This is a genomic window from Pseudomonas sp. HMSC063H08 (assembly GCF_001813645.1).
GTDB lineage: Bacteria > Pseudomonadota > Gammaproteobacteria > Pseudomonadales > Pseudomonadaceae > Pseudomonas > Pseudomonas aeruginosa.
Genome location: NZ_KV813615.1, coordinates 1 through 55,172, shown reverse-complemented (window position 1 = coordinate 55,172; position 55,172 = coordinate 1). Strand labels below are relative to the sequence as shown.

Below are 55,172 nucleotides of genomic sequence, written 5' to 3'. Positions count from 1 at the left end.
AAACCGGATAAAAATTTCACCCTAAAAACCTCCCTGCTCATTGGTACCCTTGCCCATCGGACTAAAAGACAAAAAGCCGAAACTTACCGACGACCAAACAACAACTCGTCCTCTATCTCAGCGCCCCAGCAAAAATCTTCCCCTCAGGAAGCCTTCAAACAGCACTGCTCGAGGAAAAACTAACAAAGAAAATTTATAAATAATGTAAGAACAATCCTTTTTGCTAGAGGAAATAGTTACATAGACATAATTGAGGAGAAGATGGAGAAACGAGCGGAAAACCGCGCTCTCCGATCCGCCTAGAGGAGACCCGTTGCGATGACGCTCCAGTCCCCTTCTCGTCCAGATGAAGCGCTGAAAGGGGCCTCCCCCGGAACGAAGAACGAGGGTTCATGCGCCACGGGAATGAACTCGCGAAGAAAGGTCGCTTGGCGCTGACGCGCTTTGGGCCGAAGATCGGGGCAACCACAACGTGCGCAGCGAGGCCCTCATGTCCGACTCCCTTCCCCAGCGCAACGGCGGGCAAATCCTGGTAGAGGCATTGCAGCGCAATGCCGTCGATACCGTCTACTGCATCCCCGGGGAAAGCTACCTGCCGGTGCTCGACGCGCTGCACGACGCCGACGGCATCCGCACCGTCGTCACCCGCCACGAGGGTGCCGCCTCGAACATGGCCGATGCCTACGGCAAGCTGACCGGCCGACCAGGCATCTGCTTCGTCACCCGCGGCCCCGGTGCCACCCATGCGGCGAATGGCGTGCACACGGCGCAGCAGGACTCGACGCCGATGATCCTGTTCGTCGGCCAGGTGGAAAGCGCCTTCAAGGGCCGCGAGGCGTTCCAGGAAGTCGACTACGTGCAGATGTTCTCGGGCCTGGCCAAGTGGGCCGTGGAAATCGACCGTATCGAACGCATCCCGGAGATCGTCGGCCGCGCCTTCAGCGTCGCCACCTCGGGCCGACCGGGCCCGGTCGTGGTCGCCCTGCCCGAGGAAATCCTCTTCGGTTCCGCGCAGGTCGCCGATGCGCCGGAGCCAAGGGTGCTTCCGGGGCGGCCGGGCGCCACGGCGATGGCGGAACTGCGCGAACTGCTGGCGAACGCCAGGCGCCCCCTGCTGGTACTTGGCGGCAGCGGCTGGGACAGTGCCGCCAGGAAACGGCTAGGCGCCTTCGTCGAGGCCAATGGCCTGCCGGTGGCCACCTCGTTCCGTCGCCAGGACCTGTTCGACAACCGTGACCCGCACTACGCCGGACAACTGGGCTTCGGCGCGGCGCCGGCGCTATTGGAGCGGCTGCGCCAGGCCGACCTGCTGCTGGTGGTCGGGGCGCGCCTGGGCGAAACGCCGAGCGCTGGCTACAGCCTGGTGCGTAGTCCGGCCCCCGCGCAGACGCTGATCCACGTGCATCCGGACAGCGCGGAACTGAACCGCGTCTACCTGGCGCGACTGCCGATCCAGGCCACCCCGTGTGCCTTCGCCGAGGCCCTGGCCGACCTCGCGCCGTTGCCCTCGAGCACTTGGCAGGACTGGCGCGAAGCCGCCCATGCCGATTACCTGGCCTACTCGACCCCGGCCGCGAGCGACCCCGCCATCCAGGGCGTCGACCTGGCGTCCGTGGTCGCGTACCTCAGCGAAAACCTGCCGGACGACGCGGTGATCGCCAACGGTGCCGGTAACTATGCCGTCTGGGTGCATCGCTTCTACCGCTATCGCCAGGCCCGCACGCAGTTGGCGCCGACCAACGGCGCCATGGGCTACGGCCTGCCCGCCGCGATCGCCGCCAGCCTGCGCGATCCGCAGCGCAGCGTGGTGTGCTTCGCCGGCGACGGCTGTTTCATGATGTATCCGCAGGAGCTGGCGACCGCCGCGCAGTTCGGCGCGACGCCGGTGGTGATCGTGGTCAACAACGGCATGCTCGGCACCATCCGCATGCATCAGGAACGCGAATATCCCGGGCGGGTATCCGCCACCCGCCTGGACAACCCCGACTTCGTCGCCCTGGCGCGAGCCTTCGGCGCCCACGCCGAACGAGTGGAATGCAGCGCCGACTTCCCCGCCGCGTTCCGCCGCGCCCGCGAAAGCGGACGCCCGGCGCTGCTGGAGCTGCTGACCGACCCACGCCAGATCACGCCGCAGGCGCGCCTCGCCTGAGGCATCCTCAGCCGGCGCGGAAGGCGATCCAGGCCTGGTAGCCCACGGCCTGGAAATAGCGGCTGGGCAGGACGAAGCCGGTGTCTTCCAGCAGTTCGCCGAGGCGCTGCTCGGACAACGGATCGAAATCCTCGCGCAAGCGTTGCAGCATGCCGTCGCTGTCCTCCGGGGAAAGCCCGGCCAAGCGGCAGGCCTCGGCCTGCACCGGGCGTTCGAAGGCGTCCCGGGCTTCCATCAGGTTGGCCAGCAGCAACGGCGCCGCTGGCGCCAGACGCTCGGCGACCGCCTCGAGGAAGCGCCGCTTGGCCTGGTCGCCGCGCAGGAAATGCAGCACCAGCAGGACCAGCGCCGCATCGCAAGGCGGCGCAGGCGGTAGCCCGGCGACGTCGCCGCAGTGCAGCTCGATCCGCTCCAGCAGGCCGAGCCTGGCGCAGCGCTGGCGGGCCAGGGCGAGCATGTCGGCCGACAGGTCCGCCGCGACGAAACGCCAGCCTGGACGCAACCCGGCCAGCTCCGCCAGTTCGCCGCCGGCGCCGCAGCCGACGCTGAGCAGGCGCGCCCGTTCCGGCAGACGGGCCAGCAACTGCGCGCGACTGAGCAGGTGCAGCAACTCGTAGCCCGGCAACAGGCGGCCGATCCGCGTCTCGTAGCCGTCCGCCTGTTTCCCGACGAAGCGGCCCATCAGTCGAACACCTTGCCCAGGCGCCAATAGCCCATCAGGGTCAGATGACGCTTGTCGATACCGCGCTCCTGCACCAGGTAGCGCCGGATCGCCATCACCGCCGCCGACTCGCCGGCGACCCAGGCGTAGAAACTGCCGCTCTCGGGGCTCGCCAGTTCCCAGAGGATCTCCTCGTCGATATCGATGTCCTCCAGCTCCTGGGCCGCACCACCCGCCACCTCGCGCTCCGGCAGCCGCGCCTGGCGCGCCGCCTCGATCATCCGCTCGCCGTTGCGCGAATGGATGCCGGCCTGGTGGCGCGGCAGCCAGTGCAGGCGCGCACCGGGAATCGCCGGCAGGTCGAGGATATCGGCTTCTCCCGGCACTTCGAGAAAGGCCTCGACCACCGGCGGCTCGGCTTCGCCGGCCAGCTCCTCGAGAATTCCCGCCACCGCGGGCAAGGCGGTTTCGTCGGCGATCAGCAGGATATGGCGGACGCCAGCCGGCGGCTTCCATTCGTAGCCGCCGGGGTCATCGCCGTATTGCCGGTTGGGCGCGGCCAGTTGCAGGCGGTCGCCGATCCGCGCGTGGGTCGCCCAGGCCGAGGCCGGGCCGTTCTCGCCGTGGAGGACGAACTCCACGTCGACCTCCTCCTGCTCGGCGCGCAGCGCACGGATGGTGTAGGTACGCATCGGCGGCCGGCGAGCCGGCTCGACGCTGCGATAGGCCTGGTACCACTCGCTGCCACCGGGCAGGCTGGGCGGCTGGCCGCTGGCATCGGGGAAGAAGATCTTGATCCGCTGGTCGGCGGCCAGGGTCTTCATCTCGGCGACCTCCGGGCCGCCGAAGACGAAGCGGGTCAGCGCCGGGCTGAGTTGCTCGCGGCGCTTGAGTTCGACATTGAACAGACGATAGGCGGGTTGCGACATGACGATGGTCTCCTGGTGACCGGCGCCCAGCGGCGCCGGCGGATGCATGCATCAGGCAACTCTAGCAAACAATGCGAATGATTAGCATTTGCTATTTGTGCAATCGTCGACTGCGTCGAAAGCACGACTGCCGCTCAGGCCTCGCAAGGCTCCAGCAGCTCGCAAGCGCTCTCCCCTACTCGCCTGACCGCCTGCTCGATGGCCGGGGTCGGCAACGCCGCGTAGTTCATCCGCAGGCAGTTCCGGTACTTGCCGGAAGCGGAGAAGATGCAGCCCACCGCGACTTGTACGCCGCGGTTGCGCAAGGCCTTGTCCAGGCGCAGGGTGTCGAACGCCTCGTCCAGTTCGACCCAGAGCAGGAAACCGCCCTGGGGCCGGCTGGCGCGGGTGCCCTCCGGGAAATAGCGCGCCACCCAGTCGATCATCAGATCGCGTCCGCGCTGGTACTGGGCGCGCATGCGCCGCAAGTGCGGCTCGTAGTGGCCGTTGCCGATGAATTCGGCGATCGCCAGTTGCGGTTGCAGGGCGCTGGCGCCGGTACTGATGTACTTCATGTGCAGCACGCGGTCGGCGTAGCGCCCGGGTACCATCCAGCCGATCCGCAGGCCCGGCGCCAGGACCTTGGAGAACGACCCGCAGAGCAGCACCCGGCCATCGTCGTCGTACGACTTGATGGTGCGCGGGCGCGGATAGGTGTAGGCCAGGTCGCCATAGACATCGTCCTCGATGATCGCCACGTCGTAGCGCTGGGCCAGGGCCAGCAGCGCCCGCTTGCGCGACTCGGGCATGATGTAGCCGAGCGGGTTGTTGCAGTTCGGGGTCACCTGGATGGCCTTGATCGGCCACTGTTCCAGCGCCAGTTCGAGGGCTTCCAGGCTGATGCCGTTGACCGGATCGGTGGGGATCTCCAGGGCCTTCATGCCGAGGCCTTTCAGCGATTGCATGGCGCCATGGAAGCTCGGCGACTCCACCGCGACGATATCGCCCGGTTCGCACACCGCGCGGATGCTCACCGACAGGGCCTCGTGGCAGCCGGTGGTGATCACCACGTCGCTGGCGGTGGCCCGACAGCCGGAGTCCACCAACAGGCGGGCGACTTCCTCGCGCAGCAACGGCGAGCCGTGGATCCCGTCGTAGGCCAGCGCACGGGCGTCGGCGTGGCGGTTGAGCCGGGCCAGGCTGCGGGTCAGCGGTTTCAGCGAAGGGCTGGAGATGTCCGGCATGCCGCGGCCGAGCTGGACCACGTCCGGCCGCGGTACCGTGCTGACCAGGGCCAGCACCTGCTCCCATTGCGAGATTTCCACCGGCCGCTGGGCCAGGCGGGCGATCGCCGGCAGCGGCGGCATCTGTCGCGCGACCGGTACGAAATAGCCGGACTTCGGCCGCGGCTCGGCCAGCCCGCGATCTTCCAGCAGCCTGTATGCCTGTTGCACGGTGCTCAGGCTGACGCCGTGCTCGATGCTCATGGCCCGCACCGAGGGCAGCCGGTCGCCCGGACGGTAGAGGCCCTGTTCGATGCGCGAACCGAGGGTCTCGGCGAGTTGCAGATAAAGGGTCATGAGCGGGACTCCAGGGTGAGCGAAAGCGGGACCGGTACAGATGGTGGCGAAATCCACCATTCAGGCCGGGGAGCGCTTGATCTGTATGCAGTCAACCCACCTTTTCTGGACCTGTACGGAACAGCGCGCGATGGCCATTCTATCTCCGTCGTCCAGCCGATCAATATGGAGTACGCAGCATGACGCGACTCAGTGCGAAATCCGAGCGCCGCCAACGCCTCGATGGCCCCTTCCCACTCGCCGCGATGGACACCCTGGCGCAGGCCCTGCGTCGCGGCTATCGCCTGGCCCGGCAACGCCAGTTGACCCGGCGCGCGCTGCTGGACCTGGAAGCGGCGGAACTGAAGGATATCGGCCTGAGCGCCGAGCAGGCCCGCGAGGAAGCCTCGCTGGCGTTCTGGCAGGCGGGAAAATCCGGCGGGAGGAAGGCATGATCCGCTGTCGCAACTGTGGCGAACGCCCAGCCAGCGAAGGGCATATCTGTATGGTCTGCAAGCGCCGATCCGACATCGACCCATACAAGGCGCTGATCGCCATGGCCCTGCTGGTCTACTGCGGCGTCAGCCTGGCGGCCTACCTCAAGCCGCATATGCCGTCACCGCCGCCTACCGCCGGCAGCAGCGTCCAGCCCGCCGAGGAGCTGGCCCAGCGCGCCCGCCAGGCCACCCTGGAACAGCGCGGCATCTGAAGAACGCATGCTCGGGAGGGGAGGCAGTTTGAGCCCCTCCTTCTTTTATATGCATGTGGCCGCCAGCGCGTGGCTCATTGCGCCGGATACTCCAGCGCCGCCGCGATTCGCCGATGCTGCTCGACCACCCACTCCCGCCGTACCGCCCCCCAGTCGCGGATGACATAGCCGCCCTGGTGGTTGCGCGCACCCTCCCGCTGCTCGAACTCGCAGACGATGTCCAGTTCCTCCAGCGCGGCGATGGTGTCCTGTGCGGTACGCCGGGGCATGCCGGTGGCGGCCATGATCTCCGGCACGCTGGCGGTGCCGCTGTCGATCAGGTAGGCGACGTAGAGGCGGCGGTAGAAGCTGGACTTGGTCTTGCTGATGGTCATGGGCAGGCGTTCTCCGGGAAGGCTCAGGGAGCGAGCAGGGGCAAGGTAGTGGTGGATTTGATTTCCGACAAGGCGACGATGGAGTTCACTTCCTGGATGCCCGGCACCGCCGACAGTTTCTCGAAGAAAAAGCGTTCGTAGGATTCGATATCGCGGGTGACGATACGCAGCATGAAGTCCACCGCGCCCATCAGTACGTGGCACTCCAGCACCTCGGGAAACTGGTGCATCGCCTCGGCGAAGTCGGTGAGGTTCTTGCGCCCATGGGCGTTGAGCTTGATCTGGGCGAATACCTGGGTATTCAGGCCGATCTTCTTGCGGTCGAGCAGGGTCACCTGCTTGCGGATCACCCCCTCCTCCTTCAGGCGTTGGATGCGCCGCCAGCAGGGCGATTGGGAAAGTCCGATGCGCTCGGCAATCTCGGCGGTGGAAAGCGAGGATTCCTCCTGCAGCAAAGCGAGAATACGCTGATCGTACATATCCAGTGGAATGGACATAAATATTCCCTACAAAGAAAAACATAGGGATCAAGTATGCACGGATAGCGCAAAATCACGCAAAAACAGGAGAAAAAATCCGGCACGCCTCTGGGAGAATTTCTCTCGTCGAAACACTGCCTGGAGCGTCACATGTCAACCCTCGCCCCCCTTTTCCTGGCCAAACACCCTGACGGCGAAGAACGCCAGGTGATCCGCCCGAACGTCTGGGAAACCTCCTGCGCAGATACCGAGACCCTGTCGATCTTCCATATCGAGGGCATGGCCGACCCGGACCTGCTGTGCCGGGTGCTCAACCTGTTCGCCGTGCAGTCCTTCACCCCGGAGCGGGTTCGTGCCGACCGCGAGGACCACAAGATCCGCCTGCTGCTGACCTTCCCCGGCCTCAGCCAGCACCGCGCCAGCGTGATCGCGGAGAAACTGCGCTCGCTGGTCACCGTGCTCGCCGTCCGCCTGGAGTTCTCTCCCCATGCCGGCAAGGTCCGTCCCAGCGTCAGCGAGCCGCTGCTGGCCAGCGTCGTCTGAGCCCCTCGGGGCGGCGCGGCGGCCGCCCTGTCCACTCAGCGTCATCGGCTGGCCTTCTGGCGTTAGCCGGTCGCCCAGCCCATGGCTACAGTGCAGGTTCGCCAGGCAGCCAGAAGACTGCCGTGTGTTCCCCGATCCTGCAGAGCGTGCCCATGTCCCGACCGCGTTTCCTTCCGGATAACTTCACCCTGGCGCTGATCGCCACCGTCCTTCTCGCCACTTTCCTGCCCTGCAGCGGCCAGACCGCCGTGGTCTTCGAATGGGTGACCAACATCGGCATCGGCCTGCTGTTCTTCCTCCACGGCGCCAAGCTGTCGCGCCAGGCGATCGTCGCCGGCATGACCCACTGGCGCCTGCACCTGCTGGTGTTCGCCTGCACCTTCGTGATGTTCCCGCTGCTCGGCCTGGCGCTGAAACCGGCACTGTCGCCGATGGTCACCCCGGAGCTGTACCTCGGCATCCTGTTCCTCTGCGCCCTGCCGGCCACGGTGCAATCCTCCATCGCCTTCACCTCGCTGGCGCGCGGCAACGTGCCGGCAGCGGTATGCAGCGCTTCCGTGTCGAGCCTGCTCGGCGTATTCCTTACCCCGCTGCTGGTCAAGCTGCTGCTCGGCGCCGAAGGCGAGACCGGCAACGCGCTGGACGCCATCGGCAAGATCACCCTGCAACTGCTGGTACCCTTCATCGCCGGCCAGGTCCTGCGGCGCTGGATCGGCGCCTGGGTGGAGCGCAACAAGCCGGTGCTACGCTATGTCGACCAGGGCTCGATCCTGCTGGTGGTCTACACCGCCTTCAGCGCCGCGGTGATCCAGGGCCTGTGGCACGAAGTACCCTGGCTGGCGCTGCTCGGCCTGACCGTCGCCTGCTGCGTGATCCTCGCCCTGGCCCTGGTGCTGACCACGGTGCTGGCGCGACGCCTGGGCTTCAGCAAGGAAGACGAGATCACCATCGTCTTCTGCGGTTCGAAGAAGAGCCTGGCCACCGGCGTGCCCATGGCCAAGGTGCTGTTCGCCACCAGTGCGGTGGGACCGATGGTGTTGCCGCTGATGCTGTTCCACCAGATCCAGCTGATGGTCTGCGCGGTGCTCGCGCAACGCTACGCCAGGCGCCGCGACGACGCAGCGGCGGCGCTGGCCGAGGCCCCCTCGCGCTGAGCGCGAAAATGAAAGAAGCCGGCCCTGGGGCCGGCTTCTTCGTTCAGACGCGGCTCAGCGCGTCGGCGTGCGCAGGGTGACGAACTCTTCCGCCGCGGTCGGGTGGATGCCGATGGTCTCGTCGAACGCCTGCTTGGTCGCCCCGGCCTTCATCGCCACCGCGATACCCTGGAGGATCTCGCCGGCCTCGGCGCCGACCATGTGGCAGCCCAGCACCCTGTCGTCGTGGGCATCCACGACCAGCTTCATCAGGGTCTTTTCCTGGTCGTCGGTAAGGGTCAGCTTCATCGGCCGGAAGCGGCTCTCGAAGATCTTCACCTTGTGCCCGGCGCTCAGCGCCTCCTCCTCGGTCAGGCCGACGGTGCCGATGTTGGGCAGGCTGAACACCGCGGTGGGAATCAACTTGTAGTCCACCGGACGGTACTCCTCCGGCTTGAACAGCCGCCGCGCCACCGCCATGCCCTCGGCCAGCGCCACGGGGGTCAACTGGACGCGACCGATCACGTCGCCCAGGGCGAGGATCGACGGCTCGCTGGTCTGGTAATGCTCGTCGACCGCGATGAAGCCCTTGTCGGTCAGCTTCACTCCGGTGTTTTCCAGGCCAAGGTCATCCAGCATCGGCCGCCGCCCGGTGGCATAGAACACGCAGTCCGCCTCCAGCACCCGGCCGTCCTTGAGGGTCGCGGCCAGGCTGCCATCGGCCTGTTTGTCGATACGGGCGATGTCGCTGTTGAACTGCAGGTCCAGGCCCTTCTTGCCCAATTCGTCGCGCAGGTGTTCGCGGACGCTGCGGTCGAAGCCGCGCAGGAACAGGTCGCGACGGTAGAGCAAGGTGGTCTCGGCGCCGAGCCCGTTGAAGATCGAGGCGAACTCGACGGCGATGTAGCCGCCGCCGACCACCAGCACGCGGCGCGGCAGGCGCTCGAGGAAGAACGCTTCGTTGGAGGTGATCGCGTGTTCCTTGCCGGGAATGTCCGGCACCTGCGGCCAGCCACCGGTGGCGACGAGAATGTGCTTGGCGCTGAAGCGCTGGCCGTCCACCTCGACGTTGTGCGCATCGAGCAGACGGGCGTGACCTTCGAGCAAGGTCACCCCGCTGTTCACCAGCAGGTTGCGGTAGATGCCGTTGAGCCGCTGGATCTCGCGGTTCTTGTTGCCGATCAGGGTCGCCCAGTCAAACTGCGCCTCGCCGGCGCTCCAGCCATAGGCCCGGGCCTGCTCGAAGTCCTCGCTGAAATGCGCGCCATAGACCAGCAGCTTCTTCGGCACGCAGCCGACGTTGACGCAGGTGCCACCCAGGTAGCGACTCTCCGCCACCGCGACACGGGCACCGAAGCCGGCGGCGAAGCGGGCGGCGCGTACGCCCCCTGAGCCGGCGCCGATGACGAACAGATCGAAATCGAAAGACATGTTACTACTCCTGGATCAGATGCGTTCCAGCATAACCCATTCGCCAGCGTCGGCTCCCGCCGGATCGACGCAGAAACCTGTCGAAACGGCTCAGCGCAGGGCCTGGCAGGCGATGGGCTATGCTTGTCCGTGGAGGTAAGCGCGATGTCCCCCACCCTCACCCACCTGGCGCTGCACGTCCCCGACCTCGACGCCTGCATCGCCTTCTACGAAACCTTCTGCGGCATGCGGGTGATCCACCGGCGCCCCGGCAAAGGCTCGCAGATCGTCTGGATGGCCGAACCCAGCCAGGAACAACGCTTCATCTTCGTCATCATGCCCGGCGGCCAGCCGCGCAACCTGGCCAGCGACGATTACAGTCATTTCGGCTTCGCCCTCTCCAGCCGCGCCGCGGTAGACGATCTGGCGCGCCGCGCCGAGGCCGCCGGCTGCCTGGTCTGGGCGCCGCGCGACGAGCCCTATCCGGTCGGCTACTACTGCGGCCTGCGCGACCCGGCGGGCAACTACGTGGAGTTCAGCTACGGCCAGCCGCTGGGCCCGGGTTCCGAGGCGCTGCCGATTCCCTGACCGGGCACGGAGGCGCCGCGTGGCCCAGGCCAGGCTGGCGGGGTTATTCGCCCGACGCCAACAACGCCACGCCCGCCGACAGCTCAGGTGGGGCGGATACCCCCCATGGCCGTTCGCCCCATACGAAAAACGCCGCGCCCCCATCGGGGACGCGGCGTTCTTCATCGGGAACGGCGAGGCTCAGTGAGCCTTGCCGGTCTTGTAGAGGTTTTCGTAGCAGAAGTTGGTCGCCTCGATGTAACCCTCGGCGCTGCCGCAGTCGAAACGCTTGCCCTTGAACTTGTAGGCCAGCACGCAGCCGTCCTGGGCCTGCTTCATCAGGGCATCGGTGATCTGGATCTCGCCGCCCTTGCCCGGTTCGGTCTGCTCGATCAGGTCGAAGATGTCCGGGGTCAGGATGTAACGGCCGATGATCGCCAGGTTCGACGGCGCCTCTTCCGGCTTCGGCTTCTCGACCATGGTGTTCACCCGGAAGATATCGTCGCGGATCATCTCGCCGGCGATCACGCCGTACTTGTTGGTCTCTTCCGGCGGCACTTCCTGGATCGCCACGATGGAGCAGCGGAACTGGTTGTACAGCTTGACCATCTGCTTCAGCACGCTGTCGCCTTCGAGGTTCAGGCACAGGTCGTCGGCCAGGACCACGGCGAACGGCTCGTCGCCGATCAGCGGACGACCGGTGAGGATGGCGTGGCCGAGGCCCTTCATCTCCACCTGGCGGGTGTAGGCGAAGGTGCACTCGTCGATCAGCCGACGGATGCCGACCAGGTACTTTTCCTTGTCGGTGTTGCGGATCTGGTGTTCCAGCTCGTAGCTGATGTCGAAGTGGTCTTCCAGCGAACGCTTGCCGCGGCCGGTGACGATGCCGATCTCGGAAAGGCCGGCTTCCAGCGCCTCCTCCACCGCGTACTGGATCAGCGGCTTGTTCACCACCGGCAGCATTTCCTTGGGCATGGCCTTGGTGGCCGGGAGGAAACGAGTGCCGTAACCGGCGGCCGGGAAAAGACATTTCTTGATCATGAGAATCCTTCGACATGGACGAAGTATGCGGATGGCGCGCAGTCTAATCAGGCTGCGCTCGCCTTACAATGCCCGGCCCTTGAACGTCCTATGCCCTGGTAGATGAAGCCCAGTTCCGCCATCCGCGCCGGTGCGTAGAGATTCCGACCGTCGACCAACAGGGGAGTTCGCATGGATCCACGGATTTTCTGGAAGTCCGGCTGGCGGAACTGTTTCCACTCGGTCACCAGCACCAGGGCATCGGCGCCCTCGACGGCGGCGTAGGGCGAGTCGTGGAGCGTCAACTGGGCGCACGCCAGCGCGTCCGGATAGCGTGCCGCGACCCCGGCGTTGGCCACCGGGTCATGGGCCCTGACCCGCACCCCGTGGCGCAGCAGTGCCTCCAGCAGGACCAGGCTCGGCGCCTCGCGCAGGTCGTCGGTACCCGGCTTGAAGGCCAGCCCCCAGAGCGCCACCGTGCGCCCTTGCCAGCGTCCCTGGAACAGTTCGCCGAGGGTCTCGAAGAGCAGTTCCTTCTGCCGCGCGTTGCGCGCTTCCACCGCACGCAGTATCTGGCTGTCGAAGCCCTGTTGCTCGGCGCTGCGGATCAGCGCGCGGACGTCCTTGGGAAAGCACGAGCCGCCGTAGCCGCAGCCGGCGTAGATGAAATGGGTGCCGATGCGCTTGTCGCTGCCCATGCCGCGGCGCACGTCCTCGATGTCGACGCCGGTGAGGGCGCACAGCCCGGCCATCTCGTTCATGAAGGAAATCTTGGTGGCGAGGAAGGCATTGGCCGCGTACTTGCTGAACTCGGCCTCGCGACGCCCCATCAGCAGGACCCGCTCGTGATTGCGCAGGAACGGCGCGTAGAGCTGGCGCAGGGTTTCCCCGGCCTGCGCCTCGGCGCTGCCGATGATGACCCGGTCCGGGCGCCTGAAATCGTCCACCGCCGAGCCTTCCTTGAGGAACTCCGGATTGCTCGCCACCGTCACCCGGAAGCGCTTGCGCCGGCGCGCCAGGCCCAGGCGGATGATCTCTTCGACCCGTTCGGCGGTGCCCACCGGCACGGTCGACTTGTTGACCACGATGCAGGCCTGGCGCAGTTGCGCGCCAAGTTGTTCGGCGACCGCCATCACGTGGCTGAGGTCGGCCGAGCCGTCCTCGCCGCACGGCGTGCCGACGGCGATGAACACCACCTCGGCGTCGGCCAGGCCTTCCGCCAGGCTGGCGGTGAAGGTCAGGCGGGCGGCGTCCAGCTGATCGCGCAGGATGCTTTCCAGGCCCGGTTCGTAGATCGGCATCTCGCCGCGTCTCAGCCGCGCGACCCGCTCGCGGTCACGCTCCACGCAACGCACCTGGTTGCCCATCTCGGCGAAACAGGCCGCCGTCACCAGTCCCACATAGCCCGCACCAATCACGCATAGCCGCATGGCGTCGTCCTCCGCTGGCCTCGCCCTCTCTCTGCGGACGATTGCAGCCAAGCGCGGTGGCAGGCGCGTGACGCTGGCGTGAAGCTACCGTGACAGAACCCGCGCGGATGCCCGGGGTCCACCCAAGGTAGGCGGAGAAAACGGGAGGTTCCCATGTCCATCGAAATCGATTCGGAACAAGGCATCTGCAGCGTGGAGATCGAAGGCAGCCGGCATCGCGCGCCGGTCGACAGCCTGCGCATCGGTACCGACGCCGAGGCGCGCCTGTCGGTGCTCTACATCGACGGCAAGCGCCTGCACATCAGCGAGGAAGACGCCCAGCGGCTGGTGGTCGCCGGCGCCGAGGACCAGCGCAGGCACCTGATGGCGGACGATTGACGCCCTCAGGCGTCCGCCAGCAACAGGTAGGGAGAACTGCGCAGGCTGTCGAGGCCGGCGCGGAACATGCGTTCGGCGCGGTTCCAGGGATCGTCGCGCAGGCGCTCGGTCCAGGCCAGGGTGCCGCAGATGCCGTCCCAGAGCGATTGCAGATAGATGCTGGCCAGCTCGACGTCCAGCCGCGCCGGCAGTTCGCCGCGCTCCACCGCCCGGCGGATCTGCCGGAGGCCGAAGCGTTGCCCCTGCTTCTCGAGCAGCTCGCGGCGGCGCAGCAGCGGCTCGTTCTCGTCGCTGCGTTCGCACTTGAGGTAGAGGATCTCCAGCACCCGCTGCACCGAACCGGGCTCGCAGCACTGGCGGAGAAAGCCCATGCTGGCGCGCAGGAGGATGTCCAGCGCCGGCACCCTGGCGTTTTCGTCGGGTACCTCGATCTGGCCGAAGGCGCGGTCGCACATCGCCAGGCAGACCTCGATCTTGTTCTTGTAGTGGCCGTAGACCGCACCGCGAGAAACCCCGGCGGCGTCCGCCAGGTCGGCCATGGCAGTAGTGCCCACGCCCTTTTCCAGGAAAACCCGCTCGGCGGCATCGAGCATGCCGTCGCGGGTTTTCTGGGATTCCTCTTTGGTTTTCCTGGCCACTGAACGTCCTCACAAGGGAAAGGCGCCGCAGATCATAAGGATATGTTACAGAAACGCCAATTAATTAATCACTCATGATTGATTATATGCTACTGTCGCGCCGCTCGTGAGTTGCGGTGCCCTTTCCCGGGCAAGCTCGCGAGTTCACGAATCGAGGGACACCCATGCACATCCAATGGACCGGCTCGCTGCGCGGGCTGCTGGCGGCCCTGGTCGCCCTATTCCTGCTGGGCTGCGAAGAAGCAGCGGACACCGGGAAGACTGCGGAGGCCCCCGCCGAGGTCGGCGTGATCGTCGCCAGGCCGGCGCCCATCGGCATCACCAGCGAGCTGCCCGGACGCCTGGAAGCGTACCGCCAGGCCGAGGTGCGGGCGCGCGTCGCCGGCATCGTCACCCGTCGCCTGTACGAGGAAGGCCAGGACGTCCGCGCCGGCACCGTGCTGTTCCAGATCGACCCTGCGCCCTTGAAGGCGGCCCTGGACATCAGCCGCGGCGCCCTGGCCCGGGCCGAGGCCAGCCACGCGGCGGCGGCCGACAAGCTCAAGCGCTACGCCGACCTGATCAAGGACCGCGCCATCAGCGAACGCGAGTACACCGAAGCGCAGACCGACGCGCGCCAGGCCCTGGCGCAGATCGCCTCGGCCAAGGCCGAACTGGAGCAGGCCCGCCTGCGCCTGGGCTACGCCACGGTCACCGCGCCGATCGACGGCCGCGCGCGGCGTGCGCTGGTCACCGAAGGCGCGCTGGTCGGCGAGGACTCGCCGACACCGCTGACCCGCGTCGAGCAGATCGATCCGATCTACGTGAACTTCTCCCAGCCGGCCGGCGAAGTCGCCGCCATGCAGCGGGCGATCCGCGAAGGCCAGGTGAAGGGTGTCGCCGACAAGGACATCGCCGTGCGCCTGGTCCTGGCCGACGGCAGCGAGTACCCGCTGGCCGGCGAGCTGCTGTTCTCCGACCTGGCGGTCGACCCCGGCACCGACACCATCGCCATGCGTGCCCTGTTCCGCAATCCGCATCGCGAATTGCTGCCCGGCGGCTACGTGCAGGTGCGCCTGCAGCGCGCGGTGAACCCGCAGGCGATCACCGTCCCGCGCGACGCGCTGATCCGTACCGCCCAGTCCGCCGTGGTCAAGGTGGTCAACCCACAGGGCGTGGTGGAAGACGTGGAGGTCCGCGCCGACACCCTGCAGGGCCGCGACTGGATCATCAGCCGCGGGCTCAAGGGCGGCGAGCGGGTGATCGTCGAGAACGCCGCCCAGCATGCCGCCGGCTCCAGCGTCCAGGCGGTGGTCCGCCAGCCGGCCAGCGCCGACGCCCCCTCACCGCTGGCCGCCTCGCCGGCGGGCCAGTGACGGAGAACGCTACGAATGGCTCGTTTCTTCATTGACCGGCCGGTCTTCGCCTGGGTGATCTCCCTGCTGATCGTGCTCGCCGGGGTCCTGGCGATCCGCTTCCTGCCGGTCGCCCAGTACCCGGACATCGCGCCGCCGGTGGTCAACGTCAGCGCCAGCTATCCCGGCGCCTCGGCCAAGGTGGTCGAGGAAGCGGTGACCGCGATCATCGAGCGCGAGATGAACGGCGCGCCCGGCCTGCTCTACACCAAGGCCACCAGCAGCACCGGCCAGGCCTCGCTGACCCTGACCTTCCGCCAGGGCGTGAACGCCGACCTCGCCGCGGTGGAAGTGCAGAACCGCCTGAAGATCGTCGAGTCGCGCCTGCCCGAGTCGGTGCGGCGCGACGGCATCTATGTGGAGAAGGCGGCGGACAGCATCCAGCTGATCGTCACCCTCACCTCCTCCAGCGGCCGCTACGACGCCATGGAACTGGGCGAGATCGCCTCGTCCAACGTGTTGCAGGCGCTGCGCCGGGTGGAGGGCGTGGGCAAGGTCGAGACCTGGGGCGCCGAGTACGCCATGCGCATCTGGCCCGACCCGGCCAAGCTGACCTCGATGAACCTCAGCGCCAGCGACCTGGTCAACGCCGTGCGCCGGCACAACGCCCGCCTCACCGTGGGCGACATCGGCAACCTCGGGGTCCCCGACTCGGCGCCGATCAGCGCCACGGTGAAGGTCGACGACACCCTGGTGACGCCCGAGCAGTTCGGCGAGATTCCGCTGCGCATCCGCGCCGACGGCGGAGCGATCCGCCTGCGCGACGTGGCCCGCGTCGAGTTCGGCCAGAGCGAGTACGGCTTCGTCTCGCGGGTCAACCAGATGACCGCCACCGGCCTGGCGGTGAAGATGGCGCCCGGCTCCAACGCGGTGGCCACCGCCAAGCGCATCCGCGCCACCCTCGACGAGCTGTCGCGCTACTTCCCGGAGGGCGTGAGCTACAACATCCCCTATGACACCTCGGCGTTCGTCGAGATCTCGATCAGGAAGGTGGTCAGCACCCTGCTCGAGGCGATGCTGCTGGTGTTCGCCGTGATGTACCTGTTCATGCAGAACTTCCGCGCCACCCTGATCCCGACGCTGGTGGTGCCAGTGGCCCTGCTCGGCACCTTCACGGTGATGCTCGGCCTGGGCTTCTCGATCAACGTGCTGACCATGTTCGGCATGGTCCTGGCGATCGGCATCCTGGTGGACGACGCGATCATCGTGGTGGAGAACGTCGAGCGGCTGATGGCCGAGGAAGGCCTGTCGCCGCACGACGCCACGGTCAAGGCGATGCGCCAGATCAGCGGTGCCATCGTCGGCATCACCGTGGTGCTGGTCTCGGTATTCGTGCCGATGGCGTTCTTCAGCGGCGCGGTGGGCAACATCTACCGCCAGTTCGCGGTGACCCTGGCGGTCTCCATCGGCTTCTCGGCGTTCCTCGCGCTGTCGCTGACCCCGGCCCTGTGCGCCACCCTGCTGCGCCCAATCGACGCCGACCACCATGAGAAGCGCGGCTTCTTCGGCTGGTTCAACCGCGCCTTCCTGCGCCTGACCGGACGCTACCGCAACGCGGTGGCCGGCATCCTCGCCCGGCCGGTCCGCTGGATGCTGGTCTACGCCCTGGTCATCGGCGTGGTCGCCCTGCTCTTCGTGCGCCTGCCGCAGGCGTTCCTGCCGGAAGAGGACTAGGGCGACTTCATGATCATGGTGATGCAGCCCGAAGGCACGCCGATGGCGGAGACCATGGCCAACGTCGCCGATGTAGAGCGCTACCTGGCGGAGCACGAACCGGTGGCCTACGCCTATGCGGTCGGCGGCTTCAGCCTGTACGGCGACGGCACCAGCTCGGCGATGATCTTCGCCACCCTGAAGGACTGGTCGGAACGCCGGGAGGCCAGCCAGCACGTCGGCGCCATCGTCGAGCGCATCAACCAGCGCTTCGCCGGCCTGCCCAACCGTACGGTGTATGCGATGAACTCGCCGCCGCTGCCGGACCTGGGTTCCACCAGCGGCTTCGACTTCCGCCTGCAGGACCGTGGCGGGGTTGGCTACGAGGCCCTGGTCAAGGCCCGCGACCAGTTGCTGGCGCGCGCCGCCGAGGACCCGCGTCTGGCCAACGTGATGTTCGCCGGCCAGGGCGAGGCGCCGCAGATCCGCCTGGACATCGACCGGCGCAAGGCGGAGACCCTCGGCGTGAGCATGGACGAGATCAACACCACCCTGGCGGTGATGTTCGGCTCGGACTACATCGGCGACTTCATGCACGGCAGCCAGGTGCGCAAGGTGGTGGTCCAGGCCGACGGCGCCAAGCGCCTGGGCATCGACGACATCGGCCGGCTTCACGTGCGCAACGAGCAGGGCGAGATGGTCCCCCTGGCGACGTTCGCCAAGGCCGCCTGGACCCTCGGCCCGCCGCAACTGACCCGCTACAACGGCTATCCCTCGTTCAACCTCGAGGGCCAGGCCGCGCCGGGCTACAGCAGCGGCGAAGCCATGCAGGCGATGGAGGAATTGATGCAGGGCCTGCCCGAGGGCATCGCCCACGAGTGGTCCGGCCAGTCCTTCGAAGAACGCCTGTCCGGCGCCCAGGCGCCGGCGCTGTTCGCCCTCTCGGTGTTGATCGTGTTCCTCGCCCTGGCCGCCCTCTACGAAAGCTGGTCGATCCCGCTGGCGGTGATCCTGGTGGTGCCGCTGGGCGTGCTCGGCGCACTGCTCGGGGTGAGCCTGCGCGGCCTGCCCAACGACATCTACTTCAAGGTCGGCCTGATCACCATCATCGGCCTCTCGGCGAAGAACGCCATCCTCATCATCGAGGTGGCCAAGGACCATTACCAGGAAGGCATGAGCCTGCTGCAGGCGACCCTGGAGGCCGCGCGCCTGCGCCTGCGACCGATCGTCATGACCTCGCTGGCGTTCGGTTTCGGCGTGGTCCCGCTGGCGCTCTCCAGCGGCGCCGGTTCCGGCGCCCAGGTCGCCATCGGCACCGGGGTGCTCGGCGGGATCGTCACCGCCACGGTACTCGCGGTGTTCCTGGTACCGCTGTTCTTCCTGGTGGTCGGGCGCCTGTTCCGGTTACGCAAGGCGCCGCGCACCGGCACCTCGCCCCAGATCCCCACGGAGCAAGCCTGATGCCCCTAGCGAAACTCTCGCTCCCCACCCTGGCACTGTGCGTCGGGCTGCTCGGCGCCTGCCCGCCGACGCCTCGCCAGCCGCGCGCGGCCCCCATCGTTCCGGCCAACGGCCCCGACCTTCGGGGCAAGCTGGACGACTGGCAACAGCAGTTCACCGACCCGTTGCTGCGACAGATGATCGGCTACGCGCCGGCGCTATCCGGCGCGCAAGCCTGAATTCCGCCGTCCTTTTCCCACCCTAGTCGGCCGCTGGCAGCGCTCGGCTGAAGCGGTAGAACAGGTTCGGCTCGCTGACCACGTACAGGCTGCCCCGGTCGTCCATCGCCAACCCTTCGGCCTGCGGCACGTCGTCCGTCAGGCCATGGTTGCCGCCACGCAGGGTCAGGCTGCCGAGCGGATCCCCGGCGCGATCCAGTTCGATGACCACCCGCGACTCGTCGGAAAGCACCAGCAGGTGATCGCTGGCCTTGTCGTAGTAGAGGCTCGACAGATCGGTGAGGAACAACCCGCGATCGCGCTGCGGGTCGCCGCCGACGCTCAGGTCGAGCGCCTCGCCGCGGTCGTTGAAGAAGCCGTTTACCTCGATGATGCCCACCGGCGCCTTTTCCCGGGCCACGAACAGGCGCTCGCGCAGCGGGTCGTAGGCCAACCCCTCGAAGCCCTTGTTGCGTTTGTTTGCACTGCCCAGGGAGAACTTCCGGGCGTTGCGCGGATCGTCGATGTCGATCACCCGGGTGTCGGCGTCGACATGGATCTCCACCAGGCGTTGGCGACGCTCCTCGGCGACCACGTAGACGCCGGGCCGGATGTACTCGATAGCCTCCGGATCCTGGAAACCGCGCAGGGGGATGCGTCGCAGCAATTCGCCGTCCAGCGACAGCTCGAGGAAATGCGGGTCCTGGTTGGTCACGCTGACCAGGCTGCGCCGGCTGGGGTCGAAGGACAGCGCCGAGACGTTGGACTCCGCGCCCAGCACGCGGGCTTCGATATCGACCCGATAGTCGGCCAGGCGCAGGGCGTTCTCGCGCGCAACATCGCCGCCGTAGCGCTGCTCCAGCTTGAACCAGATGCGCTCGAACGCGCGCTGCTGCTGACCCGCCACCAGCAGCGCAAGCAACGCGGCGAGCAGGCAAGCCAGCAGCGTCCTGTAGGTCATCAGCCGACTCATCGTTACGACTCCTCCGAGAAACACAGTGTTCGGCGAAGCAGAACAGAGCCATCCGTGCCCTTTCATGAGGCGCCGATTAAATCTTTCTGACAAGTATCTTTCACGGCTGTCATTTTTCCCCCGTTCCAGGCGTTGACAGGATTTCGGTGCAGCTTTACGTTAACGTAAAGGTAAACAAGCAGGTGCCTGCGCATGTCCACCACCTACACCATCTCCGATCTCGCCCGCGAACTGGACATCACCACCCGCGCCATCCGCTTCTACGAGGAGCAAGGCCTGCTCTCCCCCGAGCGACGCGGCCAGGAACGCATCTATTCGCCGCGCGACAAGGTCAGCCTGAAGCTGATCCTGCGCGGCAAGCGCATCGGTTTTTCCCTCGCCGAATGCCGCGAGCTGATCGAGCTCTACGACCCGGACCCGAGCAGCGGCAACCAGAAGCAGTTGAACACCATGCTGGAGAAGATCGCCGAGCGCCGCGCCCAGCTGGAACAACAGTTGCTGGACATCGAACAGATGCAGCTGGAACTGGATACTGCCGAGGAGCGCTGTCGAGCGGCGCTGATCAAAAGCTATAACAAACAAACAGTTGCAACATAAACCTAATTCGAAGCTTTAAACCGGACAAGCACAATTACAGGTGAAAGCATGACCTATCCCAGCCTCAACTTCGCCCTCGGCGAAACCATCGACATGCTCCGCGACCAGGTCCGCGGCTTCGTCACCGCCGAACTACAGCCGCGCGCCGCGCAGATCGACCAGGACAACCAGTTCCCCATGGACATGTGGCGCAAGTTCGGCGAGATGGGCCTGCTCGGCATCACCGTCGACGAGGAGTACGGCGGTTCGGCGCTGGGCTACCTGGCCCACGCCGTGGTCATGGAAGAGATCAGCCGGGCCTCGGCCTCGGTGGCGCTCTCCTATGGCGCGCATTCCAACCTCTGCGTCAACCAGATCAAGCGCAACGGCAACGCCGAACAGAAGGCCCGCTACCTGCCGGCCCTGGTATCCGGCGAACACATCGGTGCGCTGGCGATGAGCGAACCCAACGCCGGCTCCGACGTGGTCTCGATGAAGCTGCGCGCGGACCGGGTCGGCGACCGCTTCGTTCTCAACGGCAGCAAGATGTGGATCACCAACGGTCCCGATGCCCATACCTATGTGATCTACGCCAAGACCGACGCGGACAAGGGCGCGCACGGGATCACCGCGTTCATCGTCGAGCGCGACTGGAAAGGCTTCAGTCGCGGGCCGAAGCTGGACAAGCTGGGCATGCGTGGCTCGAACACCTGCGAACTGATCTTCCAGGACGTCGAGGTACCCGAGGAGAACGTCCTCGGCGCGGTCAACGGCGGGGTCAAGGTACTGATGAGCGGCCTCGACTACGAGCGCGTGGTGCTTTCCGGCGGCCCGGTGGGAATCATGCAGGCGTGCATGGACGTGGTGGTGCCGTACATCCATGACCGCCGCCAGTTCGGCCAGAGCATCGGCGAATTCCAGCTGGTCCAGGGCAAGGTGGCCGACATGTACACCGCCCTCAACGCCAGCCGCGCCTACCTGTACGCCGTGGCCGCCGCCTGCGACCGCGGCGAGACGACCCGCAAGGACGCCGCCGGGGTGATCCTCTACAGCGCCGAGCGCGCCACCCAGATGGCCCTGGACGCGATCCAGATCCTCGGCGGCAACGGCTACATCAACGAGTTTCCCACCGGCCGCCTGTTGCGCGACGCCAAGCTCTACGAGATCGGCGCCGGCACCAGCGAGATCCGCCGCATGCTGATCGGCCGCGAGCTGTTCAACGAAACCCGCTGAAGCCTCGCTCTCCCCGGCCCTTTTCCGCCAGGGAGAGGGCATTCCATTGCATCGACAGGCGCATCGCCAGGTCGGGAGCGGACGCCAACCGCTTCCGCCCACCTCGACACGGAGCCACCGCCATGGCCATCCTGCACACCCAGATCAATCCACGCTCCGCCGAGTTCGCGGCCAACGCCGCGACCATGCTGGAACAGGTCAACGCCCTGCGCACCCTCCTCGGCCGCATCCACGAAGGCGGCGGTAGCGCCGCCCAGGCCCGGCACAGCGCGCGCGGCAAGCTGCTGGTGCGCGAACGCATCAACCGCCTGCTCGACCCCGGCTCGCCGTTCCTCGAGCTTTCCGCCCTCGCCGCCCACGAAGTCTACGGCGAAGAGGTCGCCGCCGCCGGCATCGTCGCCGGGATCGGCCGGGTCGAAGGGGTGGAATGCATGATCGTCGGCAACGATGCCACGGTGAAGGGCGGCACCTACTATCCGCTGACCGTGAAGAAGCACCTGCGGGCCCAGGCCATCGCCCTGGAGAACCGCCTGCCATGCATCTACCTGGTGGACTCTGGCGGCGCCAACCTGCCGCGCCAGGACGAGGTGTTCCCCGACCGCGAGCACTTCGGCCGGATCTTCTTCAACCAGGCCAACATGAGTGCCCGCGGCATCCCGCAGATCGCCGTGGTCATGGGCTCCTGCACCGCCGGCGGGGCCTACGTGCCGGCGATGTCCGACGAAACCGTGATGGTGCGCGAACAGGCCACCATCTTCCTCGCCGGGCCGCCGCTGGTGAAGGCCGCTACCGGCGAGGTGGTCAGCGCCGAGGAACTTGGCGGCGCCGACGTGCACTGCAAGGTCTCAGGGGTCGCCGACCACTATGCCGAGGACGATGACCATGCCCTGGCCATCGCCCGCCGCTGCGTCGCCAACCTCAACTGGCGCAAGCAGGGCCAGCTGCAATGCCGTGCACCGCGCGCGCCGCTGTACCCCGCCGAGGAGCTGTACGGGGTGATTCCCGCCGACAGCAAGCAGCCCTACGACGTGCGCGAAGTGATCGCACGGCTGGTGGACGGCTCCGAGTTCGACGAATTCAAGGCGCTGTTCGGCACCACCCTGGTCTGCGGCTTCGCCCACCTGCACGGCTATCCGATCGCCATCCTGGCCAACAACGGGATCCTCTTCGCCGAGGCCGCGCAGAAAGGCGCGCACTTCATCGAGTTGGCCTGCCAGCGTGGCATCCCGCTGCTGTTCCTGCAGAACATCACCGGTTTCATGGTCGGCCAGAAGTACGAGGCTGGCGGCATCGCCAAGCACGGCGCCAAGCTGGTGACCGCGGTGGCCTGCGCGCGGGTGCCGAAGTTCACCGTGCTGATCGGCGGCAGCTTCGGCGCCGGCAACTACGGCATGTGCGGACGCGCCTACGACCCGCGCTTCCTGTGGATGTGGCCGAACGCGAGGATCGGCGTAATGGGCGGCGAACAGGCCGCCGGGGTGCTCGCCCAGGTCAAGCGCGAGCAGGCCGAGCGCGCCGGCCAGCAACTCGGCGTCGAAGAGGAGGCGAAGATCAAGGCGCCGATCCTCGAGCAGTACGAGCACCAGGGCCATCCCTACTACTCCAGCGCACGACTGTGGGACGACGGCGTGATCGATCCGGCGCAGACCCGCGAGGTGCTCGCCCTGGCGCTTTCCGCCGCCCTCAACGCCCCCATCGAGCCGACCGCCTTCGGCGTGTTCCGCATGTGACGAGCAGACCAGCATGAGCGAATTCCAGACCATCCAGCTTGAGATCGACCCGCGCGGCGTAGCCACCCTGTGGCTGGACCGGGCGGAAAAGAACAACGCCTTCAATGCCGTCGTGATCGACGAACTGTTGCAGGCCATCGATCGCGTCGGCAGCGACCCGCAGGTCCGCCTGCTGGTGCTGCGCGGCCGTGGCCGGCACTTCTGCGGCGGTGCCGACCTGGCCTGGATGCAGCAGTCGGTGGACCTCGACTACCAGGGCAACCTGGCCGACGCCCAGCGCATCGCCGAACTCATGACCCATCTCTACAACCTGCCCAAGCCGACCTTGGCGGTGGTCCAGGGCGCGGTGTTCGGCGGCGGGGTCGGCCTGGTCAGTTGCTGCGACATGGCCATCGGCAGCGACGACGCGACCTTCTGCCTGTCCGAGGTACGCATCGGCCTGATCCCGGCGACCATCGCCCCGTTCGTGGTCAAGGCCATCGGCCAGCGCGCCGCGCGGCGCTATTCGCTGACCGCCGAGCGCTTCGACGGACGCCGCGCCAGCGAACTGGGCCTGCTCAGCGAAAGCTGTCCCGCCGCCGAACTGGAAAGCCAGGCCGAGGCCTGGATCGCCAACCTGCTGCAAAACAGCCCGCGCGCCCTGGTGGCCTGCAAGGCGCTCTACCATGAGGTCGAGGCCGCCGAGCTGAGCCCGGCGCTGCGCCGCTACACCGAGGCGGCCATCGCCCGCATCCGCATCAGCCCGGAAGGCCAGGAAGGCCTGCGCGCCTTCCTGGAGAAACGCACGCCCGCCTGGAGAAACGACGCATGAACCCGGACTACCGCAGCATCCAGCGCATCCTGGTCGCCAACCGCGGCGAGATCGCCTGCCGGGTGATGCGCAGCGCGCGCGCCCTCGGCATCGGCAGCGTCGCCGTGCACAGCGACATCGACCGCCACGCCCGCCACGTCGCCGAAGCCGACATCGCCGTCGACCTGGGCGGCGCCAAGCCCGCCGACAGCTACCTGCGCGGCGACAGGATCATCGCCGCCGCCCTCGCCAGCGGCGCCCAGGCGATCCATCCCGGCTACGGCTTCCTCTCGGAGAACGCCGACTTCGCCCGCGCCTGCGAAGAAGCCGGTCTGCTTTTCCTCGGGCCGCCGGCGGCGGCCATCGACGCCATGGGCAGCAAGTCGGCGGCCAAGGCGCTGATGGAAGAAGCCGGCGTGCCGCTGGTGCCCGGCTATCACGGCGAAGCCCAGGACGCCGAGACCTTCCGCCGGGAAGCCGGAAGGATCGGCTACCCGGTGCTGCTCAAGGCCGCCGCTGGCGGCGGCGGCAAGGGCATGAAGGTGGTGGAGCACGAAGCCGAGCTGGCCGAGGCCCTTTCCTCCGCCCAGCGCGAGGCCAAGGCCGCCTTCGGCGACGCGCGGATGCTGGTGGAGAAATACCTGCTGAAGCCGCGCCACGTGGAGATCCAGGTATTCGCCGATCGCCATGGCCACTGCCTGTACCTCAACGAACGCGACTGTTCGATCCAGCGCCGCCACCAGAAGGTCGTCGAGGAAGCCCCCGCCCCCGGTCTCGGCGCGGAACTGCGCCGGGCCATGGGCGAGGCCGCGGTACGCGCGGCGCAGGCGATCGGCTACGTCGGCGCCGGTACCGTCGAATTCCTCCTCGACGAACGCGGCCAGTTCTTCTTCATGGAAATGAACACCCGCCTGCAGGTGGAACACCCGGTCACCGAGGCCATCACCGGCCTCGACCTGGTCGCCTGGCAGATCCGCGTCGCTCGCGGCGAGGCGCTACCGCTGACGCAGGAACAGGTGCCGCTGAACGGCCACGCCATCGAAGTGCGGCTCTACGCGGAAGACCCCGAGGGCGGTTTCCTCCCCGCCAGCGGCCGCCTGGCGCTGTACCGCGAAGCGCCCGCCGGCCCCGGCCGGCGGGTCGACAGCGGGGTACGCGAAGGCGACGAGGTCTCGCCGTTCTACGACCCGATGCTGGCCAAGCTGATCGCCTGGGGCGAAACCCGCGAGGAAGCCCGCCAGCGCCTGCTGGCGATGCTGGCGGAAACCTCGGTCGGCGGCCTGCGCACCAACCTGGCGTTCCTCCGCCGCATCCTCGGCCATCCGGCGTTCGCCGCCGCCGAACTGGACACCGGTTTCATCGCGCGCCACCAAGACGACCTGCTGCCGGCGCCGCAAGCGCTGCCGGAGCATTTCTGGCAGGCCGCCGCCGAAGCCTGGCTGCAGAGCGAAGCGGGCCACCGTCGCGACGACGACCCGCATTCGCCGTGGAGCCGCAACGACGGCTGGCGCAGCGCCCTGGCGCGGGAGTCCGACCTGATGCTGCGCTGCCGCGACGAACGCCGCTGCGTCCGCCTGCGCCACGCCAGCCCCAGCCAGTATCGCCTGGACGGCGACGACCTGGTCAGTCGGGTGGACGGTGTCACCCGTCGCTCGGCGGCGTTGCGCCGCGGACGCCAGTTGTTCCTCGAATGGGAGGGCGAACTGCTGGCCATCGAAGCCGTCGACCCGATCGCCGAGGCCGAGGCCGCCCATGCCCACCAGGGCGGTTTGAGCGCGCCGATGAACGGCAGTATCGTGCGGGTCCTGGTCGAGCCCGGCCAGACGGTCGAAGCCGGCGCCACCCTGGTGGTGCTGGAGGCGATGAAGATGGAGCACAGCATCCGCGCGCCCCACGCCGGGGTAGTGAAGGCGCTGTATTGCAGCGAGGGCGAACTGGTCGAGGAAGGCACGCCGCTGGTGGAGCTGGACGAGAACCAGGCCTGACAGCCAAGACGAGGAACAGCATGAACCTGCCGAAGAAGGTCCGCCTGGTGGAGGTCGGTCCGCGCGACGGACTGCAGAACGAGAAACAGCCGATCGAGGTGGCCGACAAGATCCGCCTGGTCGATGACCTGAGCGCCGCCGGCCTGGACTACATCGAAGTGGGCAGCTTCGTCTCGCCCAAGTGGGTGCCGCAGATGGCCGGCTCGGCCGAGGTATTCGCCGGCATCCGCCAGCGTCCCGGCGTGACCTACGCGGCGCTGGCGCCGAACCTGAAAGGCTTCGAGGCGGCGCTGGAGTCGGGAGTGAAGGAAGTGGCGGTGTTCGCCGCCGCGTCGGAAGCCTTCTCCCAGCGCAACATCAACTGCTCGATCAAGGACAGCCTGGAGCGCTTCGTACCGGTGCTGGAGGCGGCGCGCCAGCACCAGGTGCGGGTGCGCGGCTACATTTCCTGCGTGCTCGGCTGTCCCTACGACGGCGATGTCGATCCGCGCCAGGTCGCCTGGGTCGCCCGCGAACTGCAGCAGATGGGCTGCTACGAGGTGTCCCTGGGCGACACCATCGGCGTCGGCACCGCCGGCGCCACCCGCCGGCTGATCGAGGCGGTGGCCAGCGAGGTTCCCCGCGAGCGCCTCGCCGGGCACTTCCACGACACCTACGGGCAGGCCCTGGCGAACATCTACGCCAGCCTGCTGGAAGGCATCGCGGTATTCGACAGCTCGGTGGCCGGCCTCGGCGGTTGTCCCTACGCCAAGGGCGCCACCGGCAACGTCGCCAGCGAAGACGTCCTCTACCTGCTGAACGGTCTGGAGATCCATACCGGGGTCGACATGCACGCCCTGGTCGACGCCGGCCAGCGCATCTGCGCGGTGCTCGGCAAGAGCAACGGATCGCGAGCGGCGAAGGCGTTGCTGGCCAAGGTCTGAGGAGCGGCGGATAACCGCGGGCGGTTATCCGCCCTACCCGACATCACCCTCAGGCTCGGAGACTGCATCATCCACCCTGGGTGCCGTCATACCCCATCCGCCAACTGATAGCCCGAGTCGTCGCAAGCAGCCGTTCCGCCGCCGGCCCCTGCTCCTCGGCCTGGAAGATGCTCGCCGGGCCGACCACCGTGAGCACCGCCGCCACCCGCCCGCGGGCATCGAACACCGGCGCCGAGAGCGCTTCCACCCCAGGCATCAGCAGCCCATGGATCGCATGCAGGCCGCGCGCGCGGATGCCCTCCAGCAGCACCGCATAGGCCGCCGGGTCGGCCAGCGGATGGTCGGCGCGCCCGGCCAACTCTTCCTCGCGCAGCTCGGCCACCTCGCGTTCCGGCAGGAACGCGGCGAACACCAGGCCGGTGGACGAACCGAGCAGCGGCAGCACCGAGCCGACCTGGGTGACCACCGTCACCGCGCGCACCGCCTGTTCCACCTGTACCACGGTGGCTCCACGGTTGCCCCAGACGGCGAGGAAGCAGGTCTCGTTGAGCACGTCGCGCAGCTCGGCCAGCGGCGCGGCGGCGCTCTTCAGCACGTCCATGCTGTCCAGCGCCGCCAGGCCCACGCGCAGCGCCTCGCGCCCCAGCGAGTAATGATTGGTGGAGGCGTCCTGGACCGCGAAGCCGCTGGCGATCAATGCCTGCAGGTAGCGATGGACCTTGCTCGCCGGCATCCCCACATGCTCCGCCAGGCGCGACAGCGAGGTCGCCGGGGAGAGTTCGGCGAGGGCCTTGAGGATATCGGTACCGACTTCGGCGGAGCGGACCTTCTGCTTGCCGGAGGTTTCGGCGGGACTGCTGTTCTTTTCCATGGACGCGGGTTCCTGCGGGCGGGGCCGACGTTATAGCTTGACGCTGCCATCCACTCAAATTACGTTATGCGTAATTGAATTACGATAAAAATAACGCAGCCAGCGTGCCAGGTCCCCGGCGGATCGGCGGCAAGCTGCCCCCACTCCCCGGAGGCCTCAGATGAACCTCGACTCCACTGCCCTCGCCTATCAATCGGGCTTCGGCAACGAATTCAGCAGCGAAGCGCTCCCCGGCGCCCTGCCGGTCGGCCAGAACTCCCCGCAGAAAGCGCCCTACGGCCTGTACGCCGAACTGCTCTCCGGCACCGCCTTCACCATGGCTCGCAGCGAGGCCCGGCGCACCTGGCTATACCGCATCACGCCGTCGGCCAAGCATCCGCCGTTCCGCCGCCTGGAACGACAGATCGCCGGTGCCGAACTGGATGCGCCGACCCCCAACCGCCTGCGCTGGGATCCGCTGGCACTGCCCGAGCAGCCCACCGACTTCCTCGACGGCCTGCTGCGCATGGCCGCCAACGCGCCCGGCGACAAGCCCGCCGGCGTGAGCATCTACCAGTACCTGGCCAACCGCTCGATGGAGCGTTGCTTCTACGACGCCGACGGCGAACTGCTGCTGGTCCCGCAGCTGGGCCGCCTGCGCCTGTGCACCGAACTCGGCGCGCTGCAGGTCGAACCGCTGGAGATCGCGGTGATCCCGCGCGGGATGAAGTTCCGCGTCGAGCTGCTCGACGGCGAGGCACGCGGCTATATCGCCGAGAACCACGGCGCGCCGCTGCGCCTGCCCGACCTCGGCCCGATCGGCAGCAATGGCCTGGCCAATCCGCGCGACTTCCTGGCCCCGGTGGCGCGCTACGAAGACAGCCGCCAGCCGCTGCAACTGGTGCAGAAATACCTCGGCGAGCTGTGGGCCTGCGAGCTTGACCACTCGCCGCTGGACGTGGTCGCCTGGCACGGCAACAACGTGCCCTACAAGTACGACCTGCGCCGCTTCAACACCATCGGCACGGTCAGCTTCGACCACCCGGACCCGTCGATCTTCACCGTGCTGACCTCCCCCACCAGCGTCCATGGCCTGGCCAACATCGACTTCGTGATCTTCCCGCCGCGCTGGATGGTGGCCGAGAACACCTTCCGTCCGCCGTGGTTCCACCGCAACCTGATGAACGAGTTCATGGGCCTGATCCAGGGCGCCTATGACGCCAAGGCCGGCGGCTTCGTGCCCGGCGGCGCCTCGCTGCACAGTTGCATGAGCGCCCACGGCCCGGACGCGGAAAGCTGCGACAAGGCCATCGCCGCCGACCTCAAGCCGCACAGGATCGACCAGACCATGGCCTTCATGTTCGAGACCAGCCAGGTCCTCCGGCCGAGCCGTGCCGCCCTCGAGACGCCGGCCCTGCAGAATGACTACGATGCCTGCTGGGCGTCGCTCGTATCCACCTTCAACCCGCAACGGAGATAACCCCATGAACCAGCCAACCCCCACTCGTAGCTGGGTCGCCTCCGCCAATGGGCATGCCGACTTTCCCCTGCAAAACCTGCCGCTGGGCATCTTCAGCCGTGCCGGCCTGAGCCCGCGTTGCGGCGTGGCCATCGGCGACTCGATCCTCGACCTGGACGCGGCGCTGGCCGCCGGCCTGTTCGAGGGGGCCGCCGGCGAAGCCGCCGAAGCCACCCGCGGCGGCGCGCTGAACGCCTTCTTCGCCCTCGGCAAACCGGCCCGCGTGGCGCTGCGCCAGCGCCTGCTGGAGCTGCTCGGCGAAGGCGCAGCGGAGCGCCCGGAGCTGCTCCATGCGGCCGCCGAGTGCCAAATGCACCTACCGGCCAGGATCGGCGACTACACCGACTTCTACGTCGGCATCCGCCATGCCGAGAACGTCGGCAAGCTGTTCCGCCCGGACAACCCGCTGCTGCCCAACTACAAGCACGTGCCCATCGGCTACCACGGCCGCGCCTCGACCGTGCGCGTCTCCGGCAGCGAAGTGCGCCGGCCCAACGGCCAGACCCTGCCGGCCGGCGCCAGCGAGCCGGTGTTCGGTCCCTGTGCGCGTCTGGACTACGAACTGGAGCTAGGCATCTGGATCGGCCAAGGCAACGCCCTCGGCGAAGCCATCCCGGTTTCCCGCGCCGCCGAGCACATCGCCGGCTTCTGTCTGCTCAACGACTGGTCGGCGCGCGACATCCAGGCCTGGGAATACCAGCCGCTCGGCCCGTTCCTGTCGAAGAGCTTCATCACCAGCGTTTCGCCCTGGGTGGTCACCGCCGAAGCCCTGGAGCCGTTCCGCCGCGCCCAGCCAGCGCGCCCCGAAGGCGACCCGCGGCCGCTGCCGTATCTTTACGACGACAACGACCAGGCCCACGGCGCCTTCGACATCGAGCTGGAGGTCCTGCTGCTCACCGAGGGCCTGCGCGAGAAAGGCCTGCCGCCGCAGCGCCTGACCCTGAGCAACAGCCTGAGCATGTACTGGACGGTGGCGCAGATGGTCGCCCACCACAGCGTCAATGGCTGCCAGTTGCAGCCCGGCGACCTGTTCGGCTCCGGCACCCTGTCCGGCGCCGAGCCCGGCCAGTTCGGCTCGCTGCTGGAGATCACCGCTGGCGGCAAGCAGCCGGTGCAACTGGCCTCCGGCGAGACCCGGCGCTTCCTCGAGGACGGCGACGAGGTCATCCTCCGCGCCCGCTGCAAGCGCGAGGGACACGTCTCGATCGGTTTCGGCGAATGTCGCGGCAAAGTGCTCGCGGCCCATCCGGGGGCGCGCGGATGAAGCTCTATACCTACTACCGTTCCACCTCCTCCTACCGGGTGCGCATCGCCCTGGCGCTGAAGGGGCTGGACTACCAGTCGCTGCCGGTCAACCTGGTCCGCGACGGCGGCGAACACCGCCAACCCGCCTACCTGGCGCTCAACCCGCAGGGCCGCGTACCGGCCCTGCAGGTCGACGAGGGCGAGCTGCTGATCCAGTCGCCGGCGATCATCGAGTACCTCGAGGAGCGCTACCCGCACCCCGCCCTGCTCTCCAGCGATCCGCTGCGCCGCGCCCACGAGCGCGGAGTCGCGGCGCTGGTCGGCTGCGACATCCACCCGTTGCACAACGCCAGCGTGCTCAACCTGCTGCGCCAGTGGGGACACGACGAAGAGCAGGTCCGGCAGTGGATCGGCCACTGGGTCGGCCAGGGTCTCGCCGCCGTCGAGCAACTGATCGGCGACCAGGGTTGGTGCTTCGGCGACCGGCCAGGCCTGGCCGACGTCTACCTGGTCCCGCAGCTCTACGCCGCCGAGCGCTTCGGCGTGGCGCTGGACGCCTGGCCACGGATCCGCCGGGTCGCCGACCTGGCCGCCGCCCATCCGGCGTTCCGCCAGGCCCATCCGGCCAACCAGCCGGACACCCCGGCCGCCTGAGGGACCGCAGAGTCCCGCTCCTGAAGATAAAGGGGGGCGTCCGCCGGACGCCCCATCACCAATAAGAACCTCAGGTACCTTGCGATGCACAACCAGATCGCCAGCTTTCGCGCGGCGCTCGACGCGCGCCCCGTGTCCCGCTACCAGTGGCTGTTGCTGCTGCTCCTCGCCCTGTTGCTGGTCACCGATGGCTACGATGCCCAGGTGCTCGGCTACGTGGTGCCGACCCTGGCCCAGGAATGGGGCCTGGACAAGGCCGCGTTCGGCCCGGTGTTCAGCGCCAACCTGTTCGGCCTGACCGTCGGTTCGCTGCTGGTGACGCCGCTGGCGGACCGCTTCGGCATCCGCCGGGTGCTGCTCTGCTGCGTGCTGATCTACGCCAGCCTGACCGTCCTGATGGTCTTCGCCGGTTCCCTGGAAAGCCTGATGCTGGCGCGCTTCGTCTGCGGCATCGGAATGGGCGGGGCGATGCCCAGCGCCATGGCGCTGATGGCCGAGTATTCGCCACCGCGCCTGCGTACCCTGATGGTCACCCTGGCGGCCTGCGGTTTCTCCTTCGGCGGCGCCGCCGGCGGTTTCGTCGCCGCCGCCTTCATGGACGGCTTCGGCTGGCAGGCGGTGTTCCTCGCCGGCGGCGTCACCCCGTTGCTGCTGTTCCCCTTCCTCCTCCTGTTCCTGCCGGAGTCGCTGCCGCGCCTGCTCCGCGACGCACCGCCCTATGCCCGCCTGCGCCAGCTCAGCGAGCGCATGGCGCCGGGCTGGCAGCCGCCGCCGGCACAGGCCGACGCCGAGCCGGCGGCGAGCCTGACCGTGCTGGAGCTGTTCCGCCACGGTTACGCGCGGCCGACCCTGCTGCTCTGGGCGACCTTCTTCGTCAGCCTGATCCTGCTCTACTTCATGGTCAGCTGGCTGCCCTCGCTGCTCCAGGAAAGCGGCCTGACACGCAATGCGGCGAACCTGGCGACCTCGATGTTCCTCTTCGCCGGCACCCTCGGCGCGATGCTCCTGGCCTGGCTCGCCGACCGCCTGCGCAGCAAGGTCCGCCTGCTGGCGGCGATTCTCGCCGGCGCCGCGCTGTTCACCCTGCTCCTCGGCCTCAACCACGACCAGCCGCGCTGGCTGCTGGCGTTCGTCTTCGCCGCCGGCTTCTGCATCATCGGCGGGCAGTTGACCCTGAACGCCTTCGCCAGCAACTTCTACCCGGCCCAGGTACGCGCCACCGGCACCGGCTGGGCGCTGGGCGTGGGCCGCTTCGGTTCGATCCTCGGCCCACTGTTCGGCAGCCTGCTGCTGGGCATGCACATATCCGTGGAGAACATCTTCATGCTTGCGGCGATTCCCGCCGGGCTCGCCGCGCTACTGATCCTCCAGGTCCGCTCGCCCGCCGCCCAGGCGCAGCGGGAAAGCGCCGCCGCGCTGGCCGTCGAGGAATCCTGAGCCTTCACCGCGAGCGGCTTCCCGGCTACAGTGGCGGCCCGTTTCGCCGTCCGCCGCAGGAGCCGCCGATGAACGACGCCGACAGCCTCCAGGATTACCAACGCGTACGCCAGCAGGCGATCCGTTCGCTGTTCGAGATCGTCGAAGGCTCCAGCGAAGGCACGGTGATCGTCGACCGCGAGGCCCGCATCGTCTGGATCAACCAGCGCTACGCCCAGCGTTTCGGCCTCGCCGACCCGGCGCAGGCTATCGGCCGGCCCTGCGAAAGCGTGATCCCCGGTAGCCTGCTGCGCGAGGTGGTAGGCAGCGGCAAGCCGATCCTGCTGGACATGATGGATAGCGCGAAGGACCCGCTGGTGGTGATGCGCCTGCCGATCCACGACGACGCCGGCGAAGTGATCGGCGCCATCGGCTTCGCCCTGCTCGACGAACTGCGTTCGCTGTCGCCGCTGGTGACCCGCTACCTGAGCATGCAGCGCGAACTGGCCTCGACCCGCTCGCAATTGCAGGCGCGCCAGGCCAAGTACAGCTTCAGCCACTTCGTCGGCACCAGTCCGGCCAGCCTGGAAGTCAAGCGCCGCGCCCGTCGTGGCGCGGCCAGCGAAGCGCCGGTGCTGTTGCTCGGCGAGACCGGCACCGGCAAGGAACTGCTCGCCCACGCCATCCACAGCGCTTCGCCGCGGGCGCACAAGGCCTTCGTCAGCGTGAACGCCGCGGCGATCCCGGAAAGCCTGCTGGAGGCCGAATTCTTCGGTACCGCCCCGGGGGCCTTCACCGGTGCCGAGCGCAAGGGCCGGCCAGGCAAGTTGCAGGTGGCCCAGGGCGGCACGTTGTTCCTCGACGAGATCGGCGACATGCCGCTGGCCTTGCAAGGCAAGCTGTTGCGCGTGCTACAGGAGAAAGAGTTCGAAGCGGTGGGTTCCAACGAAGTGATCCGCAGCGACATCCGCCTGGTCGCCGCCACTTCCATCGACCTGCAGCAGGCGATGCGCGAAGGCCGTTTCCGCGCTGACCTCTACTACCGGCTGAACGTCCTGCCGATCGAGATCCCACCGTTGCGCCAGCGCCTGGACGACCTCCCGGCGCTCTGCGAGTCGATCCTCGACAGCCTCGACCACGGCCGTCTCCACGAACTCGGCGGCGACGCCCTGGCGCTGCTCGCCCGGCATGCCTGGCCGGGCAACGTCCGCGAACTGCGCAACGTGCTGGAACGTGCGCTGCTGCTGGCCGACCAACCGTTGCTGGACGCCGCCGCCCTCGGCGCGGCGCTGGGCCCCCTGCAACCGCTGCCGGAGCTGCCTCGAGCGGCGGACGACAGGCCGGTCGGGGATTTCCAACAGGCCCGCGAAGCCTTCGAGCGCGACCTGATCGGACGGGCCCTGGCGCAGAGTGCCGGCAATGTGGTGGAAGCGGCGAAACGCCTGGGCCTGGGTCGCTCGACCCTGTACAAGAAGATCGTGGCGCTGGGCATGCGTCTCGATAACGGGACCCATCTCTAAATAGAGACGAACTGAGACCTGCATAGCCACGGCACTTTCGCTCGATTACGTCTCCATTTTGAGACAACGCTATTCCCCACGCTCCCCTTCGTCTCGCCGCAGCCCGCGAAAACCGCGACTCTGGGGCCTGGCACGGTTATCGCAACGTGCCTTTCCGACGGCCCTGCCCCGTTCCAGGCCGTCACGCCGGTGCCCGCACCGTTCGACAACAAGAAACAGGCCCGGAGCGCCTTCCCCATGCGAAGCGCGCCCCGCAGCGCCGTGGAGATATGCCCGATGAGCGTGATCATCGCCCTTGCCGCCCTGGGCCTGCTGATGCTGGCCGCCTACCGGGGCTACAGCGTCATCCTGTTCGCCCCCCTCGCCGCCCTCGGCGCCGTCCTGCTCACCGATCCCAGCGCGGTCGCGCCGACCTTCACCGGGGTGTTCATGGAGAAGATGGTCGGTTTCATCAAGCTCTACTTCCCGGTTTTCCTGCTTGGCGCGGTGTTCGGCAAGCTGATCGAGCTGGCCGGCTTCTCCCGCTCCATCGTCGCGGCGGCGATCCGCCTGCTCGGCACCCGCCAGGCGATGCTGGTGATCGTACTGGTCTGCGCGCTGCTCACCTACGGCGGCGTCTCGCTGTTCGTGGTGGTGTTCGCGGTCTACCCGTTCGCCGCGGAGATGTTCCGCCAGAGCGACATCCCCAAGCGGTTGATTCCGGCGACCATCGCCCTCGGCGCGTTTTCCTTCACCATGGACGCGCTGCCCGGCACCCCGCAGATCCAGAACATCATCCCCTCGACCTTCTTCGGCACCCACGCCTGGGCCGCGCCCTGGCTCGGCACCCTCGGCGCGCTGTTCGTCTTCGCCGTGGGCATGCTCTACCTGCGACGCCAGGCGAACAAGGCGCGGCGCAACGGCGAAGGCTACGGCAGCGACCTGCGCAACGAGCCGGAGACCGCCGATGACCTGCGCCTGCCGAATCCCTGGCTGGCGCTCTCGCCGCTGGTGCTGGTCGGGGTCGCCAACCTGCTGTTCACCCACTGGATCCCGCAATGGTACGGCCAGGTCCATACCCTGCAACTGGCCGGCATGGCCACGCCGTTGCAGACCGAGGTCGGCAAGCTCACCGCGATCTGGGCAGTGCAGGCGGCCCTGCTGCTGGGCATCCTGCTGGTGCTGGCGAGCGGCTTCGCGGCGATCCGCAGCCGCCTCGCCGAAGGCACCCGCAGCGCGGTGGCCGGCTCGCTGCTGGCGGCGATGAACACCGCCTCGGAATACGGCTTCGGTGCGGTGATCGCCTCGCTGCCGGGCTTCCTGGTGCTGGCCGACGCGCTCAAGAGCATTCCCAATCCGCTGGTCAACGAAGCGATCACCGTCACCCTGCTGGCCGGCATCACCGGTTCCGCGTCGGGCGGCATGAGCATCGCCCTGGCGGCGATGTCCGATACCTTCATCGCCGCCGCCAACGCCGCGCAGATCCCCCTGGAAGTCCTCCACCGGGTCGCCGCCATGGCCAGCGGCGGGATGGATACCCTGCCGCACAACGGCGCGGTGATCACCCTCCTGGCGGTCACCGGCCTGACCCATCGGGAGGCGTACAAGGACATTTTCGGCATTACCCTGATCAAGACCCTGGCGGTGTTCTTCGTCATCGGACTGTTCTACGCCACCGGCCTGGTCTGATCCGCCCTTTTTTCATCCAGCGGGAGAAACAGCATGACCCTGAAAGGCAAGACCGCCCTGGTCACCGGTTCCACCAGCGGCATCGGCCTGGGCATCGCCCTGAGCCTGGCCGAGGCCGGCGCCGACCTGCTCCTCAACGGCTTCGGTGAGGTCGACGCGGCGCTGGCGCAGGTCCGCGCCCACGGCGTGCGCGCAGAGCACCACCCGGCCGACCTCTCCAGCCCGGAGCAGATCGGCGAACTGATGGCCTTCGCCGAGCGGACCTTCGGCGGCGTCGACATCCTCGTCAACAACGCCGGCATCCAGTACGTGGCGCCGGTGCAGGAATTCCCCATGGAACGCTGGGACGCGATCATCGCGATCAACCTGTCCTCGGTGTTCCATACCACCCGCCTGGCCCTGCCGGGCATGCTCGCGCGCGGCTGGGGGCGGATCGTCAACGTCGCCTCGACCCACGGCCTGGTCGCCTCGGCCGGGAAGAGCGCCTACGTCGCCGCCAAGCATGGCGTGCTCGGCCTGACCAAGAGCGTGGCGCTGGAAACGGCGCGCACGCCGGTGACCTGCAACGCCATCTGCCCCGGCTGGGTGCTGACCCCGCTGGTGCAGAAGCAGATCGACGCGCGCATCGCCGAGGGCGTCTCGCCCGAACAGGCGGAACACGACCTGCTGGCGGAAAAGCAACCCTCGCTGGCCTTCGTCACCCCCGAGCAACTCGGCGGGCTGACGCTGTTCCTCTGCAGCGAAGCCGCCGACCAGGTGCGCGGCGCGGCCTGGAACATGGATGGCGGCTGGGTGGCGCAGTAGCCGGGGCGGCCAGCCTCTCCCCAGACCCTCTCCCTGAAGGGAGAGGGAACCATCCGGAGTTCGCCCGCCCCATTGCGTAGGGCGGATAACGCCACAGGCGTTATCCGCCGATACCTCGTCTCCCGGCGCGGCTGCCCGGTCCCCAACCTCCTCCCTGAAGGGAGAGGAAGTTATCGGGGGGTGCGATGCGCTACGGCATCACCGGCGGGATGTACGCCAGGGTGCTGCCCAGGGCCCAGAGCAGCACCAGCACCAGCGGGATGTGCACCAGCAACTGGACGAACGAGAAGCCGATCAGGTCGCGCGCCTTCAGCCCCAGCACGCCGAGCAACGGCAGCATGTAGAACGGGTTGATCAGGTTCGGCAGCGCCTCGGCGGCGTTGTAGATCTGCACCGCCCAGCCGAGGTGGTATTGCAGCTCGTTGGCCACCTGCATCACGTACGGCGCCTCGATGATCCACTTGCCGCCGCCGGAGGGAATGAAGAAGCCCAGCACCGCCGAGTACACGCCCATCAGCAGCGCGTAGGTGTCGTGGGAGGCGATCTGTACGAAGAAGGTCGAGATATGGTGGGCCAGGGTCTCGCCGTCGCTGCCGTTGACCGTGGTCATGATCGCCGCGATCGAGCCGTACAGCGGGAACTGGATCAGCACCCCGGTGGTGGTCGGCACCGCGCGCGCCACCGCGTCGAGGAAGCTGCGCGGGCGCCAGTGCAGCAACGCGCCGAGCATCAGGAACAGCAGGTTATAGGTGTTCAACCCGGAGATCGCCAGGATCGCCGGTTTGGTCGAGAACTCGTGGACCAGCCAGCCACCGGCCAGCAGTACCAGCAGGATGATCAGCAACGGGCTGTGCTCCAGCCACTCGCCGGGCCGGGTCGGCGCCAGCCTGGCCGGAGCGGTGAAGCTCACGTCGACCCCGCAATCCTTGGCGTCGCGGGCGCTGGCGGCGCTCGGCGCGGTCATGTAGGCGATCACCAGCGAGACCAGGATCAGCGCCAGCAGCATGACCCCGGACTGCCAGAGGAAGATGGTCTCGGTGAACGGGATCACCCCGGTGATCGCCAGGATCGACGGTGGCAGGCTGGCCGGGTTGGCCTGCAACTGCGCGGCCGACGACGACAGGCCCAGCGCCCACACCGCGCCCAGCCCGAGGTAGGCCGCGGCGCCGGCGGCGCGGTAGTCCATGCGCAGGTCGCTGCGGCGCGCCAGGGCGCGTACCAGCAGGCCGCCGAAGACCAGGCTGAGGCCCCAGTTGAGCAGCGAGGCGAGCATCGACACCAGCGCTACCCAGCAGACCGCCGAGCGGCCATTCTTCGGCACCCGCGCGAGCAGGTCGATGAGACGCGAGGCGGGGCCTGAACTGGCCACCACATAGCCGCCGATGACCACGAAGGCCATCTGCATGGTGAACGGGATCAGGCTCCAGAAACCGTCGCCGAAGGCTTTCGCCGTGGCGGTCGGTCCGGCGCCCATGGCCAGCGCGGCCAGGCTGACGATGAGGATGGCCAGGGCGGCGAACACCCAGGAGTCGGGAAACCAGCGCTCGGCCCAGTTCGAGCAACGCATGGCAAAGCGCGCGGAGCGGCTTTCTTGGATGGGAAGGATAGCGGTCATCGCGGATTCTCTCGGTTTTATTGTTATTCGGCGACTACGGGGCCGCCTGTGTGTGCTACGGCTCCCTGGGCACCCGGCCGTCCCGAGGGGCGGAACGGTACGGGGCCGGTCGGACGGTCAAGGCCGTCCGCCGCTCGTTCCCTGGACACGAGCGCGCCATGCCCCCGCGAAAGGACATGGCGCGATCACGCCGCGAGCGGCAGGTCGATGGATCAGTCGCGGGCCAGGGTCAGGGCGACGCCCTGCCCGCCGCCGATGCACAGGGTGGCGAGGCCCTTCTTCGCGTCGCGACGGATCATCTCGTGCAGCAGGGTCACCAGCACCCGGCAGCCGGACGCGCCGATCGGGTGGCCAAGGGCGATGGCGCCGCCGTTGACGTTGACCCTGGCGGCATCCCAGCCCAGTTCCCGGCCCACCGCCAGGGACTGCGCGGCGAAGGCCTCGTTGGCCTCGATCAGGTCCAGTTGCTCCAGGCCCCAGCCGGCCTTGTCGAGCGCGCGACGGGTGGCGGAGACCGGGCCGACGCCCATGATCGCCGGATCGACCCCGGCGCTGGCGTAGCTGGCGATCCGCGCCAGCACCGGCAGGCCCAGGGCCTTGGCCTTGGCCGCGCTCATCAGCAATACCGCGGCGGCGCCGTCGTTGAGGCTGGAGGCGTTGCCGGCGGTGACGCTGCCGTCCTTCCTGAAGGCCGGCTTGAGCTTGGCCAGGGCCTCGACGGTGGTGCCGGCGCGCGGCTGCTCGTCGGTGTCGAAGCTCAGCGGCTCGCCCTTGCGCTGCGGGACCTGGATCGGCGTGATCTCGTCGCGGAAGCGCCCGCCCTCGATGGCGGCGATGGCCTTCTGCTGCGAAGCGGCGGCGAAGGCGTCCTGCTCCTCGCGGGTCAGGCCGTACTTCTCCGCCAGGTTCTCGGCGGTGATGCCCATGTGGTAGTCGTTGAAGGCGTCCCACAGGCCGTCCTCGATCATGCTGTCGACCAGCTTCGCATGGCCCATGCGCAGGCCGGTGCGGGCGCCGGGCATGACGTAGGGCGCCAGGCTCATGTTCTCCTGGCCGCCGGCGACGATCACCTCGGCGTCGCCGCAGCGAATCGCCTGGGCGCCCAGGTGCAGGGCCTTGAGGCCGGAGCCGCAGACCTTGTTCAGGGTCATGGCCGGCACGCCGACCGGCAGGCCGGCCTTGATCGCCGCCTGGCGCGCCGGATTCTGCCCGGAACCGGCGGTGAGCACCTGGCCGAGGATCACTTCGTCGACCTGGCCGGCATCGAGACCGGTCTGTTCGAGCAGGCGGCGGATCACCGCGGCGCCCAGCTCGGGGGCGGGAATGCCGGCCAGCGAGCCCTGGAAGCTGCCGACGGCGGTACGGGTAGCGGCGACGATGACGACGTCTTGCATGGATGGTTCTCCTGGATTCGCCCGTGGCCGGGCCGAATCGCTGCGGGTGGACGTAGGCGGTGCGACAGCCTCCTATCCTACGCCCTCTGGAAAGGACGGTCCGCGCGGCCGGCGCCTTGCGTGGAGGCGCCGGCCGCGCGGGCCGCGATTCAGAAACTCATTTCCGGCACGTGCTCGGGGACGATCAGCTTGCCGGCGGTCTTCGCCACGATCTCCTCGACGCTGACCCCGGGGGCGCGCTCGCGGAGGATGAAGGCGCCGTCCTCGATCTCCAGGTAGGCCAGGTCGGTGAGCACCTTGCGAATGCAACCGCAACCGGTCAGCGGCAGGGTGCAGTACGGCAGCAGCTTGGACTCGCCGTCCTTGGAGGCGTGGGTCATGGTGACGATGATGTTCTCGGCGCCGGCCACCAGGTCCATGGCGCCGCCCATGCCCTTGACCAGCTTGCCGGGGATCATCCAGGAGGCGATGTTGCCGCGCACGTCCACCTCGAAGGCACCGAGCACGGTGAGGTCGACGTGGCCGCCACGGATCATGGCGAAGGATTGCGCCGAGTCGAAGATCGACGCGCCGACGCGGGCGGTCACGGTCTGCTTGCCGGCGTTGATCATGTCGGCGTCGACTTCCGCCTCGCTGGGGAACGCGCCCATGCCGAGCAGGCCGTTCTCCGACTGGAGCATGACATCGATGCCCTCCGGCACGTAGTTGGCCACCAGGGTCGGGATGCCGATGCCGAGGTTGACGTAGTAGCCGTCCTTCAATTCGCGCGCCACGCGCTGCGCCATCTGTTCGCGGGTAAGTGCCATCTGGGGAAACCTCTTGTCGTTGTAGCGGCCGCCGTCAGGCGCGCAGCGTGCGTTTCTCGATGCGTTTCTCGAAGCGACCCTGGATGATCCGGTCGACGTAGATGCCGGGGGTGTGGATTTGCGTCGGGTCCAGTTCGCCGGGCTCGACGATCTCCTCCACCTCGACCACCGTGATGCGCCCGGCGGTGGCGACCAGCGGGTTGAAGTTCTGCGCGGTGTGGCGATAGACGACGTTGCCGAAATGGTCGGCCTTCCAGCCCTTGACGATGGCGAAGTCGCCGGTGATGGCCGGTTCGAGGATGTAGTGGCGGCCATTGAACTCGCGCGCCTCCTTGCCCTCGGCGACCGGGGTGCCGTAGCCGGTGGCGGTGAAGAAGGCCGGGATGCCGGCGCCGCCGGCGCGGATCTTCTCGGCCAGCGAGCCTTGCGGGGTCAGTTCGACTTCCAGCTCGCCACTGAGCAGTTGTTGCTCGAACAGGGCGTTCTCGCCGACGTAGGAGGCGATCATCTTGCGGATCTGCCGGTCTTCCAGCAGCACGCCGAGGCCGAAACCGTCGACGCCGCAGTTGTTCGAGACCACCGTGAGGTCCCTGACCCCGCGCCGGCGGATTTCCGCGATCAGGTTCTCGGGAATCCCGCAGAGGCCGAAGCCCCCGGCGAGGACGGTCATGCCGTCGGTCAGGCCTTCGAGGGCCTCTTCGTAACTGCCTACTCGCTTGTCGAGTCCGCTCATGCTGCTGTGCCTCTTCCGGCTCTTGTGATTGTGCGTGCGGCAGTCTGACTGCCGGGTCGCACAGAGCTTCTCCGCTGCGGACTGATTTGTTAAGTTTGTTTTTCCAATCCATTGATGAGAAAAACAAATAAATGACCGTCAAGCAGTTGCGCGCCTTCCTCGCCGTGGCGCAGAGCCTCAGCTTCGCCCAGGCCGGCGAACGCCTGCACCTCTCCCAGCCGGCCCTGAGCCTGGCGATCAAGAGCCTGGAGGAAAGCCTCGGCGGTCCGCTGCTGGAACGTACCACCCGCAGCGTCAGCCTCACCCCCGAGGGCGAGACCCTGCTGCCGCTGGCGCTGCGCCTGCTGGCCGACTGGGACAATACCGAGGAATTGCTGCGCCAGCACTTCACCCTGCAACTGGGCAAGGTCTCCATCGCCGCCATGCCCTCCTTCGCCGGCAACCTGCTGCCGCTGGTCTTGAAGACCTTTCGCGAACGCCACCCGCGGGTCAACGTGGCGGTGCACGACGTGATCAACGAGCAGGTGCTGGAGATGGTCCGCAACCGACGCGTCGAGCTGGGCATCGCCTTCGAGCCGGAGTCCCTGGAAAACCTCGAGTTCACCCCGTTCTACAGCGACCGCTTCGTCGCCGTGGTGCCGGCCGGCTCGCCGCTGTCCGGGCAGGAGCGGGTCAGTTGGCGCGAACTGCTCGGCGAGCCCTTCATTACCCTGCAACGCCCCTCGGCGGTGCGCCTGCTCCTGGAAGAAAGCGTGGCCGCCGAGCACGGCCGCTTGCCGGTGGCGTTCGAGAGCCACCAACTGGTCACGGTCGGGCGGATGGTCGCCCAGGGACTGGGTGTCAGCGCCGTGCCGACCCTGTGCATCCAGCAGATGCAGGAACTCGGCGCGCGCTGCCTGCCGCTCTACGCGCCGCAGGTGCAGCGACGGGTCGGCCTGCTGCGGCTGAGCGAGCACAAGCTGTCCACCGCCGCCCAGGCCCTCAGCGACGTGCTGCTGCATGGCACCGACTGGCGCTCGCTGGCGCTGCCGCAGGACCAGTCCACGGAGTGAGGCAGGCAGCGGCGGGTCCGGTTATGCTTCCTGCATGTCCCGGAACAACAACAAGGACGGACACGCCATGCCCGCACCGCTCTGGAGCCCTTCCGCCGAACGCATCGCCGCCAGTCGCATGGAGGCCTTCCGACGCTTCGTCAACCAGCGCCATGCCCTCGGCCTGGCCGACTACCCGGCGCTGCATGCCTGGAGCGTGGAGCGGCGCGAGGCGTTCTGGCAGGCCATCGTCGACTTCTTCGCGGTGCGCTTCCAGCAACCGCCGCGTGCGGTCCTCGAGGAAGGCACGCAGATGCCCTCGGCGCGCTGGTTCCCCGGCGCCACGCTGAATTTCGCCGAACACCTGCTGCGCCGCCGCGATGATGCCCCGGCGCTGATCGCGGTGAGCGAAGACGGTCGCCGCGAGGTGCTCAGCCACGCCGAACTGGCCCGTCACGTGGCGGGCCTGCAGAAGCGCCTCGCCGCCCTGGGCATAGGCCCCGGCGACCGGGTCGCCGCGCTGATGCCGAACACCTGGCAGACCGTGGTCGGCATGCTCGCCACCGCCAGCCTCGGCGCCACCTGGTCGAGCTGCTCGCCGGACTTCGGCACCCAGGGCGTGATCGACCGCTTCGGCCAGATCGAACCGCGGGTGCTGATCGCCTGCGCCGGCTACCGCTACGCCGGCAAGTCGCTGGACCTGACCGCCAAGCTCAACGAGGTGCTCGCCGGCCTGCCCGGCCTGGAGCAACTGCTGGTGGTGCCCTACGACCGTCCGCAGGCGCAGCCGCAGGACTACCGCTGCCAGGCGCGTGTCGCGCTGTGGGACGGGTTCTACCAGGCCGAGGGCGAGCCGGTCTTCACCCCGGTGCCCTTCGAGCAGCCGCTGTACATCCTCTATTCGTCGGGCACCACCGGGGTACCCAAGTGCATCGTCCATGCCACCGGCGGCGTGCTCCTGCAACATCTCAAGGAGCACGGCCTGCACACCGACCTGGGCGACGGCGACCGGCTGTTCTACTACACCACCTGCGGCTGGATGATGTGGAACTGGCTGGCCTCCGGCCTGGCGGTGGGCGCCAGCCTGGTGCTCTATGACGGCTCGCCGTTCCACCCCGGCCCCGAGCGCCTGCTGGACCTCGTCGACGCCGAGGACATCGCCGTGTTCGGCGCCAGCGCCAAGTACCTGGCGGCGCTCGAGAAGGCCGGCGTGCGCCCGCGCCACAGCCACCGCCTGGACAGCCTGAGGACACTGCTCTCCACCGGTTCGCCGCTGGCCCACGAAAGCTTTGATTACGTCTATCGCGAGCTGAAGAGCGACCTCTGCCTGTCGTCGATCTCCGGCGGCACCGACATCGTTTCCTGCTTCGCCATCGGCAACCCGGTGCTGCCGGTGTGGCGCGGCGAACTGCAATGCAAGGCGCTGGGCATGGCCGTGGAAATCTGGGACGACGACGGCCGCCGCCTCGCCAGCGGCAAGGGCGAGCTGGTCTGCACCCGGCATTTCCCGTCGATCCCGCTGGGCTTCTGGAACGACCCGGATGGCTCCAGGTTCCACGACGCCTACTTCGCCAGCTTTCCCGGCGTCTGGGCCCATGGCGACTACGCCGAGGAAACCGCCCACGGCGGGCTGGTCATCCACGGCCGCTCCGACGCGGTGCTCAATCCCGGCGGCGTGCGCATCGGCACCGCGGAAATCTACCGCCAGGTGGAAAAGGTCGAGGAAGTCCTCGAGTCCATCGCCATCGGCCAGGACTGGCAGGGCGATGTGCGTGTGCTGCTGTTCGTCCGCCTGCGCGACGGCGTGCGACTCGACGAGCCGCTGCGTGAACGCATCCGCCAGACCATCCGCGCCAACGCCACGCCGCGCCACGTACCGGCGAAGATCATCCAGGTCGCCGATATCCCGCGCACCCTGAGCGGCAAGATCGTCGAGCTTGCGGTGCGCAACGTGATCCACGGCCGCCCGGTGAAGAACACCGACGCCCTGGCCAACCCGCAGGCGCTGGAGCTTTATCGCGACCTCGCCGAACTGCGCGACTGAAGCCGCGGCGAGCCTGGGCTAGAATGCGCGTTCCGTGCTACCGCAAAAGGTAATCCCATGCCCGTCGCCATGGCCCGCCACATCCTGGTCAAGACCGAAGCCGAGGCCGCCCAACTGAAGCAGCGCCTGGCCAAGGGCGAGGACTTCGCCACACTGGCGAAGAAGCATTCGACCTGCCCGTCTGGCAAGCGCGGCGGCGACCTCGGCGAGGTGCGTCCGGGGCAGATGGTCAGGTCCATCGACAATGCCATCTTCAGGAAACCCGTGGGCGTGCTCCAGGGTCCGCTGAAGAGCCAGTTCGGCTACCATCTCCTGGAAGTGTATTTCCGCGACTGAACCGCCACCGGAGCGTCCATGACCGCCGACCAGGTCGCCGCCTTCTGCCTGCAACTGCCCGGCGCCCGGGAAGACCTCAAGTGGGGTTCGAACCGGGTGTTCTCGGTGGCCGGCAACAAGATGTTCGCCATCCTCGACTTCGTCGACAAGGACGGCGGCCTGGCCTTCAAGGTCGGCAGCGAGCTGTTCCTCGGCTATGTCGACCGCCCCGGCATCCGTCCGGCGCCCTACCTGGCGCGCGCGCACTGGATCGTCATGGCCCGCCCCTACCCGATGAAGGCGGCGGAGTTGCGCGAGGCCCTGGTCCGTTCCCATCAACTGGTGGTGGCGCGCCTGCCCAAGCGCCAGCGCCTCGGCCTGGTACTCGACACATGAGTCGCGACCGTCTGTACACCTGGGCCGGCCTGTGGCGCTCGCCGTCGTCCAGCTGGGAGGCCCTGCGCCTGGAGGACGACCAGGCGGAAAGCCAGTTGCGCGCGCCGGACGAACGCAGCGGCCTGCCCTACCAATTGGACTACCGGCTGCGCTGGGACGCCGACTGGCATCTGCGTGAGGCGGTGTTCCACGTCGAAAGCGAAACCGGGGTGCGCAAGCTGCACCTGCTCGCCGATGGCCGCGGCCACTGGCAGGACGGCGACGGCGAAGCGCTACCGGCATTCGACGGTTGCCTGGACATCGATCTCTGGCCAAGCCCCTTCACCAACACCTTCCCGATCCGCCGCCTGGGCCTGGCCGATGGCCAGCGCGCGGAAATCCGCGCGCTCTACATCGAGGCCCCGGCCCTGGAGCCGCGTAGCATGCGCCAGGCATACACCCGCCTGGACGCCAGCCACTACCTCTACGAGAACCTCGAAGGCAGCGCGTTCAAAGCGGTACTGCTGGTGGACGAACAGGGCCTGGTGATCGATTACCCGGGTCTCTTCCAGCGTCTCTGAACGCGCTAGCGCCGGGCACCGCGCGTCGCCGATAGCCCGGCGAATCCGTTAGCCTGCTTTCATTCGTCATCCGCAACGGTCATCATGGCGGACCGCGACAACCCACTGCGACCGCGTTTCCCACATGTCCGTCGATATCCGCCCCATCCCGCCGGCGCAGGACAGCGCCCGGCAAAACGTCACCCTGCAGATCGTCTCGGTGGTGATGTTCACCTTCATCGGCTACCTGACCATCGGCATCCCGCTGGCGGTGCTGCCCGGCTACGTGCACGACGACCTCGGCTACGGCTCGGTGCTGGCCGGCCTGGTGATCAGCCTGCAGTACCTCGCCACCCTGCTCGCCCGGCCCTACGCCGGGCGCGTCATCGACGGCCTCGGGCCGAAGCGCGCGGTGCTCTACGGCATGGCCGGCAGCGCCGCGAGCGGGCTGTTCATGCTGCTCTCGGTGGCGATCCAGGGCTGGCCGGCGCTGAGCCTGGCCAGCCTGCTGGTCGGCCGCCTGGTACTCGGCGCGGCGGAAAGCCTGGTCGGCTCGGCGGCGATCGGCTGGGGCATCGGCCGGGTCGGCGCGCCACACACCGCCAAGGTGATTTCCTGGAACGGCATCGCCAGCTACGGCGCCATCGCCCTCGGGGCGCCGCTAGGGGTGCTGCTGGTGCAGTGGCTGGGGCTGTGGAGCATGGGCGCGTCCATCGTCCTGCTCGGGGCACTCGGCTTCGCCCTGGCCTGGCCGAAGTTGCCGGCGCCGCTGGTGCACGGCGAGCGACTGCCGTTCCACCATGTGCTCGGCCGGGTCACCCCGCACGGTATGGGCCTGGCGCTGGGGGCGATCGGCTTCGGCACCATCGCCACCTTCATCACCCTTTACTACGCCAGCCGTGGCTGGGCCAACGCAGTGCTCTGCCTGAGTGCCTTCGGCGGTTGCTTCATCGGCGCCCGGCTGTTGTTCGCCAATAGCATCAACCGGCTCGGCGGCTTCCGCGTGGCGATCATCTGCCTCGGCGTCGAAAGCCTCGGCCTGCTGTTGCTGTGGAGCGCGCCGAATCCCTGGGCCGGCCTGGCCGGCGCGGCCCTCACCGGCTTCGGCTTCTCCCTGGTGTTCCCGGCGTTCGGCGTGGAAGCGGTGAACCTGGTACCGGCTTCCAACCGTGGCGCGGCGCTGGGCGCCTACTCGCTGTTCGTCGACCTGTCGCTGGGCATCACCGGGCCGCTGGTGGGCTTCGTCGCCAACCTGTTCGGCTTCCGCTCGATGTTCCTCTTCGCCTGCCTGGCCTCGCTCAGCGGGCTGGCCCTGGCCATTGCGCTGCACCGACGCAGCCGCCGGCCGGGCTAGGACCTGCACCTTCTCCGGCGCCGCGGGGAGCGCCCTGGGCCTCGCCGAGCAAGGCGCTTAGCGCCGCGCGCAACTTGCCGGGCTTCAGCGGCTTGTTGAGCAGCGGCACGCCCAGGCGGGCCAGCGCGCGGCGGCAATCGTCGCTGCGGTCGGCGGTGATCATCACCGCGGCGATCTCCGCGCCGTAGTCCTCGCGCAAGGCGCCCAGCAACTGGCAACCGGTAGCGCCGTGGTCCAGGTGGTAGTCGACCAGGATCGCATCCGGCGCGCGGCCATCGAGCGCCTTGCGCGCGCCTTCCAGGTCGGTGGCGGTAAGCACCTCGCAGCCCCACTGGCCGAGCAGCGCGGACATGCTGAAGAGAATCTCGGTCTCGTTGTCCACCACCAGCAGCCGCCGTCCCGGCAGCGGATCGCCGGCCGAAAGCCGCGCAGTCGCCTCGCCGGGCACTGGCCGCGCTGGCTTGCGGACCAGCGGCACCTCGATGGCGAACAGCGAGCCTCGGCCTGGAGTCGAATGCACCTCGATGCGGTAGCCGAGGATGCCGGCGATACGGTCGACGATGGCCAGCCCGAGTCCGACGCCACGGCGCTCGGAAGCGCGCCCGGCGTCCAGTTGGTTGAACTCGAGGAAGATCGCCTGCAACTGGTCGGCGGGGATGCCCCGGCCAGTGTCCCACACCTCCAGGCGTACCTTGCCGCCACGCCGGCGCGCCCCCAGCAGCACGCTGCCGCGCTCGGTGTAGCGGCAGGCGTTGCTGAGCAAGTTGCGCAGGATCCGCGACAGCAGGCGCGCGTCGGTGCGCACTGCCAGTCGTGGAATCCGCGCACGCAGGGCCAGGCCGGCGGCACGCGCGACTTCCTCGAACTCCGAGGCCAGCGGAGCGAGCAGTTCGTCGAGGGAAAAGTCGTCCAGGTCCGGACGGATCGCGCTCTGGTCGAGCCGGGCGATTTCCAGCAGGTCGGTGAGCAAGGTCTCGGCGCCTTCCAGGGCCAGTTGGGTGCGCTCCACCAGTTGCAGTTCGGCGGCCGGCAGGCCCCGCTCACGCAGGGTGTCGACCAGCAGCCGCGCCGCGTTGAGCGGTTGCAGCAGGTCGTGGCTGGCGGCGGCGAGGTACTTGTCCTTGCTGTGGTTGGCGGCTTCGGCGGCGTCGCGCGCCTGGCGCAACTGGCGGTTGAGTTCTTCCAGCTCGTGGGTGCGCTCGGCTACCCGCCGCTCCAGTTCCTCGTTCATGGTCTGCAGGCGCTGCTGGGCCTGGACCCGTTCGGTGATGTCGGCGACGAAACCTTCGACCAACTCTTCCTCGTCGTGCCTGAGCAGCAGGTTCATCAATACCTCGATGTGACTGCCGTCCCTGCGCCAGAGGCGCGTCTCGTAGCCGAACAGGCCGCCGCGCTCGCGCAGCAGCGCGCGGATCCGCCGCATCTCGGCCTCGCCGCCGACGAACAGTTGCCCGGCCATGTCCTCCAGCGACCAGAGCACCTGTTGCGGATCGTCGTAGCCGAGCATCTGCGCCAGCGCCGGATTGGCGGCGCGCAGCCCCTGGCCGAGGCTGGCCTGGAAGATGCCGTGCACCGCGTGCTCGAACAGCCATTTGTAGCGGTTGCGCTCGGCCTCCAGCTCCTCCAGGCGCGCCAGCAGCTCCGGGTAGTGGCTCTTGCGCGCGGAGTGGCTGCCCAGGCCGAGTAACCCGGCCAGGGCCTCCTGCTGCTGCTCAGAGGGCCTCGCCATAGACCACCTCGACATCGCGCTGGCTCGACTCGCGCGGGTTGGTAAGGATGCACGGGTCCTGCATCGCGTGGCGCGAGAGGAAAGGAATGTCGGAGCTGCCGACCCCGTGCAGGGCGAGGCTCTCGTGGAAACCCACGGCGTGCTTGAAGGCGATCAGGTGGTCCACCAGGCGCTGGCGGACCTGCCCCTGGGTCAGGCCGCGGCAATCGATGCCGAAGGTCTCGGCGATCACCTTGAAGCGTTCCGGCGCGGCGCTGTAGTTGAACGCCACCACGTGTTCGACCAGCGCCGCGTTGCACAGGCCGTGGGGCAGGTCGAGATAGCCGCCGAGGCTGTGCGACATGGCATGCACCGCGCCGAGGATGGCGTTGGAGAAGGCCAGCCCGGCCTGCATGCTCCCGAGCATGATCTTCTCGCGCAGGGCGATGTCGCCGGGGTTGGCGATCATCTGTACCAGATTGCCATCGATCAGGCGCATCGCTTCCAGCGCGTGGGGATCGGTCAGCGGCCCGTGGCCGGTGGAGACGAACGCCTCGATGGCGTGTACCAGTGCATCGATGCCGGTACAGGCGGAAAGGAAGGGATCCATGGTCAACGTGGTTTCCGGGTCGATCAGCGAGACGTCAGGCACAACCGCCTTGCTCACCACGGAGAACTTCATGCGCTCGTCCTGGTTGGAAATGATCACGAACTGCGAGACGTCCGCCGAAGTCCCGGCGGTGGTCGGGATCAGGATCAGCGGCGGACTCGGCACCCGCAGCCGGTCGACGCCTTCGAACTCGAGGATGCTGCGGCCATGGGCGGCGACGATGCCGATGCCCTTGGCGCAATCCATCGGGCTGCCGCCGCCCACCGCGACGATCACGTTGCAGCCCTCGCTGCGATAGAACTCGGCGCCGAGCATCACCTCGTCGACCCGGGGGTTGGGCGAAACGTCGGTATACAGGCAGTAGTCGATGCCCTGTCCCTCCAGGCTTGCCTGGATGTCGGCGACCCAGCCGGCGGCGAGCACGCCGGGGTCGGAGACCAGCAGGACCTTGCGCGCACCGAAGGTCTTCACGTAGTTGGCGACGCTGTGCCGGCAGCCGGCGCCGAAGATGATCTCGGGCGAGACGAATTTACGCAGTTGGCTGAGGTCGTGGCTCATCTGACAGACCATTCTTATTGTTATCGGACATTGCCGGCAGCCTACTGCATTCGTCGGTTATTGCAATGCGACCTTGGCGGGTCCTTTCAATCCTCCAGCAAGCCCAGGTAGAAGCGCCATTCCGCCAGCAGCGCATGGGCGCGATTGGCCGGCTGGCGGAAACCGTGGCGCTCCTGCGGATAGCGGTGGCACTCCACGCGCACGCCGCTGCGCCGCAGGCCGGCGACCATCGCCTCGGTCTGCTCCGGCACCACCACCGCGTCGAGCCCGCCCTGGAAGAACACCACCGGCGCGCGGATGCGCCCGGCCTGCAGCACCGGGCTACGCGCCAGGTAGCGACGGCGCTGGCGCTGCGGGTCGCCGATCAGCCAGTCGAGGTAGTCGCCTTCGAACTTGTGGGTGCAACGCGCCAGCGCCAACGGATCGCTGACCCCATAGAGACTGGCACCGCCGCGCAGGCCATCGAGGCAAGCCAGGGCGCGCAGCGCGCTGTAGCCTCCGGCGCTGGCGCCACGGACGAAGACCCGGGCGCGGTCGATCCGTCCCTCCGCGTCCAGCCGCGCCAGCGCGGCCTCGATATCGCGCAACTCCAGGCGCCCCCACTGGCCGCGCAAGCGCTGCCGATAGGCGCGGCCGTAGCCGCTGCTGCCCCGGTAGTTCAGCGCCGCCACGGCGAAACCGCGCTGGGTCCAGAATTGCAGGCCGGCATCGAACGCCGGCGAATGCATCGAGGTCGGTCCGCCATGCAGCCACACCAGCAGCGGCGCTGGTCGTCGGGGATCGACGCGGCGGCGGGCATTGCGCGGCGGATAGAAGAAACCGTGGCCGTTTTCGCCGTTGCCCAGGTCATAGACGAAGGCCTGCGGATGCGACAGGTCGTCCTCCGCCAGCGGTCGCTCGCCGCCACGCAGCACCTCGACGCGCAGGTCGTCGCGGTGGATCGCCAGCAGCGCCGGCAGGCGTCCGGCCGCCGCCGCGATGCAGTAGAACGCCCGGGCGTCCGCGGCCAGTCCGGCGAACCGGTTCCAGTCCGCGGCCAGGCGCCGCTCGCTGCCGTCCGCTTCGCGCAGGAACAGTTGCCCGCCGCCGACCTCGACGCGACTGAGCAGCAGCCTTCCCTCTCCCAGCGGCAGGTAGCTGCAAGCGCCCAGTTGCCAGGGCGCGCCAGCGTGGTCGGCATCGGCGAAGCGACCGGCCAACGCGACCTCGGCGCAGGGACGCCACCAGCCGTCGCGGTCGCTCAGCCAGTGAAGGCGGCCGGCGGGATCGAAGCGTGGTTGCTGGATCGACTCGCCGCCTCCGGCTCCGGCCAGGCAGCGCGTACGCCCATTCTCCGCCAGGCCCAGGCGGGTCTCGGTCCAGGGCTGGTGCGGACGGTCCCATTCGATCCAGGCCAGCCGCCGCCCCTGGCCGGCGGCACGCGGCGCGGCGTAGAAATCGGCGCCCTCGACCAGCACCCGGCGCGCGCCATCGGCGTCCAGGCGCACGATGCGATGCACGACCCCGGTCGGCCCATGGCTCTCTTCCACCGCCAGCAGGGCATCCCAGGCATCGACGTAGGCGAGGTCGCCGTAGCGACACTGCGCCCCGCCGCCCAGCACTTGGGCTGCACCGCCCGCTCGCCAGCGGCGTACCTGCTGGTCGGTTTCGTCGACCCAGGCCAGCCCGTCGAGCGTCACGCAGCAGGCGCCGCCGCCGTACTCGTAGACCCGGCTGCGCACCGAGCCGTCCGGCGCGGTGGGCTCCTCCAGCACGCCGTCGCGCCACAGGTACAGGCGCGAGCGCGCGCTGGCCGGATCGAATTCCACCCAGGCCAGCCCGCCATGGGCCGCCTTCAGCTCGCTGAAATCGCGCCCGGCGGCCACCGCGCGCGCGGCGCTCCAGTCGCTCGGCCAGTCACCGTAGTCGACCATTGCCTCAGGCCTTGCAGATCAGGCGTGACGCGCGCTGGTTGCGCCAGGTCAGCGCGTCCAGGCCAAGCGGCGCCTCCTCGGCCTGGCGACGGGCCGCGAGGATCAGGTCGTGCCGTGCCGACTTGGCGCAGACCGGGTCGGTGGCGTCGGCATCGCCGGTGAGGAGGAACGCCTGGCAGCGGCAGCCGCCGTGGTCCCTCTCCTTCTCCTCGCAGGAACGGCAGGGTTCGGGCATCCAGGCGTCGCCGCGGTAACGGTTGAAGCCGAACGATTCGTACCAGATGTGGCGCAGGCTGTGCTCGCGCACGTTGGGAAACTGCACCGGCAATTGCCGCGCGCTGTGACACGGCAGCGCGGTGCCGTCGGGGGTGATGTCGAGGAATACGCTGGCCCAGCCGCCCATGCAGGCCTTCGGCCGTTCCTCGTAGTAGTCGGGGGTGACGAAGATCAGCTTGCACGGATTGCCTTCGGCGGCCAGCCGCTGGCGGTATTCGGCGGTGATCCGCTCGGCGCGCTCCAGTTGGGCGCGGGTCGGCAGCAGCCCGGCACGGTTCAGCGCGGCCCAGCCGTAGAACTGGCAAGTGGCGAGTTCGACGTAATCGGCTTCCAGCTCGATGCACAGCTGGATGATCCGCTCGATGTTGTCGATGTTGTGCCGGTGGGTGACGAAGTTGAGCACCATCGGATAGCCGTGCGCCTTCACCGCGCGGGCCATCGCCAGTTTCTGGGCGAAGGCCTTGCGTGAGCCGGCGAGCAGGTTGTTCACTTCTTCGTCAGCGGCCTGGAAGCTGATCTGCACGTGGTCCAGCCCGGCCTCGGCGAAGCGCGCCAGGCGTGCCTCGTCGAGGCCGATGCCGGAGGTGATCAGGTTGGTGTAGAAGCCCAGGCCGCGCCCTGCCTCGATCAGTTCGGCGAGGTCCTGGCGCAGCAGCGGCTCGCCGCCGGAGAAACCGAGCTGTGCGGCGCCCAGCTCGCGAGCCTGGCGGAACACCTCGATCCATTCCGCGGTACTCAGCTCGGCGCCCTCGCGGGCGAATTCCAGCGGGTTCGAGCAGTACGGGCACTGCAACGGACAGCGATAGGTCAGCTCGGCCAGCAGCCAGAGCGGCGGCCCCACGCTTTCACTGCAGCTCGATCCAGAATTGCGCATGGGCCACCTCGAGGAACGCCAGGATGTCTTCGTCTATGCCGGGGACTTCGGGGAAACGCTCGCGCAGCGCCGCGACGATGGCCGCCACGTCGCGGCGGCCATCGACCAGCTTGAGGATTTCCCCGGCGCTGTCGTTGAGCTTGACCATGCCTTCGGGGTAGAGCAGCACATGGCAGTCCTGGGCCGGTTCGAACTGGAAGCGGAAGCCCCGGCGCAGCATCGGCACGCTGTCGAGCGACGGCAGGCTCATGATGCCAGCCCCCGATGCCAGACCCGCTCGCGGGTCACCGTGTGGTACGGCGGGCGTTCGAGTTCGTAGGCCATGCTCATCGCGTCGAGCATGCTCCACAACACGTCCAGCTTGAATTGCAGGATATCCAGCATGCGTTCCTGTGCCTCGCGGGTCCGATAGTGCTCCAGGGTGATCCGCAGGCCGTGCTCGACGTCGCGCCGGGCCTGGGCCAGGCGACTGCGGAAATACTCGTAGCCGGCCGCCTCGATCCACGGATAGTGGCGCGGCCAGCTGTCCAGCCGCGACTGGTGGATCTGCGGGGCGAAGAGTTCGGTCAGCGAACTGCTCGCCGCCTCCTGCCAACTGGCGCGACGGGCGAAGTTGACGTAGGCGTCGACGGCGAAGCGCACGCCGGGCAGCACCCGCTCCTCGGAGAGCACCTGCTCGCGCTCCAGGCCCACCGCTTCCGCCAGACGCAGCCAGGCCTCGATGCCGCCCGCCTCGCCGGGGGCGCCGTCGTGGTCGAGGATACGCTGGATCCACTCGCGGCGGACCTCGCGGTCGGGACAGTTGGCCAGGATCGCCGCGTCCTTCAGCGGGATGTTGACCTGGTAGTAGAAACGGTTCGCCACCCAGCCCTGGATCTGTTCGCGACTGGCACGGCCCTCGTACATCGCGACATGGAACGGATGGTGGATATGGTAGTAGCGTCCCTTGTCGCGCAGCGCCCGTTCGAATTCGGCGCGATCCATGGCGGCACGGCTCATGTTGGCCCCCTACAGCTGGATGTGCATGCCATCCCAGGCCACTTCGATGCCACTGGCATCCAGCTCGGCGCGTTCGGCCGAAGCGGTGTCGAGGATGGGATTGGTGTTGTTGATGTGGATGAGCACCTTGCGCGCGGCCGGCACCTTCGCCAGCACCTCGAGCATGCCGCCCGGCCCGCTCTGCGCCAGGTGCCCCATCTGCCGGCCGAGCTTGTCGCCGACCTCGCAGACCAGCATCTCGTCGTCGCGCCAGAGCGTACCGTCCACCAGCAGGCAGTCGGCGCGGCGCATCCATTCGAGCAGCGCCTCGTCCACCTCGCCGAGGCCCGGTGCATAGAACAGCGCACCGGCGCTATCGAGGTCCTCGACGAACAGGCCGATGTTGTCGCCCGGATGCGGATCGCCGCGATGCGGGGAATACGGCGGCGCGCTACTGCGCAGGGGGATCGCGGTGAAGCGCAGGCGCGGACAGGCCGGGATGGCGAAAGGCTCGCCATCGAGGGCGATCGGCCGGTGGCGCAGGCCGCCGTTCCAGTGGGAAAGCATGGGGAACAGCGGGAAGCCTTCGCTGAGATCCTGGTGGACCATCTGCGTGCACCAGACTTCGTGCGGGCAGCCTTCGCGCAGGCTGAGCAGGCCGGTGGTGTGGTCGATCTGGCTGTCGAGCAGGACGATCGCGCCGATCGCCGTATCGCGCGGCCGACGCGCCGGCTGGAGGGCCGGGAAGGCGGCGATCTGGGCACGGATGTCGGGCGAGGCGTTGCAGAGGATCCAGCGCTCGCCGTCGTCGGACAGGGCGATGGAGGATTGCGTGCGTGGCTGGGCCGCTACGCTGCCGTCGCGGACCCCGCGACAGTTGCGGCAGTTGCAGTTCCACTGGGGGAAGCCGCCGCCGGCGGCCGAACCGAGAATACGGATGTGCATGGGTCTGCCCCGCGGGCTGGAGGGAGGCCCCGGAAGACCGGGGCCGAATGGATCAGCGGTTGGCGAAGTAGAGGGTCACTTCGAAACCGAGACGCAGGTCGGTGAAGCTGGGCTTGGTCCACATGGGGTCGATCCTCTCTGGTGGGGCCGGGCGATTCCGGCAGGTCGAGTTAAACATCAGCGGGGCTCGCTCCGAATGAGACTTTCGAAGGAGTTTTCCCCCTGATTTGGTAGGGACTGCCTGTTCCGCCCAAGGTTCGCCGGGAGATCGCCGTTGCGCCCGCCTGGTTCGCCCTGGTGCAGGGCAGAAGCCTAGTCCATGCCGGGGCGGCGGCGAGGCGAAAAAAAAGACGCGGCCAGGGCCGCGTCGCGCCAGAACCCGCCATGGGGAAAGCCGCGTCGGGACGCGGGACGAGCGCACCCGCAGGTGCCTTGGCGGAAAGGCCGCGGGTCGGAGCGATCCGCGGCGGCTGAGGACCGCTCAGAAGAAGCCCAGCGGGTCGATGTCGTAGCTCACCAGCAGGTTCTTGGTCT

51 protein-coding genes and 1 pseudogene are annotated in these 55,172 nt (G+C 68.1%); 29 read left to right on the top strand and 23 right to left on the bottom strand.

Features of this window, described 5'->3' with window-relative positions:
- Positions 1-490: 490 nt before the first annotated feature.
- On the top strand, positions 491-2,149 hold the full coding sequence (locus HMPREF2924_RS29170) for a thiamine pyrophosphate-binding protein (protein ID WP_003128771.1): 1,659 nt from the start codon (positions 491-493) through the stop codon (positions 2,147-2,149).
- Positions 2,150-2,156: 7 nt separating this feature from the next.
- Here HMPREF2924_RS29170 and HMPREF2924_RS29165 read toward each other — a convergent pair whose 3' ends face one another.
- From HMPREF2924_RS29165 to HMPREF2924_RS29155, 3 genes are all read right to left on the bottom strand, one after another.
- On the bottom strand, positions 2,157-2,831 hold the full coding sequence (locus HMPREF2924_RS29165; protein WP_003100350.1) for a class I SAM-dependent methyltransferase: 675 nt from the start codon (positions 2,829-2,831) through the stop codon (positions 2,157-2,159).
- Complete coding sequence (locus HMPREF2924_RS29160; RefSeq protein WP_003139694.1) at positions 2,831-3,739, bottom strand: siderophore-interacting protein; 909 nt, start codon at positions 3,737-3,739, stop codon at positions 2,831-2,833. Before HMPREF2924_RS29160 ends, HMPREF2924_RS29165 begins: the two co-directional genes overlap by 1 nt.
- A gap of 134 nt (positions 3,740-3,873) precedes the next feature.
- Positions 3,874-5,298, bottom strand: a complete 1,425-nt coding sequence (locus HMPREF2924_RS29155; protein ID WP_003100354.1) for an aminotransferase-like domain-containing protein — start codon at positions 5,296-5,298, stop codon at positions 3,874-3,876.
- Positions 5,299-5,477: 179 nt separating this feature from the next.
- Here HMPREF2924_RS29155 and HMPREF2924_RS29150 point away from each other — a divergent pair, with 179 nt between their 5' ends.
- Together HMPREF2924_RS29150 and HMPREF2924_RS29145 are read left to right on the top strand one after the other, a co-directional pair.
- Complete coding sequence (locus HMPREF2924_RS29150) at positions 5,478-5,732, top strand: DUF1127 domain-containing protein (RefSeq protein WP_003128786.1); 255 nt, start codon at positions 5,478-5,480, stop codon at positions 5,730-5,732.
- Positions 5,729-5,986, top strand: coding sequence for a hypothetical protein (locus tag HMPREF2924_RS29145; RefSeq protein WP_003128788.1), 258 nt, complete (start codon positions 5,729-5,731; stop codon positions 5,984-5,986). The genes HMPREF2924_RS29150 and HMPREF2924_RS29145 overlap by 4 nt, the downstream gene beginning before the upstream one ends.
- A gap of 74 nt (positions 5,987-6,060) precedes the next feature.
- Here the strand turns inward: HMPREF2924_RS29145 and HMPREF2924_RS29140 are convergent, their stop codons facing one another.
- Together HMPREF2924_RS29140 and HMPREF2924_RS29135 are read right to left on the bottom strand one after the other, a co-directional pair.
- A complete protein-coding gene (locus HMPREF2924_RS29140; protein ID WP_003110681.1) occupies positions 6,061-6,360 on the bottom strand; it encodes a winged helix-turn-helix domain-containing protein in 300 nt (99 codons plus the stop codon).
- 23 nt (positions 6,361-6,383) lie between these two features.
- Positions 6,384-6,857 carry an Lrp/AsnC family transcriptional regulator gene (locus tag HMPREF2924_RS29135; protein WP_003088649.1) on the bottom strand — a complete coding sequence of 158 codons (474 nt, stop codon included), beginning with the start codon at positions 6,855-6,857 and terminating at the stop codon, positions 6,384-6,386.
- Positions 6,858-6,989: 132 nt separating this feature from the next.
- Between HMPREF2924_RS29135 and HMPREF2924_RS29130 the strand changes: the two genes are divergently transcribed.
- Together HMPREF2924_RS29130 and HMPREF2924_RS29125 are read left to right on the top strand one after the other, a co-directional pair.
- Positions 6,990-7,382, top strand: a complete 393-nt coding sequence (locus HMPREF2924_RS29130; RefSeq protein ID WP_003088646.1) for a hypothetical protein — start codon at positions 6,990-6,992, stop codon at positions 7,380-7,382.
- A 152-nt stretch (positions 7,383-7,534) separates the two neighbouring features.
- Positions 7,535-8,536 (top strand): bile acid:sodium symporter family protein, encoded by a 1,002-nt coding sequence (locus tag HMPREF2924_RS29125; RefSeq protein WP_003128792.1) that lies wholly within the window; start codon positions 7,535-7,537, stop codon positions 8,534-8,536.
- 54 nt (positions 8,537-8,590) lie between these two features.
- Here HMPREF2924_RS29125 and gorA read toward each other — a convergent pair whose 3' ends face one another.
- Complete coding sequence (gene gorA, locus HMPREF2924_RS29120; RefSeq protein WP_003128794.1) at positions 8,591-9,946, bottom strand: glutathione-disulfide reductase; 1,356 nt, start codon at positions 9,944-9,946, stop codon at positions 8,591-8,593.
- Positions 9,947-10,090: 144 nt separating this feature from the next.
- Here gorA and HMPREF2924_RS29115 point away from each other — a divergent pair, with 144 nt between their 5' ends.
- Entirely contained in the window at positions 10,091-10,513 is a 423-nt protein-coding gene (locus HMPREF2924_RS29115) for a VOC family protein (RefSeq protein WP_003128796.1), read from the top strand.
- 180 nt (positions 10,514-10,693) lie between these two features.
- Here HMPREF2924_RS29115 and galU read toward each other — a convergent pair whose 3' ends face one another.
- Positions 10,694-11,533, bottom strand: a complete 840-nt coding sequence (galU, locus tag HMPREF2924_RS29110) for a UTP--glucose-1-phosphate uridylyltransferase GalU (protein WP_003088639.1) — start codon at positions 11,531-11,533, stop codon at positions 10,694-10,696.
- Between the two features lie 47 nt (positions 11,534-11,580).
- On the bottom strand, positions 11,581-12,942 hold the full coding sequence (locus HMPREF2924_RS29105) for a UDP-glucose 6-dehydrogenase (protein ID WP_003128798.1): 1,362 nt from the start codon (positions 12,940-12,942) through the stop codon (positions 11,581-11,583).
- A 153-nt stretch (positions 12,943-13,095) separates the two neighbouring features.
- Here HMPREF2924_RS29105 and HMPREF2924_RS29100 point away from each other — a divergent pair, with 153 nt between their 5' ends.
- Positions 13,096-13,320 carry a DUF3203 family protein gene (locus tag HMPREF2924_RS29100; protein ID WP_003088627.1) on the top strand — a complete coding sequence of 75 codons (225 nt, stop codon included), beginning with the start codon at positions 13,096-13,098 and terminating at the stop codon, positions 13,318-13,320.
- 5 nt (positions 13,321-13,325) lie between these two features.
- On the opposite strand, the gene amrR is transcribed toward HMPREF2924_RS29100, so the two are convergent.
- Positions 13,326-13,958: an efflux pump transcriptional repressor MexZ gene (amrR, locus tag HMPREF2924_RS29095; protein ID WP_070700838.1), complete on the bottom strand. Its 633-nt coding sequence runs from the start codon at positions 13,956-13,958 to the stop codon at positions 13,326-13,328.
- A gap of 164 nt (positions 13,959-14,122) precedes the next feature.
- Between amrR and mexX the strand changes: the two genes are divergently transcribed.
- From mexX to HMPREF2924_RS29080, 3 genes and pseudogenes are all read left to right on the top strand, one after another.
- Entirely contained in the window at positions 14,123-15,313 is a 1,191-nt protein-coding gene (mexX, locus tag HMPREF2924_RS29090; RefSeq protein ID WP_003088624.1) for a multidrug efflux RND transporter periplasmic adaptor subunit MexX, read from the top strand.
- A gap of 15 nt (positions 15,314-15,328) precedes the next feature.
- A pseudogene (gene mexY, locus HMPREF2924_RS29085) lies at positions 15,329-18,466 on the top strand (multidrug efflux RND transporter permease subunit MexY).
- Positions 18,466-18,684 carry a hypothetical protein gene (locus HMPREF2924_RS29080; protein WP_003110687.1) on the top strand — a complete coding sequence of 73 codons (219 nt, stop codon included), beginning with the start codon at positions 18,466-18,468 and terminating at the stop codon, positions 18,682-18,684. The pseudogene mexY and the gene HMPREF2924_RS29080 overlap by 1 nt, the downstream one beginning before the upstream one ends.
- Before the next feature lie 22 nt (positions 18,685-18,706).
- Here the strand turns inward: HMPREF2924_RS29080 and HMPREF2924_RS29075 are convergent, their stop codons facing one another.
- A complete protein-coding gene (locus HMPREF2924_RS29075; protein WP_003088602.1) occupies positions 18,707-19,636 on the bottom strand; it encodes an SdiA-regulated domain-containing protein in 930 nt (309 codons plus the stop codon).
- Positions 19,637-19,828: 192 nt separating this feature from the next.
- Between HMPREF2924_RS29075 and liuR the strand changes: the two genes are divergently transcribed.
- The 6 genes from liuR (at position 19,829) to liuE (ending at position 26,873) form a co-directional block, all read left to right on the top strand.
- On the top strand, positions 19,829-20,233 hold the full coding sequence (gene liuR / locus HMPREF2924_RS29070) for a liu genes transcriptional regulator LiuR (protein ID WP_003088601.1): 405 nt from the start codon (positions 19,829-19,831) through the stop codon (positions 20,231-20,233).
- Between the two features lie 48 nt (positions 20,234-20,281).
- The gene (gene liuA / locus HMPREF2924_RS29065) at positions 20,282-21,445 is read left to right on the top strand and encodes an isovaleryl-CoA dehydrogenase (RefSeq protein ID WP_003088600.1); all 1,164 of its coding nucleotides are present in this window, start codon (positions 20,282-20,284) and stop codon (positions 21,443-21,445) included.
- A 122-nt stretch (positions 21,446-21,567) separates the two neighbouring features.
- Positions 21,568-23,175 carry a methylcrotonyl-CoA carboxylase subunit beta gene (gene liuB, locus HMPREF2924_RS29060; RefSeq protein ID WP_003100387.1) on the top strand — a complete coding sequence of 536 codons (1,608 nt, stop codon included), beginning with the start codon at positions 21,568-21,570 and terminating at the stop codon, positions 23,173-23,175.
- A gap of 13 nt (positions 23,176-23,188) precedes the next feature.
- Positions 23,189-23,986 (top strand): gamma-carboxygeranoyl-CoA hydratase, encoded by a 798-nt coding sequence (locus tag HMPREF2924_RS29055; RefSeq protein ID WP_003088598.1) that lies wholly within the window; start codon positions 23,189-23,191, stop codon positions 23,984-23,986.
- The gene (gene liuD / locus HMPREF2924_RS29050) at positions 23,983-25,950 is read left to right on the top strand and encodes a methylcrotonyl-CoA carboxylase subunit alpha (RefSeq protein ID WP_009877844.1); all 1,968 of its coding nucleotides are present in this window, start codon (positions 23,983-23,985) and stop codon (positions 25,948-25,950) included. The genes HMPREF2924_RS29055 and liuD overlap by 4 nt, the downstream gene beginning before the upstream one ends.
- Before the next feature lie 20 nt (positions 25,951-25,970).
- Positions 25,971-26,873 (top strand): bifunctional 3-hydroxy-3-isohexenylglutaryl-CoA lyase/hydroxymethylglutaryl-CoA lyase, encoded by a 903-nt coding sequence (gene liuE, locus HMPREF2924_RS29045; protein ID WP_003128820.1) that lies wholly within the window; start codon positions 25,971-25,973, stop codon positions 26,871-26,873.
- A gap of 67 nt (positions 26,874-26,940) precedes the next feature.
- Here the strand turns inward: liuE and HMPREF2924_RS29040 are convergent, their stop codons facing one another.
- The gene (locus HMPREF2924_RS29040; protein WP_003111362.1) at positions 26,941-27,744 is read right to left on the bottom strand and encodes an IclR family transcriptional regulator; all 804 of its coding nucleotides are present in this window, start codon (positions 27,742-27,744) and stop codon (positions 26,941-26,943) included.
- Positions 27,745-27,904: 160 nt separating this feature from the next.
- Between HMPREF2924_RS29040 and hmgA the strand changes: the two genes are divergently transcribed.
- The 7 genes from hmgA to bdhA all read left to right on the top strand — a co-directional run bounded on the left by hmgA (position 27,905) and on the right by bdhA (position 36,549).
- Positions 27,905-29,203 (top strand): homogentisate 1,2-dioxygenase, encoded by a 1,299-nt coding sequence (gene hmgA / locus HMPREF2924_RS29035; protein ID WP_003088587.1) that lies wholly within the window; start codon positions 27,905-27,907, stop codon positions 29,201-29,203.
- Between the two features lie 4 nt (positions 29,204-29,207).
- Positions 29,208-30,506: a fumarylacetoacetase gene (fahA, locus tag HMPREF2924_RS29030; protein WP_003111363.1), complete on the top strand. Its 1,299-nt coding sequence runs from the start codon at positions 29,208-29,210 to the stop codon at positions 30,504-30,506.
- Positions 30,503-31,141, top strand: coding sequence for a maleylacetoacetate isomerase (gene maiA / locus HMPREF2924_RS29025; RefSeq protein ID WP_003128823.1), 639 nt, complete (start codon positions 30,503-30,505; stop codon positions 31,139-31,141). The genes fahA and maiA overlap by 4 nt, the downstream gene beginning before the upstream one ends.
- Positions 31,142-31,225: 84 nt before the next feature.
- Positions 31,226-32,578 carry an MFS transporter gene (locus tag HMPREF2924_RS29020; protein ID WP_003088580.1) on the top strand — a complete coding sequence of 451 codons (1,353 nt, stop codon included), beginning with the start codon at positions 31,226-31,228 and terminating at the stop codon, positions 32,576-32,578.
- 68 nt (positions 32,579-32,646) lie between these two features.
- A complete protein-coding gene (gene hbcR / locus HMPREF2924_RS29015) occupies positions 32,647-34,077 on the top strand; it encodes a sigma-54-dependent transcriptional regulator HbcR (RefSeq protein ID WP_003128846.1) in 1,431 nt (476 codons plus the stop codon).
- A 276-nt stretch (positions 34,078-34,353) separates the two neighbouring features.
- Complete coding sequence (locus HMPREF2924_RS29010; protein WP_003088575.1) at positions 34,354-35,745, top strand: GntP family permease; 1,392 nt, start codon at positions 34,354-34,356, stop codon at positions 35,743-35,745.
- Between the two features lie 33 nt (positions 35,746-35,778).
- Positions 35,779-36,549 carry a 3-hydroxybutyrate dehydrogenase gene (gene bdhA / locus HMPREF2924_RS29005; RefSeq protein ID WP_003111365.1) on the top strand — a complete coding sequence of 257 codons (771 nt, stop codon included), beginning with the start codon at positions 35,779-35,781 and terminating at the stop codon, positions 36,547-36,549.
- A 190-nt stretch (positions 36,550-36,739) separates the two neighbouring features.
- Here the strand turns inward: bdhA and HMPREF2924_RS29000 are convergent, their stop codons facing one another.
- From HMPREF2924_RS29000 to HMPREF2924_RS28985, 4 genes are all read right to left on the bottom strand, one after another.
- Complete coding sequence (locus HMPREF2924_RS29000; RefSeq protein ID WP_003088572.1) at positions 36,740-38,164, bottom strand: short-chain fatty acid transporter; 1,425 nt, start codon at positions 38,162-38,164, stop codon at positions 36,740-36,742.
- A 212-nt stretch (positions 38,165-38,376) separates the two neighbouring features.
- On the bottom strand, positions 38,377-39,558 hold the full coding sequence (locus HMPREF2924_RS28995) for an acetyl-CoA C-acetyltransferase (protein ID WP_003128848.1): 1,182 nt from the start codon (positions 39,556-39,558) through the stop codon (positions 38,377-38,379).
- A 149-nt stretch (positions 39,559-39,707) separates the two neighbouring features.
- The gene (locus tag HMPREF2924_RS28990; protein ID WP_003088567.1) at positions 39,708-40,364 is read right to left on the bottom strand and encodes a CoA transferase subunit B; all 657 of its coding nucleotides are present in this window, start codon (positions 40,362-40,364) and stop codon (positions 39,708-39,710) included.
- Between the two features lie 34 nt (positions 40,365-40,398).
- Complete coding sequence (locus HMPREF2924_RS28985; RefSeq protein ID WP_003088566.1) at positions 40,399-41,097, bottom strand: CoA transferase subunit A; 699 nt, start codon at positions 41,095-41,097, stop codon at positions 40,399-40,401.
- A gap of 131 nt (positions 41,098-41,228) precedes the next feature.
- On the opposite strand from HMPREF2924_RS28985, the gene HMPREF2924_RS28980 reads away from it, so the two are divergent.
- The 6 genes from HMPREF2924_RS28980 to HMPREF2924_RS28955 all read left to right on the top strand — a co-directional run bounded on the left by HMPREF2924_RS28980 (position 41,229) and on the right by HMPREF2924_RS28955 (position 46,776).
- On the top strand, positions 41,229-42,149 hold the full coding sequence (locus HMPREF2924_RS28980; protein ID WP_003120214.1) for a LysR family transcriptional regulator: 921 nt from the start codon (positions 41,229-41,231) through the stop codon (positions 42,147-42,149).
- A 67-nt stretch (positions 42,150-42,216) separates the two neighbouring features.
- Positions 42,217-44,172, top strand: coding sequence for an acetoacetate--CoA ligase (locus tag HMPREF2924_RS28975; RefSeq protein ID WP_003132237.1), 1,956 nt, complete (start codon positions 42,217-42,219; stop codon positions 44,170-44,172).
- A 57-nt stretch (positions 44,173-44,229) separates the two neighbouring features.
- Positions 44,230-44,508 (top strand): peptidylprolyl isomerase, encoded by a 279-nt coding sequence (locus HMPREF2924_RS28970; protein ID WP_003088559.1) that lies wholly within the window; start codon positions 44,230-44,232, stop codon positions 44,506-44,508.
- Between the two features lie 18 nt (positions 44,509-44,526).
- The gene (locus HMPREF2924_RS28965; RefSeq protein WP_003132239.1) at positions 44,527-44,883 is read left to right on the top strand and encodes an MmcQ/YjbR family DNA-binding protein; all 357 of its coding nucleotides are present in this window, start codon (positions 44,527-44,529) and stop codon (positions 44,881-44,883) included.
- Positions 44,880-45,443: a putative glycolipid-binding domain-containing protein gene (locus tag HMPREF2924_RS28960; RefSeq protein ID WP_003132242.1), complete on the top strand. Its 564-nt coding sequence runs from the start codon at positions 44,880-44,882 to the stop codon at positions 45,441-45,443. Before HMPREF2924_RS28965 ends, HMPREF2924_RS28960 begins: the two co-directional genes overlap by 4 nt.
- 124 nt (positions 45,444-45,567) lie before the next feature.
- Complete coding sequence (locus HMPREF2924_RS28955) at positions 45,568-46,776, top strand: MFS transporter (protein ID WP_003132244.1); 1,209 nt, start codon at positions 45,568-45,570, stop codon at positions 46,774-46,776.
- Here HMPREF2924_RS28955 and HMPREF2924_RS28950 read toward each other — a convergent pair.
- The 8 genes from HMPREF2924_RS28950 to pqqA form a co-directional block, all read right to left on the bottom strand.
- Positions 46,721-48,505, bottom strand: coding sequence for a PAS domain-containing hybrid sensor histidine kinase/response regulator (locus HMPREF2924_RS28950; RefSeq protein ID WP_003132247.1), 1,785 nt, complete (start codon positions 48,503-48,505; stop codon positions 46,721-46,723). The genes HMPREF2924_RS28955 and HMPREF2924_RS28950 overlap by 56 nt on opposite strands.
- A complete protein-coding gene (ercA, locus tag HMPREF2924_RS28945) occupies positions 48,489-49,652 on the bottom strand; it encodes an alcohol dehydrogenase-like regulatory protein ErcA (protein WP_003088548.1) in 1,164 nt (387 codons plus the stop codon). The genes HMPREF2924_RS28950 and ercA overlap by 17 nt, the downstream gene beginning before the upstream one ends.
- Positions 49,653-49,738: 86 nt before the next feature.
- A complete protein-coding gene (locus HMPREF2924_RS28940) occupies positions 49,739-51,565 on the bottom strand; it encodes an alpha/beta hydrolase family protein (protein WP_003132249.1) in 1,827 nt (608 codons plus the stop codon).
- Positions 51,566-51,569: 4 nt separating this feature from the next.
- Positions 51,570-52,715, bottom strand: a complete 1,146-nt coding sequence (pqqE, locus tag HMPREF2924_RS28935) for a pyrroloquinoline quinone biosynthesis protein PqqE (protein ID WP_003119136.1) — start codon at positions 52,713-52,715, stop codon at positions 51,570-51,572.
- Positions 52,687-52,965, bottom strand: a complete 279-nt coding sequence (pqqD, locus tag HMPREF2924_RS28930) for a pyrroloquinoline quinone biosynthesis peptide chaperone PqqD (protein WP_003088542.1) — start codon at positions 52,963-52,965, stop codon at positions 52,687-52,689. The genes pqqE and pqqD overlap by 29 nt, the downstream gene beginning before the upstream one ends.
- Positions 52,962-53,714: a pyrroloquinoline-quinone synthase PqqC gene (pqqC, locus tag HMPREF2924_RS28925; protein ID WP_003111679.1), complete on the bottom strand. Its 753-nt coding sequence runs from the start codon at positions 53,712-53,714 to the stop codon at positions 52,962-52,964. Before pqqC ends, pqqD begins: the two co-directional genes overlap by 4 nt.
- Before the next feature lie 9 nt (positions 53,715-53,723).
- The gene (gene pqqB / locus HMPREF2924_RS28920; RefSeq protein WP_003113495.1) at positions 53,724-54,638 is read right to left on the bottom strand and encodes a pyrroloquinoline quinone biosynthesis protein PqqB; all 915 of its coding nucleotides are present in this window, start codon (positions 54,636-54,638) and stop codon (positions 53,724-53,726) included.
- 52 nt (positions 54,639-54,690) lie between these two features.
- Positions 54,691-54,762: a pyrroloquinoline quinone precursor peptide PqqA gene (pqqA, locus tag HMPREF2924_RS28915; RefSeq protein WP_003106462.1), complete on the bottom strand. Its 72-nt coding sequence runs from the start codon at positions 54,760-54,762 to the stop codon at positions 54,691-54,693.
- Positions 54,763-55,172: the final 410 nt, after the last annotated feature.

Excerpts from the sequence above, each read along its gene's own strand:
- HMPREF2924_RS28965 (WP_003132239.1), top strand. The coding sequence starts at position 44,527 with ATGACCGCCGACCAGGTCGCCGCCTTCTGCCTGCAACTGCCCGGCGCC.
- HMPREF2924_RS29165 (WP_003100350.1), bottom strand. The coding sequence starts at position 2,831 with ATGGGCCGCTTCGTCGGGAAACAGGCGGACGGCTACGAGACGCGGATC.
- pqqC (WP_003111679.1), bottom strand. The coding sequence starts at position 53,714 with ATGAGCCGTGCCGCCATGGATCGCGCCGAATTCGAACGGGCGCTGCGC.
- liuB (WP_003100387.1), top strand. The coding sequence starts at position 21,568 with ATGGCCATCCTGCACACCCAGATCAATCCACGCTCCGCCGAGTTCGCG.
- HMPREF2924_RS28950 (WP_003132247.1), bottom strand. The coding sequence starts at position 48,505 with ATGGCGAGGCCCTCTGAGCAGCAGCAGGAGGCCCTGGCCGGGTTACTC.
- bdhA (WP_003111365.1), top strand. The coding sequence starts at position 35,779 with ATGACCCTGAAAGGCAAGACCGCCCTGGTCACCGGTTCCACCAGCGGC.
- fahA (WP_003111363.1), top strand. The coding sequence starts at position 29,208 with ATGAACCAGCCAACCCCCACTCGTAGCTGGGTCGCCTCCGCCAATGGG.
- HMPREF2924_RS28995 (WP_003128848.1), bottom strand. The coding sequence starts at position 39,558 with ATGCAAGACGTCGTCATCGTCGCCGCTACCCGTACCGCCGTCGGCAGC.
- HMPREF2924_RS28955 (WP_003132244.1), top strand. The coding sequence starts at position 45,568 with ATGTCCGTCGATATCCGCCCCATCCCGCCGGCGCAGGACAGCGCCCGG.
- hmgA (WP_003088587.1), top strand. The coding sequence starts at position 27,905 with ATGAACCTCGACTCCACTGCCCTCGCCTATCAATCGGGCTTCGGCAAC.
- liuD (WP_009877844.1), top strand. The coding sequence starts at position 23,983 with ATGAACCCGGACTACCGCAGCATCCAGCGCATCCTGGTCGCCAACCGC.
- HMPREF2924_RS29135 (WP_003088649.1), bottom strand. The coding sequence starts at position 6,857 with ATGTCCATTCCACTGGATATGTACGATCAGCGTATTCTCGCTTTGCTG.
- HMPREF2924_RS28970 (WP_003088559.1), top strand. The coding sequence starts at position 44,230 with ATGCCCGTCGCCATGGCCCGCCACATCCTGGTCAAGACCGAAGCCGAG.
- HMPREF2924_RS29100 (WP_003088627.1), top strand. The coding sequence starts at position 13,096 with ATGTCCATCGAAATCGATTCGGAACAAGGCATCTGCAGCGTGGAGATC.
- HMPREF2924_RS28960 (WP_003132242.1), top strand. The coding sequence starts at position 44,880 with ATGAGTCGCGACCGTCTGTACACCTGGGCCGGCCTGTGGCGCTCGCCG.
- HMPREF2924_RS29130 (WP_003088646.1), top strand. The coding sequence starts at position 6,990 with ATGTCAACCCTCGCCCCCCTTTTCCTGGCCAAACACCCTGACGGCGAA.
- HMPREF2924_RS29150 (WP_003128786.1), top strand. The coding sequence starts at position 5,478 with ATGACGCGACTCAGTGCGAAATCCGAGCGCCGCCAACGCCTCGATGGC.
- HMPREF2924_RS29160 (WP_003139694.1), bottom strand. The coding sequence starts at position 3,739 with ATGTCGCAACCCGCCTATCGTCTGTTCAATGTCGAACTCAAGCGCCGC.
- HMPREF2924_RS28975 (WP_003132237.1), top strand. The coding sequence starts at position 42,217 with ATGCCCGCACCGCTCTGGAGCCCTTCCGCCGAACGCATCGCCGCCAGT.
- HMPREF2924_RS29000 (WP_003088572.1), bottom strand. The coding sequence starts at position 38,164 with ATGACCGCTATCCTTCCCATCCAAGAAAGCCGCTCCGCGCGCTTTGCC.
- HMPREF2924_RS29040 (WP_003111362.1), bottom strand. The coding sequence starts at position 27,744 with ATGGAAAAGAACAGCAGTCCCGCCGAAACCTCCGGCAAGCAGAAGGTC.
- mexX (WP_003088624.1), top strand. The coding sequence starts at position 14,123 with ATGCACATCCAATGGACCGGCTCGCTGCGCGGGCTGCTGGCGGCCCTG.
- ercA (WP_003088548.1), bottom strand. The coding sequence starts at position 49,652 with ATGAGCCACGACCTCAGCCAACTGCGTAAATTCGTCTCGCCCGAGATC.
- HMPREF2924_RS29105 (WP_003128798.1), bottom strand. The coding sequence starts at position 12,942 with ATGCGGCTATGCGTGATTGGTGCGGGCTATGTGGGACTGGTGACGGCG.
- HMPREF2924_RS28940 (WP_003132249.1), bottom strand. The coding sequence starts at position 51,565 with ATGGTCGACTACGGTGACTGGCCGAGCGACTGGAGCGCCGCGCGCGCG.
- liuE (WP_003128820.1), top strand. The coding sequence starts at position 25,971 with ATGAACCTGCCGAAGAAGGTCCGCCTGGTGGAGGTCGGTCCGCGCGAC.
- HMPREF2924_RS29145 (WP_003128788.1), top strand. The coding sequence starts at position 5,729 with ATGATCCGCTGTCGCAACTGTGGCGAACGCCCAGCCAGCGAAGGGCAT.
- HMPREF2924_RS29020 (WP_003088580.1), top strand. The coding sequence starts at position 31,226 with ATGCACAACCAGATCGCCAGCTTTCGCGCGGCGCTCGACGCGCGCCCC.
- HMPREF2924_RS29055 (WP_003088598.1), top strand. The coding sequence starts at position 23,189 with ATGAGCGAATTCCAGACCATCCAGCTTGAGATCGACCCGCGCGGCGTA.
- HMPREF2924_RS29155 (WP_003100354.1), bottom strand. The coding sequence starts at position 5,298 with ATGACCCTTTATCTGCAACTCGCCGAGACCCTCGGTTCGCGCATCGAA.
- HMPREF2924_RS28980 (WP_003120214.1), top strand. The coding sequence starts at position 41,229 with ATGACCGTCAAGCAGTTGCGCGCCTTCCTCGCCGTGGCGCAGAGCCTC.
- HMPREF2924_RS29115 (WP_003128796.1), top strand. The coding sequence starts at position 10,091 with ATGTCCCCCACCCTCACCCACCTGGCGCTGCACGTCCCCGACCTCGAC.
- maiA (WP_003128823.1), top strand. The coding sequence starts at position 30,503 with ATGAAGCTCTATACCTACTACCGTTCCACCTCCTCCTACCGGGTGCGC.
- HMPREF2924_RS29170 (WP_003128771.1), top strand. The coding sequence starts at position 491 with ATGTCCGACTCCCTTCCCCAGCGCAACGGCGGGCAAATCCTGGTAGAG.
- pqqD (WP_003088542.1), bottom strand. The coding sequence starts at position 52,965 with ATGAGCCTGCCGTCGCTCGACAGCGTGCCGATGCTGCGCCGGGGCTTC.
- liuA (WP_003088600.1), top strand. The coding sequence starts at position 20,282 with ATGACCTATCCCAGCCTCAACTTCGCCCTCGGCGAAACCATCGACATG.
- hbcR (WP_003128846.1), top strand. The coding sequence starts at position 32,647 with ATGAACGACGCCGACAGCCTCCAGGATTACCAACGCGTACGCCAGCAG.
- HMPREF2924_RS29080 (WP_003110687.1), top strand. The coding sequence starts at position 18,466 with ATGCCCCTAGCGAAACTCTCGCTCCCCACCCTGGCACTGTGCGTCGGG.
- HMPREF2924_RS29075 (WP_003088602.1), bottom strand. The coding sequence starts at position 19,636 with ATGAGTCGGCTGATGACCTACAGGACGCTGCTGGCTTGCCTGCTCGCC.
- HMPREF2924_RS28990 (WP_003088567.1), bottom strand. The coding sequence starts at position 40,364 with ATGGCACTTACCCGCGAACAGATGGCGCAGCGCGTGGCGCGCGAATTG.
- pqqB (WP_003113495.1), bottom strand. The coding sequence starts at position 54,638 with ATGCACATCCGTATTCTCGGTTCGGCCGCCGGCGGCGGCTTCCCCCAG.
- HMPREF2924_RS28985 (WP_003088566.1), bottom strand. The coding sequence starts at position 41,097 with ATGAGCGGACTCGACAAGCGAGTAGGCAGTTACGAAGAGGCCCTCGAA.
- HMPREF2924_RS29140 (WP_003110681.1), bottom strand. The coding sequence starts at position 6,360 with ATGACCATCAGCAAGACCAAGTCCAGCTTCTACCGCCGCCTCTACGTC.
- galU (WP_003088639.1), bottom strand. The coding sequence starts at position 11,533 with ATGATCAAGAAATGTCTTTTCCCGGCCGCCGGTTACGGCACTCGTTTC.
- HMPREF2924_RS29125 (WP_003128792.1), top strand. The coding sequence starts at position 7,535 with ATGTCCCGACCGCGTTTCCTTCCGGATAACTTCACCCTGGCGCTGATC.
- gorA (WP_003128794.1), bottom strand. The coding sequence starts at position 9,946 with ATGTCTTTCGATTTCGATCTGTTCGTCATCGGCGCCGGCTCAGGGGGC.
- HMPREF2924_RS29010 (WP_003088575.1), top strand. The coding sequence starts at position 34,354 with ATGAGCGTGATCATCGCCCTTGCCGCCCTGGGCCTGCTGATGCTGGCC.
- pqqE (WP_003119136.1), bottom strand. The coding sequence starts at position 52,715 with ATGCGCAATTCTGGATCGAGCTGCAGTGAAAGCGTGGGGCCGCCGCTC.
- liuR (WP_003088601.1), top strand. The coding sequence starts at position 19,829 with ATGTCCACCACCTACACCATCTCCGATCTCGCCCGCGAACTGGACATC.